Source organism: Pseudomonas sp. P1.8, assembly GCF_001269805.1.
Classification (GTDB): Bacteria; Pseudomonadota; Gammaproteobacteria; order Pseudomonadales; family Pseudomonadaceae; genus Aquipseudomonas.
Genome location: NZ_LHVM01000006.1, coordinates 115,343 through 173,013 on the forward strand (window position 1 = coordinate 115,343; position 57,671 = coordinate 173,013).

At 58.5% G+C, this 57,671-nt stretch carries 47 protein-coding genes (2 of these 47 running past the window's edge); 22 read left to right on the forward strand and 25 right to left on the reverse strand.

Annotated features, from left to right (window positions below; genetic code table 11):
* The 4 genes from ampD to AD668_RS02990 form a co-directional block, all read left to right on the forward strand.
* A protein-coding gene (gene ampD / locus AD668_RS02975; protein ID WP_053154408.1) for a 1,6-anhydro-N-acetylmuramyl-L-alanine amidase AmpD crosses the window boundary here: on the forward strand, positions 1 to 350 show its 3' portion. 211 nt of this gene lie to the left of the window's left edge; 350 of the gene's 561 nt are visible here — the last part of the coding sequence; its start codon lies beyond the left edge, outside the window; its stop codon occupies positions 348 to 350.
* Positions 347 to 1,186: a regulatory signaling modulator protein AmpE gene (ampE, locus tag AD668_RS02980; protein WP_053154411.1), complete on the forward strand. Its 840-nt coding sequence runs from the start codon at positions 347 to 349 to the stop codon at positions 1,184 to 1,186. Before ampD ends, ampE begins: the two co-directional genes overlap by 4 nt.
* Positions 1,187 to 2,698: 1,512 nt before the next feature.
* Positions 2,699 to 3,403 carry a methyl-accepting chemotaxis protein gene (locus AD668_RS30265; protein WP_371259752.1) on the forward strand — a complete coding sequence of 235 codons (705 nt, stop codon included), beginning with the start codon at positions 2,699 to 2,701 and terminating at the stop codon, positions 3,401 to 3,403.
* A 229-nt stretch (positions 3,404 to 3,632) separates the two neighbouring features.
* Complete coding sequence (locus AD668_RS02990; RefSeq protein WP_053154419.1) at positions 3,633 to 4,022, forward strand: hypothetical protein; 390 nt, start codon at positions 3,633 to 3,635, stop codon at positions 4,020 to 4,022.
* Here AD668_RS02990 and AD668_RS02995 read toward each other — a convergent pair whose 3' ends face one another.
* Both AD668_RS02995 and cra read right to left on the reverse strand, forming a co-directional pair.
* Positions 4,023 to 4,799 carry a TatD family hydrolase gene (locus AD668_RS02995; protein WP_053154422.1) on the reverse strand — a complete coding sequence of 259 codons (777 nt, stop codon included), beginning with the start codon at positions 4,797 to 4,799 and terminating at the stop codon, positions 4,023 to 4,025.
* 3 nt (positions 4,800 to 4,802) lie between these two features.
* Positions 4,803 to 5,798: a catabolite repressor/activator gene (cra, locus tag AD668_RS03000; RefSeq protein ID WP_053154424.1), complete on the reverse strand. Its 996-nt coding sequence runs from the start codon at positions 5,796 to 5,798 to the stop codon at positions 4,803 to 4,805.
* Positions 5,799 to 6,087: 289 nt separating this feature from the next.
* Between cra and ptsP the strand changes: the two genes are divergently transcribed.
* The 4 genes from ptsP (at position 6,088) to AD668_RS03020 (ending at position 13,324) form a co-directional block, all read left to right on the forward strand.
* On the forward strand, positions 6,088 to 8,949 hold the full coding sequence (ptsP, locus tag AD668_RS03005; protein WP_053154427.1) for a phosphoenolpyruvate--protein phosphotransferase: 2,862 nt from the start codon (positions 6,088 to 6,090) through the stop codon (positions 8,947 to 8,949).
* On the forward strand, positions 8,949 to 9,890 hold the full coding sequence (pfkB, locus tag AD668_RS03010; protein ID WP_053154430.1) for a 1-phosphofructokinase: 942 nt from the start codon (positions 8,949 to 8,951) through the stop codon (positions 9,888 to 9,890). Before ptsP ends, pfkB begins: the two co-directional genes overlap by 1 nt.
* Positions 9,891 to 9,901: 11 nt before the next feature.
* Positions 9,902 to 11,641, forward strand: coding sequence for a PTS fructose-like transporter subunit IIB (locus AD668_RS03015; protein ID WP_053154433.1), 1,740 nt, complete (start codon positions 9,902 to 9,904; stop codon positions 11,639 to 11,641).
* A 141-nt stretch (positions 11,642 to 11,782) separates the two neighbouring features.
* A complete protein-coding gene (locus tag AD668_RS03020; protein ID WP_053154436.1) occupies positions 11,783 to 13,324 on the forward strand; it encodes an alkaline phosphatase in 1,542 nt (513 codons plus the stop codon).
* A gap of 120 nt (positions 13,325 to 13,444) precedes the next feature.
* Here the strand turns inward: AD668_RS03020 and AD668_RS03025 are convergent, their stop codons facing one another.
* Both AD668_RS03025 and AD668_RS03030 read right to left on the reverse strand, forming a co-directional pair.
* Positions 13,445 to 15,973: a sulfite reductase flavoprotein subunit alpha gene (locus AD668_RS03025; protein ID WP_053154439.1), complete on the reverse strand. Its 2,529-nt coding sequence runs from the start codon at positions 15,971 to 15,973 to the stop codon at positions 13,445 to 13,447.
* Between the two features lie 235 nt (positions 15,974 to 16,208).
* The gene (locus AD668_RS03030; RefSeq protein ID WP_053154442.1) at positions 16,209 to 18,533 is read right to left on the reverse strand and encodes a TonB-dependent siderophore receptor; all 2,325 of its coding nucleotides are present in this window, start codon (positions 18,531 to 18,533) and stop codon (positions 16,209 to 16,211) included.
* A gap of 209 nt (positions 18,534 to 18,742) precedes the next feature.
* Between AD668_RS03030 and AD668_RS03035 the strand changes: the two genes are divergently transcribed.
* Both AD668_RS03035 and AD668_RS03040 read left to right on the forward strand, forming a co-directional pair.
* Complete coding sequence (locus AD668_RS03035; RefSeq protein WP_053154445.1) at positions 18,743 to 19,423, forward strand: Fe2+-dependent dioxygenase; 681 nt, start codon at positions 18,743 to 18,745, stop codon at positions 19,421 to 19,423.
* Positions 19,424 to 20,191, forward strand: coding sequence for a tetratricopeptide repeat protein (locus AD668_RS03040; protein ID WP_256220565.1), 768 nt, complete (start codon positions 19,424 to 19,426; stop codon positions 20,189 to 20,191).
* 92 nt (positions 20,192 to 20,283) lie between these two features.
* Here the strand turns inward: AD668_RS03040 and AD668_RS03045 are convergent, their stop codons facing one another.
* From AD668_RS03045 to AD668_RS03075, 7 genes are all read right to left on the reverse strand, one after another.
* Positions 20,284 to 21,297, reverse strand: a complete 1,014-nt coding sequence (locus AD668_RS03045) for an alpha-xenorhabdolysin family binary toxin subunit B (protein WP_053154451.1) — start codon at positions 21,295 to 21,297, stop codon at positions 20,284 to 20,286.
* A 58-nt stretch (positions 21,298 to 21,355) separates the two neighbouring features.
* Positions 21,356 to 22,537: an alpha-xenorhabdolysin family binary toxin subunit A gene (locus AD668_RS03050; RefSeq protein ID WP_053154454.1), complete on the reverse strand. Its 1,182-nt coding sequence runs from the start codon at positions 22,535 to 22,537 to the stop codon at positions 21,356 to 21,358.
* Positions 22,538 to 22,803: 266 nt separating this feature from the next.
* Positions 22,804 to 23,967, reverse strand: coding sequence for a type III PLP-dependent enzyme (locus AD668_RS03055; RefSeq protein WP_053154457.1), 1,164 nt, complete (start codon positions 23,965 to 23,967; stop codon positions 22,804 to 22,806).
* A gap of 647 nt (positions 23,968 to 24,614) precedes the next feature.
* Complete coding sequence (locus AD668_RS03060) at positions 24,615 to 25,772, reverse strand: betaine/proline/choline family ABC transporter ATP-binding protein (RefSeq protein ID WP_053154460.1); 1,158 nt, start codon at positions 25,770 to 25,772, stop codon at positions 24,615 to 24,617.
* A complete protein-coding gene (locus tag AD668_RS03065; protein WP_053154463.1) occupies positions 25,769 to 26,422 on the reverse strand; it encodes an ABC transporter permease in 654 nt (217 codons plus the stop codon). Before AD668_RS03065 ends, AD668_RS03060 begins: the two co-directional genes overlap by 4 nt.
* A gap of 13 nt (positions 26,423 to 26,435) precedes the next feature.
* Positions 26,436 to 27,329: a glycine betaine ABC transporter substrate-binding protein gene (locus AD668_RS03070; protein WP_053154466.1), complete on the reverse strand. Its 894-nt coding sequence runs from the start codon at positions 27,327 to 27,329 to the stop codon at positions 26,436 to 26,438.
* A 20-nt stretch (positions 27,330 to 27,349) separates the two neighbouring features.
* A complete protein-coding gene (locus AD668_RS03075; protein WP_053154469.1) occupies positions 27,350 to 28,066 on the reverse strand; it encodes an ABC transporter permease in 717 nt (238 codons plus the stop codon).
* A gap of 440 nt (positions 28,067 to 28,506) precedes the next feature.
* Here AD668_RS03075 and AD668_RS03080 point away from each other — a divergent pair, with 440 nt between their 5' ends.
* Positions 28,507 to 30,090: a peptide chain release factor 3 gene (locus AD668_RS03080; RefSeq protein WP_053154472.1), complete on the forward strand. Its 1,584-nt coding sequence runs from the start codon at positions 28,507 to 28,509 to the stop codon at positions 30,088 to 30,090.
* Positions 30,091 to 30,370: 280 nt separating this feature from the next.
* On the opposite strand, the gene AD668_RS03085 is transcribed toward AD668_RS03080, so the two are convergent.
* Positions 30,371 to 30,739 (reverse strand): DUF4440 domain-containing protein, encoded by a 369-nt coding sequence (locus tag AD668_RS03085; RefSeq protein ID WP_053154476.1) that lies wholly within the window; start codon positions 30,737 to 30,739, stop codon positions 30,371 to 30,373.
* Between the two features lie 47 nt (positions 30,740 to 30,786).
* Positions 30,787 to 31,440, reverse strand: coding sequence for an HD domain-containing protein (locus tag AD668_RS03090; RefSeq protein WP_053154480.1), 654 nt, complete (start codon positions 31,438 to 31,440; stop codon positions 30,787 to 30,789).
* Between the two features lie 266 nt (positions 31,441 to 31,706).
* Here AD668_RS03090 and AD668_RS03095 point away from each other — a divergent pair, with 266 nt between their 5' ends.
* Both AD668_RS03095 and AD668_RS03100 read left to right on the forward strand, forming a co-directional pair.
* Positions 31,707 to 31,964 carry a hypothetical protein gene (locus AD668_RS03095; RefSeq protein ID WP_053154483.1) on the forward strand — a complete coding sequence of 86 codons (258 nt, stop codon included), beginning with the start codon at positions 31,707 to 31,709 and terminating at the stop codon, positions 31,962 to 31,964.
* 372 nt (positions 31,965 to 32,336) lie between these two features.
* Positions 32,337 to 32,927: a hypothetical protein gene (locus AD668_RS03100; RefSeq protein WP_053154486.1), complete on the forward strand. Its 591-nt coding sequence runs from the start codon at positions 32,337 to 32,339 to the stop codon at positions 32,925 to 32,927.
* Positions 32,928 to 33,062: 135 nt separating this feature from the next.
* Here the strand turns inward: AD668_RS03100 and AD668_RS03105 are convergent, their stop codons facing one another.
* The 9 genes from AD668_RS03105 to AD668_RS03145 all read right to left on the reverse strand — a co-directional run bounded on the left by AD668_RS03105 (position 33,063) and on the right by AD668_RS03145 (position 44,998).
* A complete protein-coding gene (locus AD668_RS03105) occupies positions 33,063 to 34,034 on the reverse strand; it encodes a peptide ABC transporter ATP-binding protein (RefSeq protein WP_053154489.1) in 972 nt (323 codons plus the stop codon).
* Positions 34,034 to 35,002, reverse strand: coding sequence for an ABC transporter ATP-binding protein (locus tag AD668_RS03110; RefSeq protein WP_053154492.1), 969 nt, complete (start codon positions 35,000 to 35,002; stop codon positions 34,034 to 34,036). Before AD668_RS03110 ends, AD668_RS03105 begins: the two co-directional genes overlap by 1 nt.
* A 10-nt stretch (positions 35,003 to 35,012) precedes the next feature.
* Positions 35,013 to 35,939 carry an ABC transporter permease subunit gene (locus AD668_RS03115; RefSeq protein ID WP_053154495.1) on the reverse strand — a complete coding sequence of 309 codons (927 nt, stop codon included), beginning with the start codon at positions 35,937 to 35,939 and terminating at the stop codon, positions 35,013 to 35,015.
* 11 nt (positions 35,940 to 35,950) lie between these two features.
* Positions 35,951 to 36,961 carry an ABC transporter permease subunit gene (locus tag AD668_RS03120; RefSeq protein ID WP_053154499.1) on the reverse strand — a complete coding sequence of 337 codons (1,011 nt, stop codon included), beginning with the start codon at positions 36,959 to 36,961 and terminating at the stop codon, positions 35,951 to 35,953.
* A 72-nt stretch (positions 36,962 to 37,033) separates the two neighbouring features.
* A complete protein-coding gene (locus AD668_RS03125; protein WP_053154502.1) occupies positions 37,034 to 38,629 on the reverse strand; it encodes an ABC transporter substrate-binding protein in 1,596 nt (531 codons plus the stop codon).
* Positions 38,630 to 38,708: 79 nt separating this feature from the next.
* Entirely contained in the window at positions 38,709 to 40,139 is a 1,431-nt protein-coding gene (locus AD668_RS03130; RefSeq protein ID WP_053154505.1) for an OprD family porin, read from the reverse strand.
* A gap of 172 nt (positions 40,140 to 40,311) precedes the next feature.
* Complete coding sequence (locus AD668_RS03135) at positions 40,312 to 41,910, reverse strand: ABC transporter substrate-binding protein (protein ID WP_053154508.1); 1,599 nt, start codon at positions 41,908 to 41,910, stop codon at positions 40,312 to 40,314.
* A gap of 301 nt (positions 41,911 to 42,211) precedes the next feature.
* Positions 42,212 to 43,837: an ABC transporter substrate-binding protein gene (locus tag AD668_RS03140; protein WP_053154511.1), complete on the reverse strand. Its 1,626-nt coding sequence runs from the start codon at positions 43,835 to 43,837 to the stop codon at positions 42,212 to 42,214.
* Positions 43,838 to 44,281: 444 nt separating this feature from the next.
* Positions 44,282 to 44,998: an SIMPL domain-containing protein gene (locus tag AD668_RS03145; RefSeq protein WP_053154513.1), complete on the reverse strand. Its 717-nt coding sequence runs from the start codon at positions 44,996 to 44,998 to the stop codon at positions 44,282 to 44,284.
* 243 nt (positions 44,999 to 45,241) lie between these two features.
* On the opposite strand from AD668_RS03145, the gene AD668_RS03150 reads away from it, so the two are divergent.
* From AD668_RS03150 to AD668_RS03165, 4 genes are all read left to right on the forward strand, one after another.
* Positions 45,242 to 46,504, forward strand: a complete 1,263-nt coding sequence (locus AD668_RS03150) for an ATP-binding protein (RefSeq protein WP_053154516.1) — start codon at positions 45,242 to 45,244, stop codon at positions 46,502 to 46,504.
* The gene (locus tag AD668_RS03155; RefSeq protein WP_007981466.1) at positions 46,497 to 47,057 is read left to right on the forward strand and encodes a response regulator transcription factor; all 561 of its coding nucleotides are present in this window, start codon (positions 46,497 to 46,499) and stop codon (positions 47,055 to 47,057) included. Before AD668_RS03150 ends, AD668_RS03155 begins: the two co-directional genes overlap by 8 nt.
* A 97-nt stretch (positions 47,058 to 47,154) precedes the next feature.
* Positions 47,155 to 48,882, forward strand: coding sequence for an ABC transporter ATP-binding protein/permease (locus tag AD668_RS03160; protein ID WP_053154519.1), 1,728 nt, complete (start codon positions 47,155 to 47,157; stop codon positions 48,880 to 48,882).
* Positions 48,883 to 49,059: 177 nt separating this feature from the next.
* A complete protein-coding gene (locus tag AD668_RS03165; RefSeq protein ID WP_053154909.1) occupies positions 49,060 to 49,809 on the forward strand; it encodes a FadR/GntR family transcriptional regulator in 750 nt (249 codons plus the stop codon).
* A 15-nt stretch (positions 49,810 to 49,824) separates the two neighbouring features.
* Here the strand turns inward: AD668_RS03165 and AD668_RS03170 are convergent, their stop codons facing one another.
* Positions 49,825 to 50,196 (reverse strand): hypothetical protein, encoded by a 372-nt coding sequence (locus tag AD668_RS03170; protein WP_053154522.1) that lies wholly within the window; start codon positions 50,194 to 50,196, stop codon positions 49,825 to 49,827.
* Positions 50,197 to 50,459: 263 nt separating this feature from the next.
* Between AD668_RS03170 and kdgD the strand changes: the two genes are divergently transcribed.
* The 5 genes from kdgD to AD668_RS03195 all read left to right on the forward strand — a co-directional run bounded on the left by kdgD (position 50,460) and on the right by AD668_RS03195 (position 57,073).
* Positions 50,460 to 51,371, forward strand: coding sequence for a 5-dehydro-4-deoxyglucarate dehydratase (gene kdgD / locus AD668_RS03175; protein ID WP_007976489.1), 912 nt, complete (start codon positions 50,460 to 50,462; stop codon positions 51,369 to 51,371).
* Between the two features lie 61 nt (positions 51,372 to 51,432).
* Positions 51,433 to 52,878, forward strand: a complete 1,446-nt coding sequence (locus AD668_RS03180) for an aldehyde dehydrogenase family protein (RefSeq protein ID WP_053154525.1) — start codon at positions 51,433 to 51,435, stop codon at positions 52,876 to 52,878.
* A gap of 165 nt (positions 52,879 to 53,043) precedes the next feature.
* Positions 53,044 to 54,411 (forward strand): MFS transporter, encoded by a 1,368-nt coding sequence (locus tag AD668_RS03185; protein ID WP_053154528.1) that lies wholly within the window; start codon positions 53,044 to 53,046, stop codon positions 54,409 to 54,411.
* Between the two features lie 11 nt (positions 54,412 to 54,422).
* Positions 54,423 to 55,976 (forward strand): galactarate dehydratase, encoded by a 1,554-nt coding sequence (gene garD / locus AD668_RS03190; RefSeq protein WP_053154531.1) that lies wholly within the window; start codon positions 54,423 to 54,425, stop codon positions 55,974 to 55,976.
* A gap of 155 nt (positions 55,977 to 56,131) precedes the next feature.
* On the forward strand, positions 56,132 to 57,073 hold the full coding sequence (locus AD668_RS03195) for an AEC family transporter (protein ID WP_053154534.1): 942 nt from the start codon (positions 56,132 to 56,134) through the stop codon (positions 57,071 to 57,073).
* A gap of 100 nt (positions 57,074 to 57,173) precedes the next feature.
* Here AD668_RS03195 and AD668_RS03200 read toward each other — a convergent pair whose 3' ends face one another.
* Complete coding sequence (locus tag AD668_RS03200) at positions 57,174 to 57,554, reverse strand: carboxymuconolactone decarboxylase family protein (RefSeq protein WP_046040018.1); 381 nt, start codon at positions 57,552 to 57,554, stop codon at positions 57,174 to 57,176.
* Positions 57,551 to 57,671, reverse strand: the 3' end of a protein-coding gene (locus AD668_RS03205; protein WP_053154537.1) for a calcium/sodium antiporter. Its footprint extends 941 nt past the window's final position; 121 of the gene's 1,062 nt are visible here — the last part of the coding sequence; its start codon lies beyond the right edge, outside the window; it ends in the stop codon at positions 57,551 to 57,553. The genes AD668_RS03200 and AD668_RS03205 overlap by 4 nt, the downstream gene beginning before the upstream one ends.

Consider the following 57,671-nt stretch of genomic DNA (forward strand, 5'->3'; position numbering starts at 1 on the left):
TGCGGGTGTCAGCACATTTTATGATTGAACGAGATGGAACCGTTACCCAGTTTGTTTCGTGCCTTGAGCGCGCATGGCACGCGGGCGTTTCGTGTTTCGAGGGACGGGAAACCTGTAACGATTTTTCGGTGGGCATCGAGCTCGAAGGCACGGATGATCTGCCATTCACCGATGCACAATACCGCGCATTGACGGCGCTGACCCGGCAATTGCAACACGCCTTCACTGCGATAACGACACAGCGCATCTGCGGGCATAGCGACATTGCACCCGGGCGCAAAACCGATCCAGGGCCGGCATTCGACTGGGCACGCTATCGTGCCGCCCTGGCACAAGAGGAAGGACAATGAGTTTTCTGGTGTTGCTGTTGGCGGTCTGGATCGAGAAATTCTCGGCCCTTCGTCACCGGGTTCAGCACGATGGTGGCTGGGTAAGCGAGCTGCACAAGCTTGAGGCCAGCCCGCGACTGGAGAGCCGTCCGTGGCTGATATTGACGGTTCTGGTGTTGTTGCCAGTCGCTCTGCTGGGGTTGCTGCTGATTGTGTTGGAGCCGGTGGCCTACGGATTGCTGACGCTGCCGATTCACTTGCTGGTGGTGATTTACAGCCTGGGGCGCGGTGATTTGCTGGCGGGTCTCGGGCCGTTCCGCGATGCCTGGCGCCGGGAGGATCTGCAAGCCGCGGCCCATGTGGCGAATCGCGATCTCGGAATCTGCGCCGACAGTGGTGAACAGCTGCTGGAAAGGGTGGAAGGTTATTTGTTGTGGGAGGCGTACCAGAGTTTTTTTGCGGTGATTTTCTGGTACTTCCTGCTCGGTCCGGTTGCGGCGCTGAGTTATCGACTGCTGGCTCTGGCGCAGGAACATAGCCAGAACCCTGCCGTCGTCGAACGTGCGGCCCAACTGCGTCACGCGTTCGATTGGGTGCCGGTGCGCCTGCTGGCAGCCAGCGTTGCCCTGGTCGGCAATTTCGTTGCGGTCAGTCGAGTGATGCTGCATGAGTTGCTGAACTGGAACATCAGCGCCGCCCAACTCATCGAGAAAGTCGGGCTGGTGGCGGGTGAAATTCCCGCTCCGGTGGTGGGACCTGAAGGCATCAACAACTTGGACCGGATCTGGGAGCTGCTGCTGCGTGCCGCGGTGCTGTGGTATGCCGGATTTGCGCTGTGGACTGTTTTTCGGCCCTGATTTCTGCCTGGAAATAAAAGGTCGCATTCATTGGGCGCTGCCGGTGCCTGCGATCTTTGCCGTTTACCTTAAGTTACAAAGCCTTCCGCCGATTTAAGTTATACAGAGATAGCACCGCATAGTGGCTATCTGCTGTCGGTCTGCGGCTGCTCATAAAAAAAATAAGAAATCGAAGGGAGACATCCAGTGAAGAGCTTGCTCTATCCCGCTGTCGCGCTGATGAATCGCTTGAGCTTCGGCATGAAGTTCAGCCTGATCAGCGTACTGTTCCTGGTGCCGATGCTGGTGACCAACTTTTATCTGGTGCGCGACTCCTATCGCGAGTTTCAGGGTACGCAGGTCGAGCTGCAAAGCCTTGAACTGTTGGGCAGCAGCCTGACATTGCGGCGTGATCTGGAAACGCTGAACAACCTGGTGCAGATCAATGTCACCCTCGGCCAGTCCGGCAAGGCCGGCAATGTCGAATCAAAAATCAACGCGCTCGAACAAACTATCCTGAATCGCCTTCAAGGGCTGACGGCGATGACCACCGAACCCGAGCAGGTCGCGGTGTTCGACGGTAAACGCGATGAAATGATTGCCGCATTCAAGGCCCAGCAGGCGGAAAACTCCCTGCAAAGCAAAAGTGCGCTGATCGGCAAGCTGGTGGGCAATGCACAGGTCTTCAGCCAGGTCATCACCACTCAGGCCGGACTGAGTCGCGACAACCAGAGCGACATTCGTCAACTCAGCGAACTCGTCACCCTAGTAACTCCCCGCGTAACCCAGATCCTTGGCGAAGGTCGGGCGATGGGTTCCTATTCGTTGGGGCAGGGTTTTATCAACTCGGCTTCCAGTACCCGTTTCGATGAATTGCTGGCGCAAATTGAAAAGCTCCAGGCCGAATATGCCTTGAAATTGCAGGACGCCTTGAGCTCCAGCAAGGCCGCACGCGATTCCTTGGCCGCGCAAGCCGATAGCAGCCGGGTGTCTTTGAAGAAGGCCAGCGAGCTGTTCGAGGAGCAGGTGGTCATGGCCGATACCCTCGATGCGCCGTGGCAGGGCTTTTACGATCAGGCGACTGCCCTGATGGATCAGACCTACCAGCTCAACGAAGCGACCCTGAAGTTTCTCGGCCCTCAGTTGCAACAACGACTGGAGCAGAACCGCACTCACATGATCTTGCAGGCCGTGGCGCTGTCGGTGGTGTTCGTGCTGATTTTTTATCTCTACGGCGCTTTCTACGCCTCGACCCGCACCACGCTCAAGCGCTTGGGTGCGATGATGGACAAAGTGGCATCGGGTGACATGACCGTGACTTTCAGCGCCAATAGCCGCGATGAACTGGGCGAGTTGGGCGAAGTGTTTAACGGCACAGTGAAAAAAATCCATGACCTGATCGAACGGGTCGGGCACACCGTTAGCGAAGTCGAGCGTCAAGCCGGGCAGGTGGAAAACGTTTCGGCGCAGAGCAACCAGGCTGTCGCCGGCCAGCGCACGCAGATCGAGCAAGTGGCTACGGCGATGAATCAGATGTCGGCGACTTCTCAGGAAGTTGCACGCAGCGCGGCGGCGGCGGTGAGCAGTGCGCACAGTGTCAACGACGAGACCATCAGCGGGCGCGGTCTGGTCGAATCCCAGCAGGGCAGCATTACGGCGCTCGCCAATGAAATCGATCAATCCGTGGTGGTGATCAATCAACTGGCCAGTGACAGCCAGTCGATCAGCCGCGTGCTGGAAGTGATCAAGAGCATCGCCGAGCAGACCAACCTGTTGGCGCTCAACGCGGCGATTGAAGCCGCACGGGCCGGTGAGCAGGGTCGTGGTTTTGCGGTGGTGGCGGACGAAGTCCGGACCCTGGCCAAACGCACTCAGCAGTCGACCGAAGAAATCGAGCAGATGATCACCAAGCTCCACGGTGGCGTCGGCGCAGCGGTCAAGGCCATGGGCATCAGCCATCAGATGGCCAATGGCACGGTGAGCCAATCGGAGAAGGTCCAGCAGGCGCTTGAGAACATTCTCGGTGCGGTCGGCATGATCGTCGACCAGAACCAGCAAATCGCGGCGGCGGTGGAGCAGCAAACCGCTGTGGCTCACGACATCGACCAGAACATCGTCGAGATCAACCGCGCCGGCGAGCGTACCGCCGAGGGGGCCCACCAGACCGAAGATGCCAGCCGTGCGTTGTCGATGCAGGTGGTGGAGTTGAAGCAGTTGATCAGTGCGTTTCGGGTATAGCGGTCGCCTGATAATCCATCTGGGAGCGAGCCCTGCTCGAACGCGGTTTGTCAGTGACATCAATATTGGCTGTGCCGCCGTCTCGCGAGCAGGTTGGGTGTGTTACTGGGTGGTTTCGTAGTGCTTTTTCCCTTTTAGGGTAGGAGTCTTCCTGATTATCTCCCTGAGCTGGAAATTGAGCTTCAATCAAGGGAGATTACACGGCCAACCACATGGAGGAGGCAGGGTTATGTCTTTTGCAAAAACAGGACTCCAGGGCCGCTGCGCCCATTGCCAGCGCACCCTGTTACTCAAGGCCTGGCAACTCAATGCCATTGCAATCAACGAAGCATTCACCTGTTCCCACTGCCAGAAATTTTTGCAGCTGAGCGATCCGAAACAGATCAAACGCTTCAAATCACTGGACTCGGTGGCCATGTTGAAGGCAAGCCTGTTGGTCACGATTTGTACAGCATTATTGGTGGCGTTAGTGCTGGAGTGGGTCGGAATACTCAGCGTGGTGGAACAACTGAATTTTTCTCTGTTGGCGCTTTTCGTGTACTTCATCGCCCTGCGGTTTGCCCGCCAGCGCCAGCACATGACGTTGTTGCTTGAGGCCGCAAGGGCTCACATCGACTGATCACCAGTCGAACAGTTCACAGGCGTTAGCGGTACTGGCCGCGGCCAATTGCTCGGGACTGATCGCCATAATCCCTGCCAGTGCCGCGCAGATCGCCAGCAGATGCGCCGGGCTGTTGCGTTGACCGGGGAACATGGCGGGCGCCATGTCCGGGGAGTCGGTTTCCAGTACCACAGCATCCAGCGGCAGCTCGGCGAGCACGCGGTGCATGCGTAGCGCTTGAGGCCAGGTCGCGGCGCCGCCCAGGCCGAGTTTGAAACCCAGCCTGATGTATTCCCGGGCTTCTTCGCTGCTGCCAGCGAAAGCGTGGATGATGCCGGCGCGCTTGAGTTTGAAGCGCTTGAGCGTGGCGATCACTGCGGCATGGCTGCGCCGTACATGGATCAGCGCTGGAAGATTGAAGTCCGCCGCCAGTTGTAGCTGTGCGTCGAACAATGCCTGCTGGCGTTCGCGGTCGAGGGTTTCGATGAAATAGTCCAGACCGATTTCGCCCACAGCGCACAGTTGCCGATGGCCGGCCAGACGGGTCAGCCAATCGCCGAGTTCGCTCAAGTCTTCAGGGCGATGGTCGTTCAGATACACCGGATGCAAACCGAACGCCGCATACAGGTCGGGATCGCTTTGCACCAGCTCCCAGACCCGCTGCCAATTGCCTTGATAAACCCCCAGCACCACCATGCGCCGCACGCCGAGTGCGCGGCTTTCGTCCATCAACGCCTGACGATCAGCGTCAAAATCCGGAAAATCCAGATGGGTGTGGGTGTCGATCAGTTCCACGGCTCAGTCCTGACGAATCCGCTGCTTGAACGTCCGCCCGATGGCCTGCACGCCAGGCTGGTAATCGGACTGTTCGATGGCGGCCAGGGCCAGCGCGAGGGCCTTGTCGGCAATCAGCTGATGTTGTTGGGACATGGCGTTGACCGGCAGCGGCAGGAAGTCCAGCAGTTGCGTGTCACCGAACGTGCCGAGGCGTAGCGGACGGTTTTTCAGCGGGAAGTCGTGCAAGGCGTCGAACACACCCTGGAGCAGCACGTAGGAAGTCGTCACCAACGCATCGGGCAAGTGCCCCAGGCGCTGCAGCAGATCTTCCATCAGTTGCTTGCCGCACTCGCGGCTGAAGGACTCGCCTTCTTCGATGAGAATTTCACCGTTGAATCCGGCCAGGGCCTCTTTGAATCCGCCGGCGCGCTCTTGGCTGATACTCAGCTCCGGACGGGCGCCGATCAGCGCGATCTGTTTGGGCAAAGGATCGAGCAGGCTGCGGGTCAGATGCAGGCTAGCCTCGCGGTCGTCGCTGATCACCGAGCAAAAGTGCTCAGGGTCCATGACTCGGTCGATGGCGATGATCGGAATGCCTTTGGCCTGCAACTGGCGATAGCTGTCGTCACCGGCCGGCAGGCAACTGGCAACGATCAAAGCGTCGCAGCGTCGGGCGCGGAATAGTTGCAACAACTGCCGCTCGCTGTCCGGTGCATCGTCGGAACTGGCGATCAGCAACTGATAGCCACGAGCTCGCGCACCTTGTTCCAGCAATTTGGCGATACGGGCGTAACTGGGGTTTTCCAGATCCGGCAGAATGAACCCGAGCGTTCGGGTGTGCCGGCTGCGCAAACCGGCGGCCTGTGGATTAGGCGTGAAGCCATGTTGTTCGACGACCGCCCGCACGCGTTCGACGGTGGCGCGGCTGATGCGCTGCTGTTCGGCCTTGCCATTGATGACGTAGCTGGCAGTGGTAACGGACACACCGGCCAGCTGGGCAATATCGCTGAGTTTCAACCCGCTGTTTCCTTGTTTTTTCGAGTTAGCCCCGAGATTTTCGTCAATCCTAACCGATTCAGGCAGGCGACCATGGTCGCAACGCATCCGACAAGTTGAGCTTCAAGGATGGGTCATTATCGAGTAACGTGCCATTCATTCTAGATTAAACGTTTCAGCAGGCGTATTTTCTGCGTTGTAGGCGGCTTTTGCAGGTTCTGCCGTAAACCGCCAAATGTAACGACCCAGCGCCTAAACTGAACCATTCAAAACAATACCTGGCTCCCCGAGGCGCCAAAAAGGAGAAAGCATGCTCGAGCTGACCATTGAGCAGATATCCATGGGCCAGTCGGCTGTGGATAAATCCGCAGCGTTGCAGTTGTTGGCCGGGCATCTGGTCAACGACGGGCTGGTTGCAGAGGGGTATCTCGCCGGATTGCAGGCACGGGAAGCCCAGGGCTCGACCTTTCTCGGTCAAGGCATTGCCATCCCCCACGGGACGCCACAAACCCGCGATCAGGTGTTCACCACCGGTGTACGGTTGATGCAGTTTCCTGAGGGTGTGGATTGGGGAGACGGTCATATTGTCTATCTGGCCATCGGGATTGCCGCCAAGTCCGATGAGCACCTGCGTCTTCTGCAACTGCTGACCCGCGCCCTCGGTGAGACTGATCTGGGGCAGGCCCTGCGCCGCGCCAGTTCCGCTGAAGCGTTGTTGAAATTGCTCCAGGGCGCGCCGCAGGAACTGGCGCTGGATGCACAGATGATCGGCTTGGGCGTGGCGGCTGAAGACTTCGAAGAGTTGGTCTGGCGTGGCGCACGTTTGCTGCGCCACGCCGATTGTGTGAGCAATGGTTTCGCCGCCGTATTGCAACAGGTCGAAGCGTTGCCGCTCGGCGATGGCTTGTGGTGGTTGCACAGTGAGCAAACGGTGAAGCGCCCGGGCCTGGCCTTCGTGACACCCGACAAACCGCTACGTTACCTCGGCCAACCACTTAATGGTTTGTTCTGCCTGGCCAGCCTCGGCGAAGCTCATCAAACCCTGCTCGAGCGTTTATGCGCGCTGCTGATTGAAGGCCGTGGCCACGAATTGGGTCGCGCTACGAGCAGTCGCAAGGTGCTGGAAGTCCTGGGCGGTGAACTGCCGGCAGATTGGCCGAGCGCACGCATCGCGCTGGCCAACGCCCACGGGCTGCATGCGCGCCCGGCGAAGATCCTCGCGCAACTGGCGAAAAGTTTTGACGGTGAAATTCGCGTACGCATTGTCGATCGCCAGGACAGTGCGGTGTCGATGAAGAGTTTGAGCAAGTTGCTCAGCCTCGGTGCCCGTCGTGGTCAGGTGCTGGAAATCATCGCCGAACCGAGCATCGCCACCGATGCATTGCCCGCGTTGCTGGCTGCCATCGAAGAAGGCCTGGGTGAAGAGGTCGAGCCATTGCCGGCAGTGAGCGCGCCTCGCGAAATGTCTGCCGATATCGCCGACGTGCTGCTCGCGCCAACGTCCGGCAGTCAGGTCCAGGCTATCGCTGCCGCGCCGGGCATCGCCATCGGCCCGGCTCACATTCAGGTGCTGCAAACCATCGAATATCCTTTGCGCGGTGAGTCGGCTGCGGTCGAGCGCGAGCGACTCAAGCAAGCGTTGGCGCAGGTGCGCCGGGACATTCAGGGCTTGATCGAGCGCAGCCAGGCCAAGGCAATTCGCGAAATTTTCATCACCCATCAGGAAATGCTCGACGACCCGGAGCTGACAGACGAAGTCGACACCCGTCTCAAGCAAGGCGAAAGCGCTGAAGCCGCGTGGATGGCTGTGATCGAAGCGGCGGCCCGCCAACAGGAAGCGCTGCACGATGCATTGCTCGCCGAGCGTGCCGCTGATTTGCGCGACATCGGTCGTCGTGTACTGGCGCAACTGTGCGGTATTGAAACGCCGGGCGAGCCCGATCAACCGTACATTCTGGTGATGGACGAAGTCGGTCCGTCCGATGTGGCGCGTCTCGATCCGGCGCGCGTGGCCGGGATTCTCACGGCCCGTGGCGGCGCGACGGCGCACAGCGCCATCGTCGCCCGCGCGCTGGGGATTCCGGCACTGGTGGGCGCCGGCCCGGCGGTGTTGTTGCTGGCACCGGGCACGCCGTTGTTGCTCGATGGCCAGCGTGGACGTCTGCATGTGGACGCCGATGCAGCGACCTTGCAACGCGCCACCGCCGAGCGCGATACCCGCGAGCACCGCCTGAGGGCCGCGGCTGAACAACGTCATCAACCGGCGCTGACCAGCGATGGCCATGCCGTCGAAGTGTTTGCCAATCTTGGCGAAAGCGCCGGTGTCGTCAGTGCGGTGGAGCAGGGCGCCGAAGGTATCGGCCTGCTGCGCACCGAACTGATTTTCATGGCGCATCCGCAAGCGCCGGACGAAGCAACCCAGGAAGCCGAGTATCGTCGCGTGCTCGATGGTTTGGCCGGGCGTCCGCTGGTGGTGCGAACCCTAGACGTCGGCGGCGACAAACCGCTGCCGTATTGGCCGATAGCGAAGGAAGAAAACCCGTTCCTCGGCGTACGCGGTATCCGCCTGACCTTGCAGCGCCCGAAGATCATGGAAGCGCAGTTGCGCGCCTTGTTGCGGTCGGCCGACAACCGACCATTGCGGATCATGTTCCCGATGGTCGGCAGCGTCGACGAGTGGCGGCAGGCCCGGGACATGACGGAACGCTTGCGCCTGGAGATCCCGGTCGCAGACCTTCAGCTGGGGATCATGATCGAAGTCCCGTCCGCTGCATTGCTGGCGCCTGTCCTGGCCAAAGAGGTCGACTTTTTCAGCGTCGGCACCAATGACTTGACGCAATACACCCTGGCCATTGACCGCGGTCATCCGACACTGTCTGGTCAGGCGGATGGCTTGCATCCCGCCGTGCTGCAACTGATCGACATCACCGTGCGAGCAGCCCATGCCAATGGCAAATGGGTGGGTGTGTGCGGTGAGTTGGCGGCTGATCCGCTGGCGGTGCCGGTGCTGGTCGGGCTGGGTGTGGATGAACTCAGTGTCGGCGGTCGCAGCATCGCCGAGGTCAAGGCGCGGATTCGCGAACTCAGCTTCACTCAGACTCAAACCCTCGCCCAACAGGCTCTGGCCGTGGGCAGCGCCGACGAAGTGCGCGCATTAGTGGAGGCCCTGTAATGGCCCGGATTCTCACCCTGACCCTCAACCCGGCGCTGGACCTCACCGTCCAATTGCCACGCCTGGAGGCTGGTCAGGTCAACCGCAGCGACGTCATGCACACCCACGCGGCCGGCAAAGGCGTGAACGTGGCGCAGGTATTGGCCGACCTCGGGCATCAACTGACCGTCAGCGGTTTCCTCGGCGAAGACAACCTGCAAGCGTTCGAAACCCTGTTCGCCAAACGCGGTTTTGTCGATGCTTTCATCCGTGTTCCCGGCGAGACCCGCAGCAACATCAAACTGGCGGAAAGCGATGGACGCATCACTGACATCAACGGCCCCGGACCTCACGTCGATGCAGCGGCGCAGCAGGCATTGATCCAGAGACTGGAGCAGATCGCACCGGGGCATGACGCGGTCGTTGTCGCCGGTAGCCTTCCCCAGGGTGTCAGCCCTGAATGGTTGCAGACGATGATCCTGCGTTTGAAAAGCCTCGGTCTGAACGTTGCACTCGACACCAGCGGCGACGCATTGCGTGCCGGGCTCAAAGCGGCGCCTTGGCTGATCAAACCCAACACTGAAGAACTGGCTGGAGTGTTGGACTGTGACGTGGTTTCGGTCGTTGCCCAGGCTGAAGCAGCGGAGCGATTGCATGCCCAGGGCATCGAGCATGTGGTGATTTCTCACGGTGCCGAAGGTGTGAACTGGTTCAGCGTCGGCTCGGCACTGCATGCCACACCGCCAAAGGTCAGCGTCGCCAGCACAGTGGGCGCGGGCGATTCGTTGCTGGCGGGGATGCTTCACGGTTTGCTCAGCGCCGACACGCCCGAGCAAACCTTGCGCACGGCCACGGCGATTGCCGCGATGGCGGTGACCCAGATCGGTTTCGGCATTGACGATGCAGCGCAACTGGCGCGGCTCGAGCAGAGGGTGCGCGTGCGTCCCCTGACAGAACAATAAGAGGGTTTGTCATGAAGTTAGCCATTGTTACGGCCTGCCCGAACGGCATGGTTACCAGTGTGCTGTGCGCCCGGTTGCTGGACGCCGCGGCCCAGCGTCAGGGCTGGAGCACCAGCGTCGAAGTCAGCGATGCCGCACACCCTGAGCACCAATTGTCGGCCGCGACCATCGACGATGCCGAGTGGGTATTGCTGGTAACCAGCGCGCCGGTGGACATGTCCCGATTTGTCGGTAAACGTGTGTTCCAGAGCGCGCCGGCCCAGGCCCTGCAAGATGTTGATGCGCTGCTGCGACGCGGTGCTCAGGAAGCGCAGGTGTACGCGGCGCCCGAAGCGGTTGTCGAATCCGTCGCCGTTGCCCACAACGTCCCGCGACTGGTCGCGGTCACCGCCTGCCCAACCGGCGTGGCGCACACCTTCATGGCCGCCGAAGCCTTGCAGCAAACGGCCAAGCGCTTGGGTTATGACCTGCAAGTTGAAACCCAGGGCTCGGTCGGTGCACGCAATCCGCTGAGCGCTGCGGCGATTGCCGAGGCTGATGTGGTGTTGCTGGCGGCGGACATCGAAGTCGCCACTGAGCGATTCGCCGGCAAAAAGATTTACCGTTGCGGCACCGGGATTGCCCTCAAGCAAGCCGAAGCGACCCTGAAAAAAGCCTTGGCCGAAGGCAAGCAGGAAAGCGCGTCCACCGGGACCAGCGCACCGGCCAAGTCTGAGAAAACCGGCGTTTACAAACACCTGCTGACCGGTGTGTCGTTCATGCTGCCGATGGTGGTGGCGGGCGGTTTGATGATTGCGCTGTCGTTCGTGTTCGGCATTACGGCGTTCAAGGAGGAGGGCACGCTGGCGGCGGCGCTGATGCAGATCGGCGGCGACACCGCGTTCAAGTTGATGGTGCCGTTGCTGGCGGGTTACATCGCCTATTCCATTGCCGACCGTCCGGGCCTTGCGCCGGGGATGATTGGTGGCTTGCTGGCGAGTACCCTGGGCGCCGGTTTTATCGGCGGGATCATTGCCGGTTTTCTCGCCGGTTATGCAGCCAAGGCGATCAACCGTTATGCACGTTTGCCGCAAAGCCTTGAGGCGCTGAAACCGATCCTGATTATCCCGTTGCTGGCGAGTCTGTTCACCGGTCTGGTGATGATTTACGTGGTCGGCAAACCGGTGGCCGGAATGCTCGCCGGGCTGACGCATTTCCTCGACAGCATGGGCACCACCAATGCGATCCTGCTCGGCGTGTTGCTGGGCGGCATGATGTGCGTTGACCTCGGCGGACCGATCAACAAAGCCGCGTATGCGTTTTCGGTCGGGCTGCTGGCGTCGCAGAGTTATGCACCGATGGCAGCGACCATGGCCGCCGGCATGGTGCCGCCGATTGGCCTGGGCATCGCCACCTTCATTGCTCGGCGCAAGTTTGCTCAGACCGAGCGCGAGGCTGGTAAAGCGGCGTTTGTGCTGGGGCTGTGTTTCATCTCCGAAGGGGCGATTCCGTTTGCGGCGAAAGACCCCTTGCGGGTGATTCCGGCAAGCATTGCCGGCGGCGCGCTGACCGGTGCGTTGTCGATGTATTTCGGCTGCAAACTGATGGCGCCCCACGGCGGGTTGTTTGTGTTGGCGATTCCGAATGCGATCAATCATGCGCTGCTTTATTTGTTGGCGATTGTGGCGGGGAGTCTGTTGACGGCAGTGGCGTATGCGCTGGTCAAACAGCCTGAGACGGTGGGGTTGGCGCTGGAGCCTGTCAAGGCGTAGATCAAAAGATCGCAGCCTTCGGCAGCTCCTACACAGGCAGATTGCGAACACCTGTCGGAGCTGCCGCAGGCTGCGATCTTTTCGCTGTCACCTCTACTTCATCCAGCCATGCTTTAGTTTTTCCATTTCAGGGAGAACACCATGAGCGAATTCGATCCCGGGCGTCGCCGGGTCATGCAAGCGGTTGGTGCCGGATTGCTGTTGCCGGGGCTGGCGCCGGCGGTGATTGCGTCGGTCAAGGATCGGCCGCAACTCACGGATGGCGTGCAGTCCGGTGACCTTTTGGGCGACCGGGCGATTATCTGGAGTCGCAGCGACCGTCCCGCGCGGATCGTGGTCGAGTGGGACACCCGCAGCGTGTTCACCAACCCCCGACGATTCGTCTCTCCCCTGGCCGATGCCCGCACTGATTTCACCGCCCGGGTCGAACTCACCGGGCTGCCCGCCGATCAGGCGATTTTCTATCGTGTGCAGTTTGAAGATGCCCAGACCGGCGTGACCAGTGAGCCCTGGTTCGGCCACTTGCGCAGTGTGCCGCAGACCCGCCGCGACATCCGTTTTGTCTGGAGCGGCGACACTGCCGGGCAAGGCTTCGGCATCAACCCGGACATTGGCGGCATGCGCATTTATGAAGCCATGCGTCGGCGCCTGCCGGACTTTTTTATCCACAGCGGTGACAGCATTTACGCCGACGGTCCGGTGCCGGCGCAACTGATCACCGAAAACGGCCGGGTATGGCGCAACATCACCACCGAGGCCAAGAGCAAAGTGGCTGAGACCGTGGATGATTACCGCGGTAATTACCGCTACAACCTGATGGACGAAAACATCCGCCGTTTCAACGCCGAAGTCCCGCAGATCTGGCAGTGGGATGACCATGAAGTGGTGAACAACTGGTCGCCGGACAAGCAACTGGATGGGCGCTATCTGAGTAAAGATATCCCCAGCCTGGTGGGGCGTGCACGCCAGGCCTGGCTCGAATATGCGCCGATGCGGTTGCAGAGTGCCGACGGTGGCGGGCGGATTTATCGTCAGCTCGGTTACGGGCCGCTGCTTGATGTGTTCGTGCTCGACATGCGCAGTTATCGCGGTGCCAATGACGACAATCTCGGTGCTGCAAAACCGTTCCTCGGGCGCGAGCAACTGGACTGGCTGAAGACGTCGCTCAAAGCGTCGAAAGCCCAATGGAAAATCATCGCCGCCGACATGCCGATTGGCCTCGGCGCGGATGACGGCCACGTCCGCCTTGGTGTTCCGCGCTGGGACGCGGTGGCCAACGGTGATCCCGGACCGGCCCAGGGGCGCGAAATGGAAATCGCCGAATTGCTCGGTTTTCTGCGAGCACAACAAGTGCGCAATTTTGTGTTCATTACGGCCGATGTGCATTACTGCGCCGCGCATTTCTACCATCCGGACAGGGCGGCGTTTCAGGATTTCGAACCGTTCTGGGAGTTCGTCGCCGGGCCGCTGAATGCCGGTAGTTTCGGGCCGGATACGCTGGATAGAACCTTCGGCCCGGAGGCGGTGTTCGTGAAAGCTGCGCCGATGCAAAACGCTTCACCGTTTGCCGGGTATCAGTTTTTCGGGGAAGTGAATATAGACGGGCAGAGCGGGGAGTTGAGCGTGGTGTTGCGGGATCTGGATGGGGTTGCTGTATTCGAGCAGAAACTACAACCGGTTTGATTAACCCTTAAATCCCTGTAGGAGCGAGCCTGCTTGCGAAGGCGTCGTGTCAGTCAACATCATCGTTGCTGACACTCCGTTTTCGCGAGCAGGCTCGCTCCTGCAGTGTGATGTGGTGAATCAATAGACGTCGCGGCGGTAGCGGCCTTGTTCTATCAGACGTTCGACTTCGGCGGCGCCAAGTAGGTCGTTGAGCACCTGATCCACGCCTGACGCCATGCCCTGAAGGCTGCCGCAGATGTAGATCACCGCACCGTTCGCCAGCCATTGTTTCAACTCGTCGGCCGACTCGCGCAGGCGATCCTGTACGTAGATCTTTTCCGCCTGGTCCCGTGAAAACGCCAGGTCCAGCCGTTCCAGATCGCCAGCGATCAACCATTCTTCCAGCTCATCGCGGCACAGGTAATCGTGTTCGCGATGGCGCTCGCCAAACAGCAGCCACTGGCGCTGCTGACCATCGGCAATCCGCGCCTTGAGCAGGCTGCGCAACCCGGCGAGTCCGGTGCCATTGCCCAGCAGAATCATCGGCACCGGTTCGGCCGGCAGATGGAAGCCACTGTTGCGGCGCACGCGCAGGCTGATAGCGCTGCCGACGGGGGCGTGTTCGGTCAGCCAGCCCGAGCCGACGCCGAGGTTGCCATCGGCATGCACTTCCTGGCGCACGATCAGCTCCAGCATTCCATCGGCCGGGATCGAGGCGATCGAGTATTCGCGCATGGCCAGGGGCACCAACGCATCGGCCAACGCTTGCGCATGAAGGCCGACCAGATGGCTGCGGTTTTCCGGCAGTTGACGGCTGGCAAGCGCTTGCTCGAGGGTTTCCTCCAGGCCGTTGATCTGCACCTTGGTTTCGCCGTGAATGCCCATCCCGTCGAGGAAGTGCTCGATGACCCACGGGCAATTGCGCGGCATCACTTCCACCAGATCCCCTGCCAGCCAGCTGCTGGTGGAGGGCGATTTGAGGCCCAGCAAATACACCGGTGAACCACTGCTGTGCGGGTTGAGCAGTTCGCGGCGAGTCAGGGTCCAGTTGTCGTAGCCGGGGGCCTGCCAGGTATCCACCGGTGCCTGACCGGTCAACAGGCCCAGCTGCTGTTGCCAGTGACGCAAGGCATAAGGATCGCCGCTGTCGACCTCCACCGGGGCGAAGAGGGTCTTGCCGCCATGCTCGCCGAGCCAGGTGTGCAAGCGTTTGGCGAAACCGCAGAAATGTTGATATTGACGGTCACCCAGTCCGAGGACCGCATAGTTCAAACGCTCTAGGCTAGGCGTACGGCCCAGCACTTTGCGTTCGAACCCGCGGGCGCTGTCCGGTGCTTCGCCGTCGCCGAAGGTGCTGACCACGAACAGTGCATTGTCCGAATCATGCAAGTCCTGCTCGCTGACGTCGGCCAATGGTTGCACTTTCACCGGCAAGCCAGCAGCCTGCAATTGCCCGGCGGTTTGCCACGCCAGCTGTTCGGCAAAGCCGCTCTGGCTGGCGAAACCGATCAGCCATGCCGGCCCATCGCTGCCCGTGTGCACGAGTACGCTGCGGGCGTCCTTGATCTGGCGTTTCTTGCGGCGACGGTCGAGGTACAACAGCCAGCCAGTGACGAAGAACAGCGGCATGGTCAGGGCTGTAATCATCAGGATGACGCGCCCGACTATGCCGAAGTAGCTGCCGACGTGCAGCGCGTAGATGCTGGTCAGCAGTTGTGCCTTGAAGCTTTTGTCGCTGTAGCGATCCACTCGCTTGACCACGCCGGTGGCCGGGTCGAGGGTGATCTGGTTGAGCGCACGATCGTGAGGCGAATCTTTCAACAGGAAGTAAACAGTCGCGGGTTGGCCAGCCACTGGCGGCATGCGCACGTTGTAGGAACTGAGCTGCGGGCCTGCCGCACTGTAGATGCTACTCCACATCGCCGCGTAATCGGCCGTCGGTGCCGGGCCACTTGGCCCAGGGCCGCGACCGCCGCGAACGCGCTCATTCTGTGGCGAATCGGAGAGCAAGCGGGTCAGCCCCTTGTTGTACCACTCATAGGACCAGGACAGGCCCGTCAGCGCCGCCAGGAGGTAAAACACCAGGCACCAGGTGCCGGCCACCGAATGCAGGTCCCAGTTGAAGCTGCGGCCCTTTTTCTTCCAGTCCAGGGTCAGCCAGGCACGCCAGCTTTTCCACTGACGAGGCCAGCGCAGGTAGAGACCGGACAGGCAGAAAAACACCAGAATCAGCGTGCAGGCACCGGTGATCTGCCGCCCGGTGTCGCCCATGGCGAGGAAGCGGTGCAGGCGCAGCATCAGGCCAAAGAAGTCCTGACCTGTGGCGTCACCAAGGAATTCAGCGGTGTACGGGTCGAAGTAGCGCATCTCGCCGCGGCGTTCGCCCGGTGGCGGGGTGAAGAACACCTTTGCGGCATTGCCGCTGTCGGTTTCCACCGTGAGCATCGAGACTTTTTTGCCTGAAGCGCCTTCGATTTTCTCAACCAGTTCGGCAGGCGGCAGGACGCCGGCCACCTGTTTCTCGACCTGCAACACGGAAGGGTTGAGCGCGCTCAGGATCTCATCCTGAAACGACACGCTCGCGCCGGTGATGCCCATCAGGGCCAGGACCAGCCCGGCGCTGATGCCGAAAAACCAGTGCAACTGGAACAGGGTTTTCTTCAACACGTCACTCGCCTTGTTCGTTCGAAATTGTCATCACGGCGCGCATTATGCCGTGGGGTTGTCGAGAAGCATTCTTTTTTACGTACAAAAGCCCCGCTCATCTGGATGAACGGGGCCTGGTCCAACACCAACTATGTAGGAGCGAGCTTGCTCGCGAAAAACTCGAGAACGACGCGGGGTGTCAGGCTAGGCGCGTTATCGTTGACGATCATCGCGAGCAGGCTCGCTCCTACATTGATCAGAAGTGGAAGTTGGTGCTCAACAAGGCGGTACGACCGGCCGCCTGGTTGGCGAAGTGAGTCGAGAACGCTTTGTCGTAGTAGGTTTCGTCGGTCAGGTTCTGCACGTTCAATTGCAGGTCGACGTTTTTGGTCAGCTTGTAGGCCGCCATCGCGTCGTAACGAACGTAGGAATCAACCATGGTGGTGTTGGCGGCGCTACCGAATACGTCGTCGACATAGAACGCACCGCCGCCGATGGTCAGCTTCGGCGTGACTTGATAAGTGGTCCACAGGCTGGCGCTGTTTTTCGGCGTGTTCGGCAGCTCGTTACCATCGTTGGCCTTGTTGGCCGGCATGTCACCGCCATCGATTTGTTCGCTGTCCATGTAGGCATAACCGGCGAAGACTTGCCATTTATCGGTGAGCTTGCCGGTGGCCGACAGTTCGAAACCTTGAACGCGGGTTTTGCCGACGTTTTCGTAGGTAGTGGTGTTGGTCTGCACACGAGCGTTGTCTTTTTCGGTGCGGAAGATATCCGCTGTCAAGGACAGACGATCGTTCAGCAGATCCCACTTGGTACCGATTTCGTAGTTCTTGGTGGTTTCCGGCTCCATGTCGCTGCTTAGCAGGTTGCCGTTGCGATCCGGGGTGCCGCCCAGCGGGTTGCCGTCCTGACCTTCGCCAAGTGTGGAGCCTGGTGGGGTGGCAGACGTCGCGTAGGACGCATAGATGCTGCCGTTTTCCGCCGGCTTGTAAACCACGCCGAATTGACCGGTAACGAACTCGCTGACGTCATCGCCCTTGGAGGTCGTGGTGCCTGCGGCGTTGTAGGTTTTGTAGTCGGTGTCGAAATGGTCATAGCGCAGCCCCATGTTCACCAGCCATTGTTCGGACAATGTCAGAGTGTCGAACACGTACAGGGCGTAGGTTTTAGCCGTGGTGTCGGTGCCGGCATAGTTGCGGGTAATCGAGCCATTCCATGGATCGCTTGGGGTCGGGTTGGACAGCGAGGTGCAGTTGTAGCCGCTTGGCGCACCGATCAGTGCCGGCGAGCAGTTGGTGGTGGCGGCCGCTGTGCCAGGCGTGGTGTCGGTATTGACGGTGTACGACGACTTCTGGCTTTCCTCGCGGCTCAACTCGATACCGGTGGCGAAGCTGTTCTTGAAGCCGGCGATGTAGACATCACCAAACAGGTCGGTCTGGTTGGTCGTCGTTTCGGTGTTGCTGACGCGAGTGTTGGCCCGGCGCCAGACGCTGCCATTGTTGACGTTGCCCTTGCTGTCGTCCGGCTGCGTCAGGATGTAGTCCTGCATGCTGTTGCCGTGGCGCAGGGTGTTCTTGACGGTCAGCGCGTCGCTCAGGTCGTGCTCGATGGCGATGGTCGACGTATCGGTGCGACCCTTGCGGAAGTCGCGATCATTCAGACCATAGAAGTTGCTGCTGTCGCCACCGTCGTTCGGTTTGTCCGGATTGGACTTGGTACGCGCTGTCGAACCTGCGGCCGGGATCGAGTAAGGAATACCTGAATCCGGGGTGTCGTTGCTTTCGAGATGGTAGTAGTCGAGGTTGACGCGGGTGTCGGTGCCCAGGCCGAAGGCAAGGGATGGCGCGACGCCCCAGCGGTCATAGTCAACGCTTTCACGGCCGGCGACATTGCTCTCGTGGCTCATCAGGTTCAGACGGCCAGCGGCCGTGTCAGTGAACTGATAGTTGCCGTCGAAGGTATAGCGCTGAGTCTGGTCGGAACCCCAGGTGAAACCACCGTCGAGCGAATCGCCCACGTGGGCTTTTTTGCTCACCAGGTTGATGCTGCCGCCAGCAGCGCCTCGACCACCAATCGCCGAGTTCGGGCCCTTGCTGACTTCGATCGATTCAACGGCGAAGATCTCGCGGCTCTGCGAACCGGTATCGCGCACGCCGTCCAGGTAGGTATCGCCCTGGGCGTCGAAGCCGCGAATGAACGGACGGTCGCCCTGTGGGTTGCCGCCTTCACCGGCACCGAAGGTAATGCCTGGAACGGTGCGCAGGGCGTCCTGCATGTTCATGGCGCCGGTGTCTTTGAGGACTTGTTGCGGAATAACGGTGATCGAGCGCGGCGTGTCTACCAGCGGCGCGGTGTACTTGGGCGAGGAGGCTTTCTCGACGTTGTAGGAAGTCTCGTCCTGGGCTTCGCCGGTAATGGCGGTGGCGCCCAGGGAAATCACGTTACCCGGTGCTTTTTCGTCGGTCTTTTCCGCCGCGAAAACCATGTGTCCCGCCGAGCCGGCAGTGATCGCCATGCCGATGGCCGATGCGAGCAAACGTGGTGAACTGACCGGTACTTGTGGTTGTGAACGTGACATTTTGGACTTCCCCTCCCCAAGGATTTGAGGCGGCGAAATATAGGGTAAACACGTATTCGTATCAATTGCGAAACATTACTATTTGCACTGAATTTACATTCTTTACAATTTAACCTTACGGTTTTTACTGTTTCGTTCGTCCGGTGGGTTTTACATAGGCAATAAGAATCAATACCATTGCCATCCCTTTGCCATCTGGTGTCGTTGTCATGCTGCTGCACATCCCCGGCCTGTTCGAAAAAGACGAAGTGCAGCGTATTCGCCAAGCGCTGGAGCAGGCTGATTGGGCCGATGGCAAGATCACCGCAGGCTTTCAGTCGGCCAAGGCCAAGCACAATCTTCAACTGCCGGAAACCCATCCGCTGGCCAAGGAAATCGGTGCGGCCATGCTTGAGCGACTGTGGAAAAATCCGCAGTTCATGTCTGCTGCGTTACCGCACAAAGTCTTTCCTCCGTTGCTGAACTGTTACACGGCCGGCGGCAGTTTCGATTTCCACATCGACAACGCCGTGCGTCAGCCCAAGGGCAGTATCGAGCGAGTGCGCACCGACCTCTCGGCTACGTTGTTCTTCAGCGAGCCTGAGGACTACGACGGCGGGGAGCTGGAAATCCAGGACACCTTCGGCACCCAGCGGGTCAAGTTGCCCGCTGGCGATATGGTGCTGTACCCCGGCACCAGCCTGCACAAGGTCAATGCGGTCACGCGAGGAGCGCGATACGCCTCGTTCTTCTGGACCCAGAGTCTGGTGCGCGAGGATAGCCAGCGCGCACTGTTGTTCGAGATGGACGGCGCCATCCAGCAACTGACCCGGGACCTGCCGGATCATCCATCGCTGATTCGACTCACCGGCACTTACCACAACCTGTTGCGTCGCTGGGTCGAGGTGTAAGTGGCTGACTTTCGTTTACGCCGCGAGGAAGTGCTTGACGGAGAGCGGTTCAAATCCATGCTCGACGAAAGCCCGGCTCGCGCCGCGCAGGCCGTACTTATTGCCGCCCGCCAGGGCGAAGTTGAAGCCCAGGCCTTGCTCGGGCAGATTCTGCTGGACGGGCAGGGAATCGCCCAGGACCAGCCGCTGGCGCTGCGCTGGTTCGAGATCGCCGCTCGCAATGGGCATTTGATGGCGCGCAACATGCTCGGTCGTTGTCATGAGCATGGTTGGGGTTGTGTTGCCGATGCGTCGGTTGCTGCGCGGCATTATCGGGTTGCGGCAGAAGCCGGGCTGGATTGGGCGATGTACAACTACGCCAATCTGTTGGCGACCGGGCGCGGCATGATCCAGGATCCGCAACAGGCTTTGAGTCTTTATCGGCTCGCGGCAGACCTCGGTCATGCAAAATCCATGAATCTTCTGGGACGCTATCTGGAAGACGGCCGATTTTGCCCGGCGGACCCCGCTGCCGCTTTTGAGTGGTATCGGCGGTCTGCCGAGGGAGGAGACTTTCGTGGGCAATTCAGCTATGCAGCGGTACTGGCGAGCGATGGAAAAATCCAAGAAAGCCTGGTGTGGTTACACAAAGCATTGACGGCGGGGAATCTGAACTTCCTTCGTGTCAGCGGCGAGGCTCTGCTCCACGCTCCTTACCCCGAATTTCGGGCGCTGGCGCCAAGCTTTCAGCAGCGCGCTGTTCAATTGCAAAGTCGGGCGCGTGTTTGAACATCTCGGTATTGAGGCGAGCGAAAAGGAACTGCTCAGGTTTTTCACTCGCATCAATCGAAGTTGCCGCAATTAGCCGGTTTGAACTCGGATTAGCGCTGCCACTCCTCGCGGATAGACTTCAAGTGCTTCATGAAAATACCTGATTGTTCGATGTAGCGTTTGATAAACACTTCTAGACCATCGGTCCCGTCAGGTGCGGTAAGCTCCAGAAATTTATCAATGGCGTCCACGAGAACACTCATTTCTTGCGTAAAGATTTCTCTCAGCGCTTGCACAGACTGGAATTCCAGTAGCTGATTTTTTTGGATCTGCAGGTTTTTCACATCTTCAATGAAGCGATTCAAATTACTGCGGCGGTCATCCAGTCGTTCTTGGATCTTGCGCCTGGCCTGGATCAAGTTATCATATTTTAATTGGTCACTGATTAAGTCGAGGATCTTGCCGGCAGCAGCAAGGCCTTTCTTGATAAGTTCGACTTGAGGGGCGGACAGGTTGAGGCTGGTGAGTTGTTCGGCGGTCAGAAGAACACCTTTGATGAGCGAAAAAGTGTCTATCGCTTCAATGGCTTTTATCGCCTCGTTCAGATGCGTTTCTTCTTTTTTCAGCTGTGCTATTACCTGTTCTTCTTCTGGGATGTATGGCGCGTTGTTATTGATTGAGGTTTCCAGTTCTTTGATTCGATACTCGTTATCGCTGAGTGTCACTGCCTTCAGGTTTATAAGGTTGTTGTTCAGGGTGCTCAAGTGTTTTGAGGTGCTGACTGTACCGCTTTCAATTAATGATTTTATTTCTTTGTAATAAATTTTTATCGCCTCCTCCTGTTCCGGTGTGGGTGCTTTAAGTCTCAGTGTTTCAGTAATGTTATGAAGGTCGGTAATTTCAGTGGTGGAAAAAGCCGTGGAGATCAGGGTCAAGGCGCTGAGTGCCTGTTTGTCAGTTAGGTTTATTTCTTGCTGAAGCGCGTTTAATTGCTCTGCGAGTACGGGTAAATAAATAGTGCTCAATGTGCGAATCTTATAATTGAGTGCTTCCCTGTTATCCTTGATTAGCTTTATGTTGGGCTTGGGATATTGAAACGAATTGAATAATGTATGTACGGCCATGATTGTTATGCCTTTAAAAGATAGATTTATGGTGGGTCGAATTTAAATTTTCAGAATGTCAGGCGTTGCTAAGTGAATTGTTAAAGGCAGTCAACAAGTCGCCGGCCTGCTTTTTGATAGTTAACCAGTTTTCCCTTATTGCTTTTAGTTTCGAGACAAAAAGCACGAGATACATGGCGTCGGTAACCCCATTGAGTTTGTTGCTGGAAGAGTCAATATAACTTTCAATCAATTGCCAGAGGCTTTCGAGGTTCGATGAACTGCCTTCAGCTCCCTCAATCCGGACCTGGAGGTCCTGAAGTTTGGTTTCAAATGTTCGCAGCGACGAAAGGATCTCATGGGTGGTTGCGATGTTTGCTTCGACGTCTCGTCGTTCCTCGATTAGCAGGTTCATTTCATTTCGAGCTTGCTGGGCCTTGCTTCCATATATGCTGGACGTGATGATAAGACCCACGAAACCACCGAACAATCCCCACCATTTGGACTGTGAATATTTTTCGATTTCCGCCATTTTTTCGCTGATACGCTGGTCTAGGGTTTCGAGCCTTTGATTCAACAATTTTACTTCTTCATTAAAATTGTGGCTGTTGAGAAGGGCTATTTTCAAACCCAGTGCCGGCTTCAACGAATTAGTGATCTCCCGTTTGAATGTGGCAATCTGATTTTTAGTGAGCTGTGTGCTTTTGCTGTGTTCAGTAATGACTGATTTTAGGTCTTCAACCAGATCCAGTAATACCGGGATTTTTTGTTTTTCATCTCCGGTTAATTGGATTTCTGGCAGATTGTCGATTTCCTGTTGAGTCAGGCCATTGATTTTACCGACACCAGTCGTGTAGCTGGGTAGCTGAGTCAGGTAGTCAATAATGGATTGGCTACTCGAAGTGAAGTTGTCGGCAAACACATGAAGGTCCGAGCCAACTTTCTTCATGCTGGATTCCAGTGGTGACCATGTCGCTGCATGGTTTCTCATGGCGTTAAACAAGGCCTGTATATCGGCGGATTTAAGTCCGATGATGTTTAGTCGGTCGTACTTGTGTAGCTGTTCTATTTCATTGGTTTTTATGGGTAGTACTAGTGTTTCAGTGACATATCGTTTGATTTTTCTTATGTCTTCATTTGTAATCAATAATCCTTTGTCACGCTCTACGCCTTCGAGGGTTCCAGAGGCGGCGCTAATGAAGTCTGATGTCAGTGAGTTGAGTTCTTCAGTGGTAATGGATTGATTTTTAATGGCCGGCATGTAAATACCTTTTGTGTTTTATGTCATGGGGTCTCGTATCGCCAATGAAAAGTAATGGTGGTTGTTATTTAAGTTAAGTCTGGAAGGTTTTCAATGTGTGTCAGGCAGGAGGTTGAGTTCTGTATGTTGCTGCTTGTATTGGGTGAGGGATGGATTTTCACATTGAAACTTAATATGTTTTTGTTGGTTGAGTGTCAAAGGTGAAATTCAAGTAAAAAAAAAGGCCTGCGATTACTCGCAAGCCTTTTTTATAAAACGGGTTGAGTTTAAACGTAAAACGACTTCAACGGCGGAAAGCCATTGAATTCAACCGCGCTGTAACTGGTGGTATACGCTCCGGTCGACAACCAGTACAGACGATCACCGATGGCCAGGTTCAGCGGCAGGCCGTACTTGTAGTTTTCGTACATGATGTCGGCGCTGTCGCAGGTAGGGCCGGCGATCACGACTTCTTCCATCTCGCCTTTCTTCTCGGTCCAGATCGGGAACTTGATGGCTTCGTCCATGGTTTCGATCAGGCCGGAGAATTTGCCCACATCCGTGTACACCCAACGCTCGACCGCTGTACGGGATTTACGCGCGACCAGTACCACTTCGCTGACCAGAATGCCGGCATTGGCGATCAGCGAACGGCCTGGCTCGAGGATGATTTCCGGCAGGTCGTCACCGAAGTCTTCCTTCAGGAAACGGATGATTTCTTCGGCGTAGGTTTCCAGGCTGTTGGTGCGGGTGATGTAGTTGGCCGGGAAACCACCGCCCATGTTGATCAGCTTCAGGTGGATGCCGTCTTCTTCTTTCAAACGCTCGAAGATTACTTTGACCTTGGCAATCGCCGCGTCCCAGACGCTGATGTCGCGCTGCTGCGAGCCAACGTGGAACGAAATGCCGTAAGGCACCAGACCCAGGTCGCGAGCGAGGATCAGCAGGTCCATGGCCATGTCGGTCTGGCAGCCGAACTTGCGCGACAATGGCCAATCAGCGGTGGTGGAGCCTTCGGTGAGGATGCGTACATAAACTTTCGAGCCCGGTGCAGCCTTGGCAATGTTGCGCAGGTCGGCTTCGGAGTCGGTGGAAAACAGGCGCACGCCCTTCTCGTAGAAGTAGCGGATGTCCTTGGACTTTTTGATGGTGTTGCCGTAGCTGATACGGTCGGCGCTGACGCCGCGATCCATCACTTTGTCCAGCTCGTAGATCGAGGCGATGTCGAAGCTCGAGCCTTTCTCTTTGAGCAGGTCGATGATTTCAACGGCCGGGTTGGCCTTGACCGCGTAGTAGACCTTGGCGAATTCGAAACCGGCGCGCAGGTCGTCGTAGGCCTGGCTGATCATCGCGGTGTCGATCACCACGAACGGGGTTTCGTGCTTGTCGGCGAACGCCTTCATTTTGTCAAAAGTGGCGCGCGCGAAATAATCTTCGACCTGGATCGACATGCTGGGAACTCCTACTGGCAAACTGAAATTAACAATGGGTGCAAATGAACGTCCTCCGTATCCCCACTTTGGTTCGCCTACTTCCCAAGGCATGTCGCCGAAAGCAAAAAGGCCATGGGAAGTGCTGCTTTTCCCTTGGCCTTGCTGTCTCGTCGTCAGTACTTGAGCCGGATGGATCGTTTCCAGCATGGACGTTCGGCGCGAACTTTAGGGCGTGAGGGGCTTGAGATCAACAAAAAATGTCGCGTTTTTGCACGCTTCTGACGTGCGTCGAGCGCATCACTCTTTGTAGCCGACCGAGATGACGGACAGATGTTCCCCAAAAATTTTAAAGTGTTAAAAATACCTGCACGTTCGACGCTTTTGTGCGCAGAGTCACTGGTAAGTACGATGGCGCCAATATTGGCGACATTGGCGGCTAAAAGGTCGTTTCGGGGCGTTTTTTGGCTTTTTTGGTAGGCGTTTTTGTGTGTCTTGCGTCGCAGCGCGTGTTGATATTCTTTTCCGGTCTGTTCATCGCAAAAAAAACGGCAAATAACGACCCTTTGTAGGAGCCGGCTTGCTGGCGAAAGCGATCTGGCAGGTGAAATCGATATCATCTGGTCCTCCGCCATCGCCAGCAAGCCGGCTCCTACAAATTTAGAGTCTTAACTGATGGCCGCCTCGGCAGGCGACACGATGCTGGTCTTCATTCCTCGGGAACGCCCCGAACTCAAATAAGCCGCAATCGACTCCTGCGTCACCTCGCCCAGAAACACCCGCTCCGCATCCATCACCGGCAACCACGCCCGGTTGAACTCGTACATCCGCGACAGCAGGATGCGCAAATGTTCGTCGTACGCCGCCGTGGCGTTGAATTCGCGCAGGTATTGCCCGCAGGTGCCGGTCTGACGGTGCAGGTCGCGACGTCTTACGTAGCCCAGGGCTTTGTTGTCGGAGCAGGTCACCACCACATAGCGGCGGTCATGCTCGTCCATCAACTCCAGTGCGTCGGCTACCGACGTTTGCGGGCTGACCGAGGGCGCGTTGTCCGCCGCATCTTCGGCCTTCACCAGCAACAGGCGCTTGAGCGTACTGTCCTGGCCGACAAAATTGCTGACAAAGTCATCAGCAGGATGGGCCAGCAATGTGTCCGGGTGATCGATCTGCAACAGCTTGCCGGCACGGAAGATCGCGATCTTGTCGCCAAGCTTGATCGCCTCATCAATATCGTGGCTGACCATGATCACGGTCTTGTTCAGCGCCCGCTGCATTTCGAAGAACTCGTTCTGGATCATTTCGCGGTTGATCGGGTCGACCGCACCGAAGGGTTCGTCCATCAGCAACAGTGGCGCATCGGCGGCCAACGCCCGAATCACGCCGATTCGCTGTTGTTGGCCACCGGACAGCTCCCGAGGATAGCGATGCAGGTACTGCTTGGGTTCGAGTTTGATCATGCTCATCAACTCGCGGGCGCGGTCGTGGCATTTCTGTTTGTCCCAGCCAAGCAGCTTCGGTACGACCACAATGTTTTCTTCGATGGTCATGTTCGGGAACAGACCGATCTGTTGGATGACGTAGCCGATGTTGCGCCGCAGCGTCACTTCGTCGAGACCGGTGGTGTCTTCGCCGTTGATCAGGATCTTGCCCGAGGTCGGCTTGATCAGGCGGTTGATCATTTTCAGCGTGGTGCTTTTGCCGCAACCCGATGGCCCGAGGAACACACAGATTTCGCCTTCATTGACGGTCAGGCTTACCGAGTCCACGGCTTTGACGTCTTTGCCGTTGCTTTGGAAGGTCTTGCTGAGGTTTTGAAGTTCGATCATTTGAGTAATCCTTTTGGGGTCAGCGAACGTTGCAGCCATTGCAAAAGCAGGTCGGCGAAGATGGCCAGCAGGCTGACCAGCACGGCGCCGACGATCAGCATCGACATGTCGCTGCGGCTGATGGATGCGAGGATGAGTACGCCAAGCCCGCCGGCGCCGATGGTGGCGGCGATGGTCATGACGCCGATGTTCATCACCACGGCGGTGCGCACACCGGCGAGGATCACCGGCACGGCGATGGGCAGTTCAACCATGCGCAGGCGCTGGCCGAAGGTCATGCCGATGCCGCGCGCGGCTTCGCGAATACCTGGTTCGACATTGGTCAACGCCAGGTAGGTGTTACGCATGATCGGCAGCAGCGAGTACAGGAACACCGCGGTAATCGCCGGCATCGGCCCCAGGCCCTGGCCGAATTTGGAATAGAACGGCAGCAGCAGGCCGAACAGGGCAATCGATGGCACGGTCAGAAGTACCGTGGCGCTGGCTTGCAACGGACCGGCGAGGCTCGGGAAGCGCGTCATCAGAATGCCCAGCGGCACGCCGACCAGAATCGCCAAGGTCACGGCGACTCCCACCAGTGTGATGTGCTGCCAGGTCAGGTGACTCACCTGTGACCAGTCGAGATGGGAAAAGGCGTTCAAGAATTCCATGACTTTTCCTCCCTCAATTCAACGGATGCTGGCGCAAAAAATCTGAGGCCACAGCGGATGGACTTTCGTGATCGACATCGACCCGGGCGTTGAGCTCGCGCATGGTGTTGTCGTCAAACAGTTCTGCTAGCGGCTTGAGCTGTTCGGCCAGTTGTGGATGCGCATCGAGGTACGCCTGACGCACCACTGGTGCGGCGGTGTAATCGGGGAAGTAATGCTTGTCGTCTTCCAGCAGTTTGAGCTTGAAGGCGTTGAGGCGCCCGTCTGTGGTGTAGACCAGTCCGGCGAACACCTGACCATTGCGCAGTGCGGTATAGACCAGTCCGGCGTCCATTTGCCGGGTGTTCTTTCGAGTCAGGTTCATGCCATACAACTGCACCATGCCGGCCATGCCATCGGAGCGATTGGTGAACTCGGTGTCCAGGGCGACCAGGTGATTGGTCTTCGCTTCGTCCCGCAGCACCGTGTTGAGTTGGCTGATGGAGTTGATCTGCGGGTATTCATCCGCAACGTTCTCCGGCAGGGCGAGGGCGTAGGTGTTGCTGAATTTCGACGGTGTCAGCCAGACCAGTCCCTTTTTTGCGTCGAGTTCTTTCACTCGGGCGTAGGACTGTTCGCTATCGAGTTTTTCGTCGATATGGTTGTAGGCAACCAGCGACACGCCGGTGTATTCCCACAGCATGTCCAGTTGACCGCTTTCCTGAGCGCTGCGGGCCAGGTTACTGCCCAGGCCGCCTGTCACTTGGGTGTCATAACCCTTGGATCGCAGGTATTGGGAAGTGATTTCCGCCAGCAGGGTCTGTTCGGTGAACACCCGGGCGCCGATGCGGATCAACGGTTTGTCAGCGGCTTGGGCAAATCCTGCGAACAGCAGGACGCAGCCTAGTAAAAAGCTTGAAGTTTTCATGACGATTCCTTTGCCGAGGCTTAAGACGGGCGCAAGCCGCGTTCGAGCCAGAGGCGGCTGGCGAGTGTCACCAGGCCGTCGAGCAACAAGGCCAGCAGGGCGGTACAAGCGGCGCCGAGCAGCAATTGCGGCTGATTGTTCAGGGCAATGCCGGGGAAAATCAGGCTGCCGAGACTGTTGGCGCCGATCAGGAACGCCAGCGGCGCCGTCCCGACGTTGATCGCCAGGGCCACGCGCACACCACCGATGATGATCGGCACGGCGTTGGGCAATTCGACTTTCCACAGTACCTGGCGCGGGGTCATGCCGATACCGACGGCGGCTTCCTTGAGCGAACCCTGAACGTTTTTCAGGCCTTCATAGGTGTTGCGCACGATGGGCAGCAACGAGGCGAGGAACAGGGCAAAGATGGCAGGACCGCTGCCGATGCCGAGGATGCCGAGGGCGATGGCCAGGACGGCGAGTGGCGGAACGGTGTTGCCGATGTTGAAGAGCTGCATGAAGCGTTCGGCACGACCGATCATGTTCGGGCGGCTGAGGAGGATGCCGGCAGGGATGCCCACGACAAGGGCGGCCAGCATGGAGGCGAGGACGAGAACCAGATGAGCTTGCAGGTAAAACAATAAATCGTCGCGGTAAAGTTCGATCGTATTGATGCCGATCCAGTGGATCAGCAGGGCCAGAAGGGCGATTACCAGCGCGCCTCCTATCAGCCCTTTGCCATAGTGGATAGCCACAGGCGGACTCCTTTTTTTCAGTCGGCGAACACTTTCTCGTGTGGCAACGCCATTCCTGGCTGCCGAAAAAATGATCGCGAGAAGCAGCTCATGCCGAGCGCGTTCAACTGTAGGAGCGAGCTTGCTCGCGAAAAACGTCCAGACAACGCGTATCTTCAGATACCCAGCGTTATCGTTGACGTCCATCGCGAGCAGGCTCGCTCCTACAGGGGCTAGGCGCGCAGCAATCGAGCCATGAGCACAGCCTCGTCAGGCCGATTTGCAGGTGTTTCAGGCCCCCGACGAGTGGTCGTTACGAGGGAGTGGACGTCTCCGTGCTTTAAAAGGTTCCCATCTGGAGCAGCATTTGGCCACCCCTAATGTGCTCAATGGTTCGGTTCTTGGATCAATTTGGGCTATAATCTGCGCCCTTTTTTGAATCACCTGCCAGGCGATTTCCCATGACCAAACAGGCCGCCGAAGTCGCGAAACGCCGCACTTTCGCCATTATTTCCCACCCCGATGCCGGTAAGACCACCATCACCGAAAAGCTCTTGTTGATGGGCAAGGCGATTGCGGTGGCCGGCACGGTGAAATCTCGTAAATCCGACCGCCATGCCACCTCTGACTGGATGGAAATGGAAAAGCAGCGTGGTATTTCCATTACCACGTCGGTCATGCAGTTCCCGTATCGCGAGCACATGATCAACCTGCTCGACACCCCGGGCCACGAAGACTTCTCCGAAGATACCTACCGTACCCTGACGGCGGTCGACTCGGCCTTGATGGTTCTCGACGGCGGTAAGGGTGTAGAGCCACGGACCATCGCGCTGATGGACGTCTGCCGTCTGCGTGACACGCCGATCGTCAGCTTCATCAACAAACTCGACCGTGACATCCGCGACCCGATCGAACTGCTCGACGAAATCGAAGCCGTCCTCAAGATCAAGGCAGCGCCGATCACCTGGCCGATTGGTTGCTACCGCGACTTCAAAGGCGTGTATCACCTCGCCGATGACTACATCATCGTGTACACCGCCGGTCATGGCCACGAGCGCACCGAAACCAAGATCATCGAGAAGCTCGATTCCGACGAGGCGCGTGCGCACCTGGGCGACGAGTACGAACGCTTCATCGAACAGCTGGAACTGGTGCAGGGCGCCTGCCACGAGTTCAATCAGCAGGAGTTCCTCGACGGTCAACTGACCCCGGTGTTCTTCGGTACGGCACTGGGCAATTTCGGTGTCGATCATGTGCTCGACGCCGTCGTCGATTGGGCGCCGCGCCCATTGGCCCGCGTGGCCAACGAGCGCACCGTGGAGCCAGTGGAAGAGAAGTTCTCGGGCTTCATCTTCAAGATCCAGGCGAACATGGACCCCAAACACCGCGACCGCATCGCCTTCATGCGTATCTGCTCCGGCAAGTACGAAAAAGGCATGAAAATGCGCCACGTGCGCACCGGCAAGGACGTACGGATCGGCGACGCGCTGACCTTCTTCTCCTCCGAGCGTGAGCAACTGGAAGAAGCCTTCGCTGGCGACATCATCGGCCTGCACAACCACGGCACCATCCAGATCGGCGACACCTTCACCGAAGGCGAAGTCCTCGGTTTCACCGGCATCCCGCACTTCGCCCCGGAACTGTTCCGCCGCGTACGTTTGAAGGATCCGCTGAAATCCAAGCAACTGCGTCAGGGCCTGCAACAGCTCGCCGAAGAAGGCGCCACCCAGGTGTTCTTCCCGGAACGCAGCAACGACATCATCCTCGGCGCCGTCGGTGTGCTGCAGTTCGATGTGGTCGCCAGCCGCCTGAAAGAGGAATACAAGGTCGAGTGCTCCTACGAGCCGATCACTGTGTATTCGGCACGCTGGATCGAATGCGGCGACAAGAAGAAGCTTGAGGAATTCTCCAACAAGGCTGTGGAAAACCTGGCACTGGACGGCGGTGGTCACCTGACCTACCTCGCGCCTACGCGGGTCAACCTGGCGCTGATGGAAGAACGCTGGCCGGACGTGAAATTCCGTGCGACGCGTGAGCATCATTAAGCGCTGAGCTGAAAGGCCAGAAACCCCGTCGCGAAAGCTGCGGGGTTTTTTGTTGCCTGACGCAACCCCCTGTAGGCGCGAGCCTGCTCCGGGCGGCGTTCCGACGGTGATTTCAAGCGCACCGCGTTTATCCAGGCTGCGCACGTCATTGTTGACGTCCATCGCGAGCAGGCTCGCTCCTACAGTAATCCGGGACGTTCACAACATTCTCTGACTCGCCGCGGGCACTGTAGGAGCGAGCTTGCTCGCGAGGGATCCGGATTCGCCATGAATGCCTGCGTCATTGTTCACTGGGAATCAATGTCCCCTGGTGGAAAACCATCTGCCACTGCTCGCCCCGATTACGCCAGATGGAACTGCGCAGACTGTGGACTGCGCCGGGATGGTCGTGGCTGTCGACGTAACAATGATATGTCACCAAGGCGGTCTCTTCTGACAATGGCTTGATGGTAAAATGGCTGATGCTCCGTTGGATAAACGACTCATGGGGCAACTGCTCGACCACTTCGGCCTTGCTCCAGATGCCGCCACTGGCGCTGAACTCGATAAAGTCATCCGCGAGTAGGCGTGAGATTTCTTCAGCATTCCGTCGAGTCGTGTGTGACAGGAGGCGTCGTTCAAGTTGCAGCAGTGTTTGCGACAGATCCATGGCGCTTGTCCTTTCCTGAGTTATGCCGGTTCAGTGCTCCTGGCGTATCAGCCAATCCCGATCTCTTCCTTGAACTGTTCCAGAAACCCCTTCAAACGCTCATGACGAACCTGTGCCAGACGTTGCCCTGTCGCAGTCTGGAAGCCGTCTGCCAAGTGCAGCAGCTTGGTCTGGAAATGGTCGATGCAGAAGCGAGTGTCGTCATAGTCGCGGTCATTGGCCTGCGGGTCCTGCGGGTCGTAGAGGGCGCTGCCCATGCGCCCGGCAACGTAAAAGGTGCGGGCGACGCCGAGCATACCCAGGGAGTCGAGGCGGTCGGCGTCCTGCACGATTTTCGCTTCCAGCGAGGTCGGCGGGATGTTGGCGGAAAAGCTATGGGCTTCGATGGCGTGGGCGACGGCGGCGATTTTTGTCTCGCGCCAATCCAACTTCGCCAATACCCCTGACGCTTTGCGCGCTGCCAATTGCGATGCCTGCGAGCGCAACGGCGAGTTCTTTTCCACTGCTACACAATCATGCAACAACACCGCCGCCAGCAGCACCTCTAGATCGCCACCTTCCTGTGCCTGAATCAAGTGGGCGTTGTGCCAAACCCGTTGCAGGTGCGAAAGGTCGTGAGCGCCGTCTTCCGAGGGTTCCAGGGCGTGAGGTAGCAGGGTGGTGGCGAGTGATTGCATCGGTGCGAAGGCGTTGCTGATCATGCTGTGTCCTTTGATTAAACGTGTCGATCACGGGAAGTCCTGTCCTGCGTACATCCCGCGAATCCTGCGAGGGATTCTGTGGGTGCACAAGCGTTCTGGAAGGCGGAACACGCTTTGACCTTTTCGGCATAACTATTATTCAAAACCAATCTGCCAGGCATTGGCATTTTCTCTCATCCGTTAGCGTCCTATCTGGAGAACCCGGCTGATCGGAACTAGATTTCAATCAGCGCCAAACAGGCACTTTATGAAGGATGGATTCGGCTATGAACAGGTTGCTACGCGTTTTATTGATGTTGAAGGTGTTGGTGATGTTGACCCTTGGCAGCTCAGCGGTTTGGGCTGAGTGTGAGGAGCATGAGACACAGGCATCGAGCGGGCAGGGAGCGCACGGCGAGCTGATGATTGCAAAGTCTGAGTCCGAACCGGGTGATCAGGGGCAGGGTGGTACTGCCAACGATGACGATTCGACTACGGATGAACCGGACTCCGATGACGATGATGAGGGCGACAGCCAAACCTAGCCGTCAGGTTTTGGCCAAAAACAATCGCTCTTGGCTGGATGAAGCGCAATCGAAGACATAGCCGGGGGTAGATCTTCTGTAAAAAAGCGCCGTCCAGACGGTGCTTTTTTTAGCGCTGATGATTAGGGTTAACTTCGATGCTGGATTTTATATTTTGATTCTTGGAGATTGGGCGGTGAGTGTATATGTGTTTGTAGAGCGCTTTGGCAGTGCTTGGGTTTATCTGTAAGTTAATGTTTTTCAAGTTGAGACTGTTGGCGTTTTTTTATAATCTAAATTTGGCTCGGTTAATTGGGCTGAAACAGTAATGGAAGTTGTATTGAGTTATCTGTCGAAAGTTTAACTTTGTTGTTTAATTTAAGGGAATGTCAGATGAATGGAATCATTGAGAATGAGCCCGAGGGGTTGGATGTTGAGATTTCACGTGAACGATTAGCTTCGTCGCCTGTCAAGCCACCTCCCAAGGCGAAACCCCGCGTCATAGTTAAACCGGCAGTGAAGCCATCGGTGAAACCGCCGCTCAAGCCGCCTGTAACGGTAAGGCCTCCTGTAAAGCCTCCCGTCAAACCGTCAGCTATTCCAACGCCAGTCACTAAGCTGCCTCAGGCAAAGTTCAGTGTTCTCGAAAGTTTTGTGGCCCCCGTGCTTGTCAGTGTCACGGCCAATGCGTTGACCGGGCTTTTGCAATTCAATCATCCGGCCAATTCCGTGAAGAACGCCGACGACACGGTCACTTATCCCAATGGTTCAGTGGCAAATGATGTCGACGGCACAATCACCAATATCGATGGCAGCGTAACGCACACGAACGGAAAGACGGTTTATTTGAATGGCGATGTATTCGATGGGTCTAGCGGGCTATTTGTATTCGCCGACGGAACAACTGTTCAGGCCCTGCGTGATGAGAAAGGAGAATGGGTGTTTCCAACTGACGATTCGGCGGATGCACCTCCCCATCCTTGAACAACTGCACGTCAGTCAGAGCGAAAGTCTGACTTGATTGCGATCTTAAAAGTGCCGGACGCGAGACGCGACCGGCAGGGTGATCAGCCTTTCAAACCCTCTCCCGGATACTCCGCGAGAGGGTTTGAAGTTTTTTCAAGCGAGGAACTGTTCGGCGTAGTGGCAAGCCACCTGCCGGCTGTCGAGAAGGCGCAGGGCCGGCTCTTCAGTGCTGCAACGCTCGGTGGCGTACGGGCAACGCTTGTGGAAAGCGCAGCCCGGTGGCGGGTTCAGCGGGTTAGGCAACTCGCCGACGATCTTGATTTTCGGTTTGTTCGGGTCCGGGTGAATGGTCGGTGTGGCCGACAGCAACGCCTGGGTGTAGGGGTGCAGAGGGCGCTCGTAGATGTCGTTCTTCGGACCCATTTCCACCGGACGGCCGAGGTACATCACCATCACGTCGTCGGCAACATGTTGCACCACCGCCAGGTTGTGCGAAATGAACACGTAAGCGGTGTTGAACTCCTGCTGCAAATCCATGAACAGGTTCAACACCTGCGCCTGGATCGACACGTCCAGCGCCGAGGTCGGTTCGTCCGCCACCAGCACTTTCGGTTGCAGCATCATCGCGCGGGCCAGGGCGATCCGCTGGCGCTGACCGCCGGAGAACATGTGCGGATAACGCTGGTAATGCTCCGGACGCAAACCCACCTGCTTCATCATTGCCTGGACTTTTTCGCGGCGTTCGGAGGCCGACAGGTTGGTGTTGATCAGCAATGGCTCTGCAAGTTGATCACCGACTTTCTGCCGAGGGTTCAACGAGGCGTACGGGCTCTGGAACACCATCTGCACGTCTTTGCGCAGTTGTTTGCGCTGGGCCTTGTCGGCGCCGGCAACTTCCTGACCGGCGATTTTCAACGAGCCGGAAGATGGCTCCTCGATCAGGGTCAAGGCACGGGCCAGGGTGGACTTGCCGCAGCCAGATTCACCGACGACGGCGAGGGTCTTGCCGGCTTCCAGTTCGAACGACACACCGTTGAGGGCGCGTACGGTCGCGTGACCCTTGAACAGGCCACGGGACACTTCGTAGTGGCGGGTCAGGTCGCGGGCGGTAAGTACGACGGCCATTACGCCACCTCCTGGTTCAGCGGGTAGAAGCAGCGGGCGAGGCTGTTGCTTTTCGGGTCAAGGGTCGGACGCTGTGCTCGGCAGTTGTCCTGCACATACGGGCAGCGCGGCGACAGCAGGCAACCCTGCGGACGGTCGTAGCGACCGGGCACGATGCCCGGCAGGGTCGACAGACGCGAGGCGCCGAGGCTGTGTTCAGGAATCGCCTTGAGCAGCGCTTCGCTGTACGGGTGCGCCGGGATGTCGAACAGCTGCGGCACCTGGCCGACTTCGACGGCTTGGCCGGCGTACATCACGCATACGCGCTGGGCGGTTTCGGCCACAACCGCGAGGTCGTGGGTGATCAGCACCAGGCCCATGTTCTGCTCTTTCTGCAACGCCAGCAGCAGGTCCATGATCTGCGCCTGGATGGTGACGTCGAGGGCCGTGGTCGGTTCGTCGGCGATCAGCAGTTTCGGTTCACCGGCAATTGCCATGGCGATGGCGACACGCTGGCTCATACCGCCGGAGAGTTGATGCGGGTAGGCGTCCATGCGGCTGGCGGCGCCCGGAATTTCAACTTTTTCCAGCAGTTCGATGGCGCGCTTGCGGGCGGCCTTGCCGGACATTTTCAGGTGCAGGCGCAGCACTTCTTCGATCTGGAAACCCACGGTGTAGCTCGGGTTCAGCGCGGTCATCGGGTCCTGGAAAACCATGGACAAGTCTTTGCCGACGATTTGCCGACGCTGACGATTGCTCAACTTGAGCATGTCCTTGCCGTCAAAGCTGAGCGCGTCGGCGGTGACGATACCGGGATGCTCGATCAGGCCCATCAGCGCCATCATGGTCACGGACTTGCCCGAACCCGACTCGCCCACGATGGCCAACACTTCGCCCTTGTCCACTTTCAGGTCCAGACCGTCGACCACCGGCACGGCGTTTTTGTCGCCGAAGCGAACGTTGAGATTCTTGATTTCTAGCAATGACATTGGAATCTCCTCAGGCGGCGTTCTTGAGTTTCGGGTCCAGCGCATCGCGCAGGCCGTCACCCATCAAGTTGATTGCCAGCACGCTGAGCAAAATGGTCAAACCAGGCAGGCTCACGACCCACCAGGCGCGTTCGATGTAGTCGCGGGCCGAAGCCAGCATGGTGCCCCACTCAGGGGTTGGCGGTTGTACGCCAAGACCGAGGAAACCCAGGGCGGCGGCATCGAGAATCGCCGAGGAGAAGCTCAGGGTGGCCTGAACGATCAGCGGTGCCATGCAGTTGGGCAGCACGGTGATGAACATCAGGCGCGGCAGACCGGCACCGGCCAGGCGGGCGGCGGTCACGTAGTCGCGGTTCAGCTCGCCCATGACCGCAGCACGGGTCAGGCGGACATAGGACGGCAGGGACACCACGGCGATGGCGATCACGGTGTTGATGAGGCCAGGGCCGAGGATGGCGACGATCGCCACGGCCAGCAGCAGGGACGGCAGGGCCAGCATGATGTCCATCAGGCGCATGATGGTCGGGCCGAGCACGCGTGGGAAAAACCCGGCGAACAGGCCCATCAGGATGCCCGGGATCAGCGACATGACCACCGAGGACAAGCCGATCATCAAGGACAAGCGCGAGCCCTGGATCAGGCGCGACAGCAAATCGCGGCCCAGCTCATCGGTGCCGAGCAGGAACTGGATCTGCCCACCTTCCAGCCAGGCCGGCGGGGTCAGCAGGAAGTCGCGGTATTGCTCGCTCGGATCATGGGGCGCAACCCACGGGGCGAAGATGGCGCAGAAAATCACCAGCAGCATGAACATCAGGCCGGCGACGGCGCCCTTGTTCTTGGAGAACGCTTGCCAGAATTCCTTGTACGGCGACGGGTACAGCAGGCTCTGATCCACGGCGGAGGTGGCGGTGGCTACTGAGGATGTTGGAGTGCTCATGGGTATTGACCTCAGCGCTGATGACGGATGCGTGGGTTGGCAAAGCCGTAGAGGATGTCCACTACGAAGTTGACCAGAATCACCAGGCAGGCGATTAACAGGATGCCGTTTTGTACGACCGGGTAGTCTCGGGCGCCGATGGCTTCGATCAGCCATTTGCCGATGCCGGGCCAGGAGAAGATGGTTTCGGTCAGGACCGCACCGGCCAGCAGGGTGCCGACTTGCAGGCCGACCACGGTCAGGACCGGTATCAGCGCGTTGCGCAGACCGTGCACGAACACCACGCGTGACGGCGACAGGCCCTTGGCCTTGGCGGTACGGATGTAGTCTTCACGCAGCACTTCGAGCATCGAGGAACGGGTCATTCGCGCAATCACCGCCAGCGGAATGGTACCCAGCACGATGGCCGGCAGGATCAGGTGATGCAGGGCATCGAGGAACGCGCCGACGTCATCGGCCAGCAGCGTATCGATGAGCATGAAACCGGTGCGCGGCTCGATGTCGTACAGCAGGTCGATCCGCCCGGATACCGGGGTCCAGCCCAGGCTTACCGAGAAGAACATGATCAGGATCAGGCCCCACCAGAAGATCGGCATCGAATATCCCGCGAGGGAGATGCCCATCACCCCATGGTCGAACAGGGACCCTCGCTTGAGTGCCGCGATCACCCCGGCCAGAAGGCCCAGGATGCCGGCGAACAACAGAGCGGCCATGGACAGTTCCAGGGTCGCGGGGAACAGGGAAGTGAACTCGCTCCAGACGCTTTCACGGGTACGCAGAGATTCCCCGAGATCGCCTTGGGCCAGCTTGCCGATGTAATCCAGGTACTGGGCATACAGGGGTTTGTTCAGACCAAGGCGTTCCATTGCCTGAGCGTGCATTTCGGGATCGACCCTGCGTTCTCCCATCATGACTTCTACGGGGTCGCCCGGGATCATGCGAATCAACGCGAAAGTCAGCAGGGTGATGCCGAAGAACGTGGGGATCAACAACCCCAGTCGGCGGGCAATAAAACTAAACATCGTGTGTTGTACCTCATCAGCCGGTTAGGCGTGCCCGGCATGCCTGGGTCAGGAATGCCGGGAGTTTTCTTATTACTTCACCTGGGTGGTGGCGAAGTTATTCGTGGTGAGGGGGCTAATGTGATAGCCCTCTACGTTGTTGCGCATGGCGGTAAACATTCTAGTGTGTGCCATGCTGATCCAAGGCTGGTCCTGATTAAAAATAACCTGGGCCTGCTCGTAGAGTGCTGCACGTTCGGCCGGGTCGGTCTTTTCCCGAGCCTGATCGAGCAGCGCCTGGAACTTGTCATTGCACCAGCGGGCGTAGTTTTCTCCGTTCTTGGCCGCTTCACAACTGAGCATAGGCGTCAGGAAGTTATCCGGGTCGCCGTTGTCGCCCGCCCATCCGGCGGAAACCATGTCGTGCTCGCCGTTTTTGGCGCGTTTGAGCATTTCGCCCCATTCCATCACGCGGATGTCGATCTTGATCCCGACCTTGGCCAGGTCGGCCTGCATCATCTGCGCGCCAAGCATCGGATTCGGGTTGGTCGGACCGCCACCGTTGCGGGTGAACAGGGTTAAGGTGGTGCCTTCCGGTACACCGGCTTCCTTGAGCAGGGCACGTGCCTTGTCGAGGTCGCGGGCGGGATTCTTCAGGTTGTGGTTGTAACCCGGCAGGGTGTCCGGGTACGGATTGACCGCTGCTGTTGCGTTGCCTTTGCCAAACAGGGCGTTGACGTAGGCTTCCTTGTCGAACGCGATGTCGATGGCTTTGCGTACCCGCACATCATTCATGTACTTGTGCGTGGTGTTCATGGCGACGTAGGACACGGTCATCGCGTTCAGTTCGTCAACCTTCAGGTTCGGGTCTTTCTTGATACTCGGGATATCGTCCGGCTTCGGGTACAGCGCGACCTGGCATTCGTTGGCCTTGAGCTTTTGCAGGCGCACGTTGTTGTCGGTGGCGATCGCCAGGATCAGCGCTTCGGCCGGTGGCTTGCCACGGAAATAGTCCGGGTTGGCCTTGAAACGGACCTGGGCGTCCTTGTTGTAACGCTGAAAGACGAACGGGCCGGTGCCGATGGGCTTGTTGTTCAGGTCGCCGGTCTTGTTGGCCTTGAGCAACTGGTCGGCGTATTCAGCGGAGTAGATCGACGAGAAGGCCATGGCAATGTCGGCCAGGAACGGCGCTTCGCGACGGTTCAGGGTGAACTTGACCGTGTTGTCGTCGACCTTTTCGACGCTTTTCAGCAGTTCCTTGAAACCCATGCTTTCAAAGTATGGAAAACCCACGCTCGACAGTTTGTGCCACGGATGATTCGGGTCCAGTTGGCGCTGGAAGCTCCAGACCACGTCGTCGGCATTCATGTTGCGGGTCGGCTTGAAGTATTCGGTGGTGTGGAACTTGACGCCTTTGCGCAGGTGGAACGTGTAGCTCAGACCGTCTTCGCTGATGTCCCAGGATTCGGCCAGGGCCGGAATCACGTCAGTGGTGCCGGGCTTGAAGTCCGCCAGGCGATTGAAGATGGTTTCGGCGACGGCGTCGGCGGTGACTGCAGTCGTGTACTGGACCATGTCGAAGCCTTCGGGGCTGGCTTCGGTGCAGACCACCAGCGGCTTGGCCGAAACACCGACAGCGACACTGAGCAACGCGGCTGCGATGGCCGCGCGTAGGGGAAGCATTTTCATCTATAACCCTCTGCAATCGATTTGAAGGACAATCGCCGAACGGCCGGTTCGCTGTTGAATCAGCCGTTCGACAGGTTCATTACAGAATGTTGAATGGAATGGTGGTCACGAGACGGAACTCGTTGATGCTGCCATCGGCCTGGAATTCACTGGCGCGGTGAGCCGTGTAGGTGCCACGAATCGTGGTGGCCTTGAGCGGACCGCTCTGCACGGTGTAGGTCGCACCGATGCCGTATTCGTAATGATGTTCGCCGTCTTGCTGCTGGATACCGTCGTAGCCTTTGTCCGCCACACCTTTGTTGCCAGTGTAGTGAGTGCCGTCGATACCCCAGCCACGCGCCTGGTAGATGTTGAACTTCAGGCCGGGCACGCCGTATTCAGCCATGTTCAGGCCGTAGGCGATCTGGAAGGACTTCTCGTTCGGGCCGTTGAAGTCCGAAAGCAGGGAGTTGGCCAGGTAGATGCCGTTGGTTTCGTGCAGGTAGTCGAAGTACTCGTTACCGTTCACTTCCTGGTACGAGAAGGTCAGGGTGTGGGCTTGATGGGTCAGGCCGAACGACAGGGAATAGGTGTCGTTGTCGATGTCACCGATCAGCGCCTTACCTTCTTCCTGGGTTTTGTAGTAGTTAAGACCGGTAGTCAGGCTCAGTACCTGACTATCGCCCAGTACGTGGGAAGCGCCGAAGTAGTACTGGTTCCAGATGTCTTCAGCCTGAGTTGCCCAGAGACTGGTGGTCAGGCTGGCGAAAGGGCTGTAGGTGATACCGCCGGTGTAGACGTGATCGGTTTCAACGATGCCGTTGGCGTATTCGGTGCGGAATTTGCGCTGGCTTTCTTCGGTACGCGGAGAGTTGCGGTCGAAGGTGGCCAGGTCGAATTGCAGGTTGTTCAGCTCTTCACTGTGGATCGCCACACCCTGGAAGCTCGAAGGTAGAGCGCGGTTGCTGATGACATCGACCATCGGGCTGCTGAAGTTCATGCGGCCGGCAGTCATGGTGGTGTTGGAGAAACGGGCCTTGACGTTGGCCAGGCCCAGTTTGCTCCACTGACCTTGGGCGTCGCCGCCTTCCTTGGTCAAGGTGCGGTTGTTACCTGCGCCGGGACGAGTGCCCGGTGCGCCACCGTTATTGGACGCCAGATCCTTGCGGTCCTGGTCCAGGGCGATGGCGTTGTAGGCCGCGACTTCAGTGCTGAGGCCGAGGGCGCCCTCGGTGAAGCCCGAGTTGTACTTGATGATGGTGCCTTGGACCCAGTTGATCCGGCGATCGGTCGGGGTCGAAACGCCGTCTTTCTTATAGGTGAATTTACTGCCGCGTTTCAGTTGCTCGTTGGCGTACCAGTTGCGCGTGGTGCCGCTGATCGACTGGCCTTCAACAAAACCTGTGGCTTCGCTCTGGGCGCTTTTTTCATTCACGGTCACTGGCGTGAAGGCCTGGCTTTTGGATTCAGCATAAGCCGTGGCGGTTACGCTGCTGATGGCTAGGGCCAACATCGTATTGCTCAGATTCATGGGTAAAGCTCCTGCTTTCTTATTTTATAACCGGTCTTTTTTTGATGATCCGGCTTTGGTTTTTAACTCATTCACGACATCGCAAACGTTTGCTGAAGGCCAAGTTGGCGAATTACAGCAATACGCCTGCGTGAGGGTGGAAAATCCACCCTCGGCGTTTATGGCTAATCGGTTATTTTTCTATGCTGACACCCGAAAAGACGTTGCGACCGAACGGGCTCACTTTGAACCCTTCGATTTTGGCGCTCAGCGGTTGGTTGACCGTTGAGTGGGCGACCGGCGTGATCGGCACTTGCTGCTTGAGCAGCTGCTGCGCCTGTTTGTAGAGCACGGTGCGCTGGTCGCGGTCGGTGACGATCTTGGCCTGCTTGATCAGCTGGTCGTAAGCCGGATCACACCACATGGAGTAGTTGTTGCCACCGATGGCGTCACAGCTGTACAGCGTGCCCAGCCAGTTGTCAGGATCACCATTGTCCCCGGTCCAGCCAATCAGGCTGACGTCGTGCTCGCCATTCTTGGTGCGCTTGATGTACTCGCCCCACTCATAGGTGACGATCTTGACCTTGAGGCCGATCTTCGCCCAGTCGGCCTGGAGCATTTCGGCCATCAACTTGGCGTTGGGGTTGTACGGACGCTGGACCGGCATGGCCCAGAGAGTGATCTCGGTGCCTTCCTTGACGCCCGCGGCCTTGAGCAGTTCCTTGGCTTTTTCCGGGTTGTAGGCGGCGTCTTTGATGGTGTCGTCGTAGGACCATTGGGTCGGCGGCATGGCGTTGACCGCCAGTTGTCCTGCACCCTGGTAAACGGCGTTAAGGATGCCTTGTTTGTTCACCGCCATGTCCAGCGCCTGGCGCACTTGGAGTTGGTCGAAGGGTTTGTGGCGCACGTTATAGGCGATGTAGCCGAGGTTGAACCCGGGTTTCTCGATCAGTTGCAGTTTCGGGTCGTTCCTCAGCGAGGTGACATCGGCCGGGCGTGGGTGCAGGGTGATCTGGCACTCGTTTGCCTTGAGTTTCTGCACGCGCACCGATGCATCGGTGTTGATGGCGAAAATCAGGTTGTCGAGCTTCACGCGGCTCGGATCCCAGTATTGCTTGTTGCCGGTGTAACGAATGTTCGAGTCTTTCTGATAGCTCTTGAACACGAACGGACCGGTACCGATCGGTTTCTGGTTGATGTCGCTCGGTTTGCCCTCGGCCAGCAACTTGTCGGCGTACTCGGCGGACAGAATGGCGGCGAAACTCATGGCGATGTTCTGGATGAACGCGGCGTCCACGCTGTTTAGCGTAAAGACCACGGTCAGCGGCCCGGTCTTCTCGACCTTGGCGATGTTCTTGTTCAGGCTCATGCCGTTGAAGTACGGGAACTCGGTAGGGTAAGCCTTACGGAAAGGTTGTTGCGGGTCGAGCATGCGATTGAACGTGAACAACACGTCATCGGCGTTGAAGTCGCGGGTCGGTGTGAAGTACCTGGTGGTATGAAACTTCACCCCTTCGCGCAGGTGGAACGTGTACTTGAGGCCGTCCTCGGAAATATCCCAACTCGTTGCCAGACCCGGAACGACATTGGTCGCGCCTTTTTCAAACTCTGCCAGGCGGTTGTACAGCGGCTCGGCGGCGTCGTTATCGGTCGCGGTGGTGTACTGCGCCGTATCGAAACCGGCGGGGCTGCCCTCAGAGCAGAACACCAGGCTGCTCGCGGCCTGGCTGATGGACGTGGCGGCCAGCAGGCCGGTGCCCAGCAATGCGGATATAACCAAGGTATGGCGCATAACGCTCCCTTTTCTCAAAGTGTTGACAATGAGCCGCCGTCCCGTCCGGGGACGTGGCAGCATCACTGAGTTCAAGCCATACAGGCAGCAAAACCGATCAGCCACGCATGCGCTGGTCGATACCCGACGGTAGGCACCGTGGGACCGGCAGTAAATGCGTAGAGTCCTAAAGACTCGTAGGAAATGGCAGCGCGTCCGACTCGAAAGCTGTAGGGAGCCTCGGATTCGGATGTAGGCAAATTCCTACTTTTTCGGCAGATAAAACAACGGCGACGTCAAAAAACGTCGCCGCTGCAAAACCTTATTTGCTGACGCTGACGCCGTAGAAGGAGTTCAAGCCAAATGGGCTGATCTTGAAGTCCTGCACGTTGGCGCGCATGGGTTGGAACACCGTCGAGTGAGCGATAGGTGTCATCGGGACGGCGTCTTTGAGGACGTGTTGCGCTTGTTTGTACAGCTCAGTGCGCTTGCCTTGGTCCGAAGTCCGCTTGGCTTGCTTGACGATGTCGTCAAACTTCTTGTCGCACCACTTGGAGAAGTTGTTGCCTTCCAGGGAGTCGCAGCCGAACAGCACGTTGAGCCAGTTGTCCGGGTCACCGTTGTCGCCGCTCCAGCCAATCAGCATCGCACCGTTTTCGCCGCCCTTGGAGCGCTTGATGTACTCGCCCCATTCGTAGCTCTGGATCTTGACCTTGAGGCCGATCTTGGCCCAGTCGGATTGCAGCATTTCAGCCATCAGCTTGGCGTTAGGGTTGTACGGACGCTGAACCGGCATCGCCCACAGTACGATTTCGGTACCTTCCTTGACGCCGGCTTCCTTGAGCAGCTCCTTGGCTTTCTCAGGGTCGTACTTGGCGTCCTTGATGGTGGTGTCGTAGGACCACTGGGTCGGCGGCATGGCGTTGACCGCCAGTTGGCCAGCGCCCTGGTACACGGAGTCAATGATCTGCTGCTTGTTGACGGCCATGTCCATCGCCTGGCGCACTTTCAACTGCGACATCGGGTTCGGTTTGTCGTCGCCCTTGATCTTGTCCATCACGTTGTAGGCGATGTAGCCCAGGTTGAAGCCGGCCTGCTCAGGCATCTTCAAGGATTTATCTTCTTTGAGCGCCTTCAGGTCCGCCGGACGAGGGAACAGGGTGACCTGGCATTCGTTTTTCTTCAGTTTCTGGATGCGTACCGACGGGTCGGTGGTAATGGCGAAGATCAGGTTGTCGATCTTCACGTCATCCGGCTTCCAGTAGTCCTTGTTCCCGGTGTAGCGGATGTTGGAGTCTTTCTGGTAGCTCTTGAATACGAACGGGCCGGTGCCGACCGGCTTCTGGTTGATGTCGGCGGCTTTGCCTTCCTTGAGCAGCTGGGCGGCGTACTCGGCGGACTGAACCGAGGCGAAGCTCATGGCCATGTTCTGGATGAACGCGGCATCGACGTCTTTGAGGGTGAACTTGACGGTGTGATCGTCGACTTTATCGATCTTGGTGATGTTGGTATCCATCCCCATATCGGTGAAGTACGGGAATTCGGTCGGGTACGCTTTGCGGAACGGATCATCCTTGTTGATCATGCGATTAAAGGTGAACAGCACGTCGTCGGCGTTGAACTCACGAGTTGGCTTGAAGTACGGGGTGGTGTGGAACTTGACGCCTTCACGCAGGTGGAAGGTGTAAGTCAGGCCGTCATCGGAAACATCCCAGCTGGTCGCCAGGCCAGGAATCACGGCGGTGCCGCCGCGCTCGAACTGGGTCAGGCGGTTGAACATGGTTTCAGCAGAGGCGTCGAAGTCGGTTCCGGTGGTGTATTGACCTGGATCGAAACCGGCCGGGCTCCCTTCGGAGCAGAACACCAGGTTAGTCGCAGCTTGGGCGAACGGTGCGCTGGCTAACAAGCTTGCGCCAAGTAGGAACGGAATGACCGCGTGTTTAAGCATGGTGGCCTCATGATTTGTTGTCATTTTTGGAATGTGAGGACGACCTCGTGAGTCGTTCCTGCGGATACTTATGCAGGGGCCATACCCATTGCAAGATCCAGAGTGACTACTAGCCTTAAACGGTGGCACGAACGTACCTTAATGTCGCATTCGTGTAAGTTCCGCCGCATTTGACCGTTTGCGCGGCGTTTTTACGGTGCAAATGGCGCACTTTGGCGGTGCGCGCGAAACCCTGGTTGCTCCCGGTTGGAGCGAGGTGTTACTTATTCATACCCCGGTTTGTGGGGTGGGCATGGCGTGAATAAGAGTGGTTATTGTTGCACCGATAGTGGCCAATCGACGGCTCTATCGGGTGGACCTATCCAGTTATAGCTCATGCCGGAAAACTGCCAAGAAAAACGGCGATCATTTTTTGATCGCCGTTTTTTGTTTACGGATTTCGAATCAAGGCATCAGCACTTCAATCGACCCATCGGCCGTCATGCTCACCTGGCTGGTCCCGGCTTCGACTTCCGGCGTGACCGGTGCGCTGTCCATGGCGGCGGCTTTCATCATCATTGGTGCGCGCAGATAGGGCTGTGGATAACCGTTGCTGTTGAGGTTCAGGTTGACGATCTTGTAGCTTTTGCCGCCTAGCGCATCGGTGGCCAGTTGGGCGCGGGCCTTGAAAGCGGTCACTGCGTCCTTGAGCAATGCGTCTTCGCTGGCCTTGCGGGTAGGCGTCGCGATGGCGAAGTCCATGCCGCCCATTTTCAGGTCGGTGAGCAATTCGCCGGTCAGCTTCGACAGTGCGGCGAAGTCCGAACTTTCCAGGCGCAACTCGGCGCGTTCACGCCAGCCGGTGATCTTCTGACCCTTGGTGTCGTAGATCGGATAGCTGTTGCGGCTGCCCTGGCGCAGGGTGATGTCCTTGACCTGTTTAGCCTGGGCCAGTGCCTTGTTCATGGTGGTGCTGACCTCGGCGGCGAGTTTGGCCGGGTCGGTGTTCTGTGCTTCGGTGTAGAGCGTCACGATCATCAGATCGCGGGCCACTTCCTGACTGACTTCGGCGCGCAGGGAAATCTGGTTGTAATGAAGCTCGTCGGCGGCCAGGGCCGGGAGGCTGGCGAGGGTGCCAACGCTCAGGGCGAGGAGGGCGGCGCTGCGGCGGAATGTGTGCATGGAAGCTCCTGATTTTGGTGCGCAGGTTGATAGTCCGGTCCTGCGTGAAGCCTTCAGACTCTAGCTTTTGAACTCCGTTTCGCACAGTTACATCTTGTATACAGATGCATGGCTGCTGCTCGCAGTTTGTAGGAGCTGGCAAGCCAGCTCCTACATGTGGCCGTTTGCCGCACTTTTGCCTGTCAGACCCCGTGCTTGGTTATACTCCCGGTGATCCGCCTGGAGCGCTCATCAGGAGAGCTCATGCTCGCCCCCGTTCAAATCACTTCCGCGACTCGTCAGAACCTCTGGCGGCTGACGTTCATCCGCACTTTGGTCCTTGCTGCCCAAGCCGGTTCCGTGGGCCTGGCCTACTGGCTCGAATTGCTGCCGTTGCCCTGGTTTCAGCTGGCCGCGACCCTCGCGTGTTCAATGCTGCTGTGCGTGTTCACGGCCATTCGCCTGCGCACTTCCTGGCCGGTGACCGAGCTTGAATACGCCGTGCAACTGGCCTGCGACCTGTTTATCCACAGTGCATTGTTGTTTTTCTCCGGTGGCTCGACCAATCCCTTCGTCTCGTATTACCTGGTGCCGCTGACTATCGCTGCGGTCACGCTGCCCTGGCGTTACTCGGTGATCTTGTCGGGTATCGCGCTGACGATGTACACGCTGTTGCTGGCGCAATTCTACCCGTTGCAGACCTTCCCGATTGCCCGGGAAAGCCTGCAGGTATACGGCATGTGGCTGAGCTTCGCCCTCGCGGCGGCGGTGATCACCTTCTTCGCTGCACGCATGGCTGAAGAGCTGCGTCGCCAGGAGGAACTGCGTGCGATCCGCCGTGAAGAAGGCCTGCGCGACCAACAGTTACTGGCTGTCGCCACCCAGGCCGCGGGCGCCGCCCATGAATTGGGCACACCGCTGGCGACCATGAGCGTGCTGCTCAAGGAAATGCGCCAGGACCATCATGACCCGATGTTGCAGGACGACCTGAGCGTGCTCCAGGATCAGGTCAAGCTGTGCAAGGAAACCTTGCAGCAACTTGTTCGGGCAGCGGAGGCCAATCGCCGCTTGGCGGTAGAGATGCAGGACGTCACCGACTGGCTCGACGAAGCCCTCAATCGCTGGCACCTGATGCGCCCCGAAGCCAGTTATCGCTTCCAGCGTCTCGGTCAGGGCCCGGTGCCGCGCATGGCGCCGCCGCCGGACCTGACCCAGGCGCTGCTGAATTTGCTGAACAACGCCGCCGATGCCTGTCCCGAAGGTCTGCAAGTGACCCTCGACTGGGATTGGGAAAACCTGACCATCAGCATTCGCGACCACGGTGCCGGTGTGCCGCTGGCCATTGCCGAACAGATCGGCAAACCGTTTTTTACCACCAAGGGCAAAGGCTTCGGCCTTGGCCTGTTTTTGAGCAAGGCCAGCGTGACACGCGCCGGCGGCTCAGTGAAACTCTACAGTCATGAGGAAGGTGGCACGCTCACCGAGCTGCGCCTGCCCCGTGTCGCCCGAGGAGACGAACATGAGTGAAGAGATCCAAGTCGAAGGCGAAGAACTGCCGCATTTGTTGCTGGTTGATGACGACGCCACCTTTACCCGCGTCATGGCCCGCGCCATGGCCCGCCGTGGTTTTCGCGTCAGCACCGCCAGTTCCGCCGAAGAAGGCCTGGAGCTGGCCAAGGCCGATCTACCGGATTACGCCGCCCTGGACCTGAAGATGGACGGCGATTCCGGGCTGGTGCTGCTGCCGAAATTGCTTGAAATGGACCCGGAAATGCGGGTGGTTATCCTCACCGGTTATTCGAGCATTGCCACGGCGGTCGAAGCGATCAAGCGCGGCGCCTGCAACTATCTGTGCAAACCGGCTGATGCCGATGACGTGCTGGCAGCCCTGCTGTCCGAGCATGCCGACCTTGACAGCCTGGTGCCGGAAAACCCGATGTCCGTGGACCGCTTGCAGTGGGAGCACATTCAGCGCGTGCTGACCGAACACGAAGGCAACATCTCCGCCACGGCCCGCGCCCTGGGCATGCACCGCCGTACGCTTCAGCGCAAACTGCAGAAGCGTCCCGTCCGTCGCTGAACCTGCGCTGAACGAATGCGGACCGCTCCTCGCGACAAACCGAACCGATCATCTATGATCGGTTCGTGCGTGTTCATTTCTTTATCGAGCCTTTTCCATGAATCAGAACGCTGAGTACTCCGCGGTCAATGATGCTGTGCGCGGGCAGTTTTTTCGCAAAGTGTGGGCGATGATCACGCCTTACTGGCGTAGTGAAGAGAAAGTCAAAGCCTGGACGCTGCTGATCGCGGTCATCGCGTTGTCGCTGATTAGCGTGGGGATCTCGGTGTGGTTCAACACCTGGTACAAGGATTTCTACAACGCCTTGCAGCAGAAGGATGAAGCCGCGTTCTGGCGACTGATTCTGTACTTCTGCGCGATTGCCACCGTGGCGATTATCGGCGCGGTGTACCGCCTCTACCTGACCCAGATGCTGACGATCCGCTGGCGGGCCTGGCTCACCGAAAAGCATTTTTCGCGTTGGCTCGCCGACAAGAATTATTACAAGCTGGAACAGGGCGGTTACACCGATAACCCGGACCAGCGGATTTCCGAAGACCTCAACAATTTCACCTCGGACACCCTGAGCCTGGGCATTGGCTTGCTGCGCAACGTCGTCAGCCTGGTGTCGTTCTCGATCATCCTCTGGGGGGTGTCGGGCAGCATCGAAGCGTTCGGCGTGACCATTCCCGGCTACATGTTCTGGTGCGTGCTGGTTTACGCGGTGGTGGGCAGTTGGCTGACGCATTTGATCGGGCGTCGCCTGATCGGCCTGAACAACCGGCAACAGCGCTTCGAAGCCGACCTGCGTTTCTCCATGGTGCGGGTTCGCGAGAATGCCGAAAGCATTGCGTTGTACAACGGCGAACCGAATGAAAACCGCCGCTTGAGCAGTCGTTTCTCGATGGTCTGGCACAACTTCTGGGACATCATGAAGGTGTCCAAGCGTCTGACCTTTTTCACGTCCGGTTACGAGCAAGCGGCGATCATTTTCCCCTTCATCGTCGCAGCACCACGTTACCTTTCCGGAAAAATCGAACTGGGCGAGCTGATGCAAATCAGCTCGGCATTCGGCAATGTCCAGGACAGTTTCAGCTGGTTCATCACCGCGTACCAGAGCCTCGCCTCGTGGCGCGCCACCTGCGATCGTCTGCTCAGCTTCCGTCAGGCCATGACTGACAACGAACAACGTGCACCGGCCATCGACGTGCAAACCTCGGGCTCCGAGTTGAAGGTGCAAGACCTCGGTCTCGACCTGGCAGACGGTCGCCACTTGTTGACCAGTGGCGACATGACCGTGGAGGAGGGCGAGCGCGTCATGCTCAGCGGTCGCTCAGGCAGCGGCAAGTCGACTTTGCTGCGGGCGATGGGGCATCTGTGGCCAACAGGACACGGCAGCATTCGTTTGCCGTCGGCGCGGTATCTGTTTTTGCCGCAGAAACCCTATCTGCCAATTGGCACGTTGCGTGAAGCACTGAGTTATCCACAGGTCGCCGACACCTATCCGCACGAGCGCTACGTGCACGTGCTGGAAACCTGTCGTTTGCCGCATCTGGTGGCGCGTCTGGATGAAGCCAACCACTGGCAGCGCTTGTTGTCACCGGGTGAGCAACAACGTCTGGCCTTTGCTCGCGCTCTGCTTTACGCGCCGCAATGGCTGTACATGGACGAAGCGACATCGGCGATGGATGAAGAGGACGAGGCGTCGCTGTATCAGGCGCTGATCGACGAGCTGCCAGGGTTGAGCATCGTCAGCGTCGGCCATCGCAGCAGTCTCAAGCGCTTCCATCCACGGCACATTCGTATCGAGAATGGGCATTTGGTGGATCAGACCGTGACCGCCTGAACACCATGCCCCTGTAGGAGCTGGCTTGCCAGCGATGAACGATAACGCAGTTTCACAGACGGACCGCGTGATGGCCATCGCTGGCAGCCAGCTCCTACACAGGGCGGGGTGATCGTACAACCGCGTTGCGTTATGATGCAGTTTCAGCCGCCGACTCTTTCGAGACAGATGTTCACCATGGAAAACCCGAACGCCGCACCACGCCTCCCTCGCAAGCGCCGCAGCCTCGCTCAGGAACTGGTGACGGTGCTGTCCGAGCAGATTCGCGACGGCCACCTCAAGCGTGGTGACAAATTGCCCACCGAATCGGCGATCATGGATGCCCATGGCGTTAGCCGCACCGTGGTGCGTGAGGCGATCTCCCGTTTGCAGGCGGCGGGGCAGGTGGAAACCCGCCACGGCATCGGTACCTTCGTGCTCGACACACCGAGCCCGAGCGGTTTTCGCATCGACCCCGCGACGGTGGTGACCTTGCGTGATGTGTTGGCAATTCTTGAATTGCGCATCAGCCTGGAAGTGGAGTCTGCCGGCCTGGCCGCGCAACGCCGTAGCCCCGAACAACTGGCGACCATGCGTGCGGCCCTCGATGCTTTGAACGAAAGCGCGGCCCACGCCAGTGACGCGGTAGCCTCGGACTTTGCCTTCCACCTCGAAATCGCTTTGTCCACCGGCAACCGCTATTTCACCGACATCATGACCCACCTGGGCACCAGCATCATTCCGCGCACCCGGCTCAATTCCGCGCGGCTGGCCCATGACGACCAGCAGCACTACATGAGTCGCCTGAGTCGTGAGCACGAAGAAATCTACGATGCCATCGCCCGCCAGGATTCCGATGCGGCGCGGGCCGCCATGCGTTTGCACCTGACCAACAGCCGTGAGCGTTTGCGGCATGCGCATGAAGAGGCGCAGGCGCAGCGGGGCTGAAGCAATGTATTGCGGCTAAGGCTCAATGCGCAGTAACAGGGGGGCTGAAGTTGCAACGCCCAATTCTCCGCTGGTTTGGTAACGCAGCTTGACGGTTGTGTTCAAGTGGTCCCGCAGTGTTGTGCTGAGTACATAGACTTTCAGGTTCGGCACTTTTTCGACGTCTTCGTTGGCATTCATTTGTCCAGCCTGGAGCTTGTCACTGCTTCGGTTGGCGGATTCCTCAGCCTCCCCCAAGACCGCGTAAACATCATCCAGGGGAGAAATCTCGTCGGAATCAGGAATGCAGACTTCCAGTGCATCTTTCAGTTTCGATAACGCCACAACAATTTCTTTGCCGGCATTTCCGGATGGGAAGTCGGTGAGGCTGGGTGCGAGAAGCGCCATGATGAAATCTCCTTTGATAGTCGAGACCGGCCTTTAGCGCCAGGGCCTCAGCCTCTGTTATCCCTCCTCAGGCGTTTCGTTCGAAACTGTTAGAAATAACAGTTTCGACGAGCGGTCGCGGCTGGCCTTTTTTCATCTTCGATTTGCCACGGGCGATGAAATGCAGTTGACGGTTAATTTTTAAGTTGTACGATGACCTACAACCTCAGCGCGGGCTGAACCGTTTTCTCACACACAACGTCGCAATCCAGGGTGTTCGAATAATGAATCCACAAGAACTGAAGTCCATCCTCTCTTCCGGTCTGCTGTCTTTCCCGGTAACCGATTTCAATGCCCAGGGCGATTTCAACCGCGCTGGTTACATCAAGCGTCTGGAATGGCTGGCCCCATACGGCGCCTCGGCTCTGTTTGCCGCAGGCGGCACCGGTGAGTTTTTCTCTCTGGCGGCCAGCGAGTATTCGGAAATCATCAAGACGGCCGTCGATACCTGCGCGACCAGCGTGCCGATTCTGGCCGGTGTCGGCGGTTCGACCCGTCAGGCCATCGAGTACGCTCAGGAAGCCGAACGCCTGGGCGCCAAAGGCCTGTTGCTGCTGCCGCACTACCTGACCGAAGCCAGCCAGGACGGTGTTGCCGCCCACGTTGAAGCCGTGTGCAAATCGGTCAACATCGGCGTTGTGGTCTACAACCGTAACGTCTGCCGCCTGACCGCACCGCTGCTGGAGCGTCTGGCCGAGCGCTGCCCGAACCTGATCGGCTACAAGGATGGCCTGGGTGATATCGAGTTGATGGTGTCGATCCGTCGCCGCCTCGGTGATCGCTTCAGCTACCTGGGCGGCTTGCCGACCGCCGAAGTCTACGCCGCTGCCTACAAGGCACTGGGCGTGCCGGTTTACTCCTCGGCGGTGTTCAACTTCATCCCGAAAACCGCGATGGATTTCTACCACGCGATCGCTCGTGAAGATCACGCCACCGTTGGCAAGATCATCGATGACTTCTTCCTGCCGTACCTGGACATCCGTAACCGCAAAGCCGGTTATGCCGTGAGCATCGTCAAGGCCGGGGCAAAAATTGCCGGCTACGACGCAGGTCCTGTGCGTGCACCGCTGACCGATCTGACCGGCGAAGAGTACGAAATGCTCGCCGCGCTGATCGACAAGCAGGGTGCGCAGTAACACATCCGATTAAGTAAGGCCGCTGAGCAATCAGCGGCCTTTTGCGTGAGGAGATCTCAAAGTGGCAGATGCAAAGCGTTTTGATAACTACATCAACGGTGAATGGGTTGCCGGTGGCGATTATTCGACCAACATCAACCCGTCCGAACTGAGCGATGCCATCGGCGACTACGCCAAGGCTGACCTGGCTCAGGTCCACGCCGCCATCGACGCCGCCCGCGCCGCATTCCCGGCCTGGTCCACTTCCGGCATTCAGGCGCGTCACGACTCGCTGGATAAAGTCGGCACCGAAATCCTTGCTCGTCGCGAAGAACTCGGCACCCTGCTGGCCCGGGAAGAGGGAAAAACCCTGCCTGAAGCCATCGGTGAAGTGACCCGCGCCGGTAACATCTTCAAGTTCTTCGCTGGTGAATGCCTGCGTCTGTCCGGCGACTATCTGCCGTCGGTGCGTCCGGGCGTCAACGTTGAAGTCACTCGCGAAGCCTTGGGCGTGGTCGGCTTGATCACTCCGTGGAACTTCCCGATTGCCATCCCGGCATGGAAAATCGCCCCGGCTTTGGCCTACGGCAACTGCGTCGTGCTCAAACCTGCTGACCTGGTTCCAGGTTGCGCCTGGGCGCTGGCCGAAATCATCTCTCGTGCAGGCTTCCCGGCCGGCGTCTTCAACCTGGTGATGGGCAGCGGTCGGGTGGTTGGCGATGCGCTGGTGCAGAGCCCGAAAGTCGACGGCATCAGCTTCACCGGCTCCGTGGGAGTCGGCCGTCAGATCGCAATCAACTGCGTATCGCGTCAGGCCAAGGTCCAGCTGGAAATGGGCGGCAAGAACCCGCAGATCATTCTCGACGATGCCGACCTCAAGCAAGCGGTCGAGTTGTCGGTACAGAGCGCGTTCTACTCCACCGGCCAGCGTTGCACCGCTTCCAGCCGCTTTATCGTCACCGCAGGCATCCACGACCAGTTCGTCGAAGCCATGGCCGAGCGTATGAAATCGATCAAGGTCGGTCACGCGCTGAAAGCCGGCACCGACATTGGTCCGGTGGTCTCGCAAGCGCAGCTTGAGCAGGACATGAAGTACATCGACATCGGCCAGTCCGAAGGTGCGCGTCTGGTCAGCGGCGGTGGCCTGGTGACCTGCGACACCGAAGGTTACTTCCTCGCGCCAACATTGTTTGCCGACAGTGAAGCCTCGATGCGCATCAGCCGCGAAGAGATCTTCGGCCCAGTGGCCAACATCGTGCGTGTGGCCGATTACGAAGCTGCACTGGCCATGGCCAACGACACCGAGTTCGGTCTGTCGGCGGGTATTGCCACCACTTCGCTGAAGTATGCCAACCACTTCAAGCGCCACTCCCAGGCCGGGATGGTGATGGTCAACCTCCCGACCGCCGGTGTGGATTACCACGTTCCGTTCGGTGGGCGTAAAGGTTCATCCTATGGATCACGTGAGCAAGGTCGCTATGCGCAAGAGTTCTACACGGTCGTGAAAACCTCTTATATCGGTTCGTAAAACGCCACACCCCCTGTAGGAGCGAGCCCTGCTCGCGATGGTCTTGAGGTCGCGGTGGTAAACCTGATGCCCCGCGTCATCGTTGACCACCATCGCGAGCAGGCTCGCTCCTACAGGACAACAGATTCACCCGCGCATAAAAATAATCAGTGGGAGTACATCTACATGCAATCGACCAAGCCGACTCACGTCCGCTATTTGATCCTGCTCATGCTTTTCCTCGTGACCACGATCAACTATGCCGACCGGGCTACCATCGCAATTGCCGGCTCCAGCCTGCAAAAAGACCTCGGTATCGACGCCGTCACCCTCGGCTACATCTTCTCCGCATTCGGTTGGGCCTACGTGGCCGGGCAAATTCCCGGTGGCTGGCTGCTGGACCGTTTCGGTTCGAAAAAAATCTATGCACTGAGCATCTTCACCTGGTCGCTGTTCACCGTGCTGCAGGGCTATGTCGGTGAGTTCGGCATGTCCACGGCCGTGGTTGCGCTGTTCATGCTGCGGTTTCTGGTGGGTCTGGCCGAAGCGCCTTCGTTCCCGGGTAACGCGCGCATCGTGGCAGCCTGGTTTCCGACCGCTGAACGCGGCACCGCTTCGGCGATCTTCAACTCGGCGCAGTACTTTGCCACTGTGTTGTTCGCACCGTTGATGGGCTGGATCGTCTATAGCTTCGGCTGGCAGCACGTGTTCATCGTCATGGGCGTGATCGGCATCATCTTCTCCGGGATCTGGCTGAAAGTGATCTACAGCCCGCGTCAGCACCCGCTGATCAACGAGGCCGAGTTCAAGCACATCGCCGACAACGGCGGCATGGTCGACATGGACCAGGACAAGGGCAAAGGCAAAAAGGGCGACGGTCCGAAGTGGGACTACATCCGTCAGTTGCTGACCAACCGCATGATGCTCGGCGTGTATCTGGGCCAGTACTGCATCAACGGCATCACCTACTTCTTCCTGACCTGGTTCCCGGTGTACCTGGTGCAGGAGCGCGGCATGACCATCCTCAAGGCCGGTTTCATCGCGTCTTTGCCGGCGATCTGCGGCTTCATCGGTGGAGTACTCGGCGGGGTGATTTCCGATTACCTGCTGCGTAAAGGCCATTCCCTGACCTTCGCCCGCAAGGCACCGATCATCGCTGGCCTGCTGGTTTCCAGCAGCATCGTGGCGTGCAACTACGTAGACGTTGAATGGATGGTCGTGGGCTTCATGGCACTGGCGTTCTTCGGCAAAGGCGTGGGCGCGCTGGGCTGGGCGGTGGTGTCCGACACCTCGCCCAAGCAGATTGCCGGTTTGAGCGGTGGTCTGTTCAACACCTTCGGCAACATCGCTTCGATCACCACGCCGATTGTCATTGGCTACATCATCAGCTCCACCGGTTCGTTCAAGTGGGCGTTGGTGTTCGTCGGTTGCAACGCTTTAGTCGCGGTGTTCAGCTATCTGGTTATTGTGGGGCCGATCAAGCGTGTGGTGCTCAAAGAGCCACCAGCGAATGGGTCTGAAGCCCCTGGCAAATTGTCTCAAGCGCATTCCTGAGGAGCGGCGTCATGCAGTTGATTGAACATTCCGATTCGCCGCGCTATATCCGCCTGCACGAGCGGGACAACGTGGTCATCGTGGTCAATGATCAGGGCGTACCGGCCGGCACCGAGTTTTCGGACGGTCTGGTCACTGTGGATTTTGTACCGCAGAGCCACAAGGTCACCCTGGAAGATATTCCCGAGGGGGGGCAGGTGATTCGTTACGGCCAGGTCATTGGCTACGCCTTGCAGCCGATTCCACGTGGCAGTTGGGTCAAGGAAGATCAACTACGCATGCCGACCGCGCCACCGCTGGACAGCCTGCCGCTGTCCACCGACGTGCCGGCCGCGCAGGCACCGCTGGAAGGATTTACCTTCGAGGGTTATCGCAATGCCGACGGCACCGTTGGCACGCGCAACATTCTCGGCATCACCACCACGGTTCAATGCGTTACGGGAGTTCTCGACCATGCGGTAAAACGCATCAAGGACGAGTTGCTGCCCAAGTATCCGCACGTCGATGACGTGGTGGCGCTGACCCACAGTTACGGCTGTGGCGTGGCGATCACCGCCACCGACGCGTACATCCCGATTCGTACCGTGCGCAACCTGGCGCGTAACCCGAACCTGGGCGGCGAAGCCTTGGTGATCAGCCTGGGCTGCGAGAAATTGCAGGCCGGGCAGGTGATGCACGAGAACGACAGTTCGGTGGATCTCAGCGAGCCTTGGCTGTACCGCTTGCAGGATTCCAGCCACGGTTTTACCGAGATGATCGAGCAGATCATGGAGCTGGCAGAAGCCCGCTTGAAGAAGCTCGACCAACGTCGTCGCGAAACCGTGCCGGCGTCCGAGCTGATCCTCGGCATGCAATGCGGCGGCAGTGATGCGTTTTCCGGGATCACTGCCAACCCTGCGCTGGGTTACGCTTCGGACCTGTTGCTGCGCGCAGGGGCGACAGTGATGTTTTCCGAAGTGACCGAAGTGCGCGATGCGATTTACCTGCTGACCTCGCGTGCGCAAACCAAAGAAGTCGCGCAGGAACTGGTGCGCGAAATGGACTGGTACGACCGTTACCTGGCCAAGGGTGAAGCGGATCGCAGCGCCAACACCACGCCGGGCAACAAGAAAGGCGGGTTGTCGAACATTGTCGAGAAATCCCTCGGATCGATCGTCAAGTCCGGCAGCAGCGCGATCAGCGGCGTGCTCGGCCCTGGTGAGCGGTTCAAGGAAAAGGGCCTGATCTTCTGCGCGACGCCGGCCAGCGATTTTGTCTGCGGGACGTTGCAACTGGCGGCGGGGATGAACCTGCATGTGTTCACGACCGGTCGTGGTACGCCGTACGGTTTGGCGATGGCGCCGGTGGTGAAGGTCTCGACCCGGACGGAACTGGCCCAGCGCTGGCCGGACCTGATCGACATTGACGCCGGACGGATCGCTACTGGACGCGCTTCCATCGAAGACCTCGGTTGGGAGTTGTTCCACTACTACCTGGACGTGGCCAGCGGCAAGAAACAGACGTGGGCCGAACAGCACAAGCTGCATAACGACATCACCCTGTTCAACCCGGCGCCGATCACGTAAGACCGCGTCGCCTGCATCGCTGGCAAGCCAGCTCCTACAAGGATTGCGCTGAACCTGTAGGAGCTGGCTTGCCAGCGATGGCGATCTACCAGACGCCAACGTCTGCGGTGGCTTATCATTAGCCGCCTAACGACGCCCACCAAGGTTACCCCGGCATGCTGGCAATTTTCCTCGAAACCCTGAACATCACCGCACCGGTGTTCGCCATGCTGTTTCTCGGGGTGTTGCTCAAACGCGTCGGCTGGATCAACGACAATTTCATCCACACCGCGTCGGCCCTCGTGTTCAACGTCACCATGCCGGCGTTACTGTTTCTGGGCATCCTGCACGCCGACCTGCACGCCGCGTTGCAACCGGCGCTGCTGATCTATTTCTCACTCGCGACCCTGGTGTGTTTTGCCATCGCCTGGGGCTGGGCGATCATCAAATGCCCACGCGAAGACCGGGGCATTTACACCCAGGGTGCGTTTCGCGGCAACAACGGCGTCATCGGCCTGGCGCTCGCGGCGAGCATGTACGGTGACTACGGGATTTCCCTTGGGGCAATTCTCGCGGCACTGGTGATCCTGTTTTACAACACGCTTTCTACCATCGTGTTGGCGGTGTACAGCCCGGTGATCAAGTCCGATCCGTGGAGCATCTGCAAAAGCGTGTTCAGCAACCCGCTGATCATTAGTGTGATCGCGGCGGCGCCGTTCGCCTATTTCAAGATAGGTTTGCCGGGATGGCTGGAAACGTCTGGCCAGTACCTGGCGCAAACCACCTTGCCGTTGGCATTGATCTGCATCGGCGGAACGCTATCCCTGGCGGCGTTGCGCAAAAGCGGCAACATGGCGCTGAGTTCGAGCCTGGTGAAGATGATCGGCCTGCCGGTGCTGGCGACGCTGGGGGCGTGGTTGTGGGGCTTTCGTGGCGCGGAGTTGGGGATTCTGTTCCTGTACTTCGGCAGCCCGACTGCGGCGGCGAGTTTTGTCATGGCCCGACAGGCCGATGGCAATCATGAGCTGGCGGCGGCGATCATCGTGATCACCACATTGATGGCGGCGATCACCACCAACATCGGAATTTTCTTTTTGCAGTGGGGTGGGTGGATCTAAAGGCAAAGGTCAAAAGATCGCAGCCTGCGGCAGGTCCTACAGGAGAGCGAATTCCAATGTAGGAGCTGCCGCAGGCTGCGACCTTTTCAAAGCAACAAAATTATTCCGGCTTCTGGTAGCTATCAATCACTTCCTGCGCCGCCCGAAACGCATCGATCGCCGCTGGCACACCGGCATACACCGCGCAATGCAGCAGTGCCTCGCGAATCTCATCCACCGTGCAGCCGTTGTTCAGCGCGCCGCGTACGTGACCTTTCAACTCTTGCGGACACTTGAGTGCAGTCAGCGCGGCGAGGGTGATCAGGCTGCGGGTTTTCAGCGGCAGCCCTTCGCGATTCCAAACACCGCCCCAGGCGTGTTCATTGACGAAATCCTGCAGCGGCTGGGTGAATTCGGTGGCGTTGCCCAGTGCGCGGTCGACGAAGGCGTCGCCCATCACTTGGCGGCGGACTTCAACGCCGGGTTTTTTATTCTCGGTCATGGGACTTCCTTCTTATGGTGTTGGCGACGCCAGGCGCGCAGCGACGTGAACAGCAAAAACGCCACCAGCGCCGGCAGGACGAAAAACAGCATCAAATGTTCGAGCTTGCCCGCCAGC

What these genes read in the sequence shown, in the direction of transcription:
- ampE (WP_053154411.1), top strand. Translation starts at nt 347, where the DNA reads ATGAGTTTTCTGGTGTTGCTGTTGGCGGTCTGGATCGAGAAATTCTCG.
- AD668_RS30265 (WP_371259752.1), top strand. Translation starts at nt 2,699, where the DNA reads ATGTCGGCGACTTCTCAGGAAGTTGCACGCAGCGCGGCGGCGGCGGTG.
- AD668_RS02990 (WP_053154419.1), top strand. Translation starts at nt 3,633, where the DNA reads ATGTCTTTTGCAAAAACAGGACTCCAGGGCCGCTGCGCCCATTGCCAG.
- ptsP (WP_053154427.1), top strand. Translation starts at nt 6,088, where the DNA reads ATGCTCGAGCTGACCATTGAGCAGATATCCATGGGCCAGTCGGCTGTG.
- pfkB (WP_053154430.1), top strand. Translation starts at nt 8,949, where the DNA reads ATGGCCCGGATTCTCACCCTGACCCTCAACCCGGCGCTGGACCTCACC.
- AD668_RS03015 (WP_053154433.1), top strand. Translation starts at nt 9,902, where the DNA reads ATGAAGTTAGCCATTGTTACGGCCTGCCCGAACGGCATGGTTACCAGT.
- AD668_RS03020 (WP_053154436.1), top strand. Translation starts at nt 11,783, where the DNA reads ATGAGCGAATTCGATCCCGGGCGTCGCCGGGTCATGCAAGCGGTTGGT.
- AD668_RS03030 (WP_053154442.1), bottom strand. Translation starts at nt 18,533, where the DNA reads ATGTCACGTTCACAACCACAAGTACCGGTCAGTTCACCACGTTTGCTC.
- AD668_RS03035 (WP_053154445.1), top strand. Translation starts at nt 18,743, where the DNA reads ATGCTGCTGCACATCCCCGGCCTGTTCGAAAAAGACGAAGTGCAGCGT.
- AD668_RS03045 (WP_053154451.1), bottom strand. Translation starts at nt 21,297, where the DNA reads ATGGCCGTACATACATTATTCAATTCGTTTCAATATCCCAAGCCCAAC.
- AD668_RS03050 (WP_053154454.1), bottom strand. Translation starts at nt 22,537, where the DNA reads ATGCCGGCCATTAAAAATCAATCCATTACCACTGAAGAACTCAACTCA.
- AD668_RS03055 (WP_053154457.1), bottom strand. Translation starts at nt 23,967, where the DNA reads ATGTCGATCCAGGTCGAAGATTATTTCGCGCGCGCCACTTTTGACAAA.
- AD668_RS03060 (WP_053154460.1), bottom strand. Translation starts at nt 25,772, where the DNA reads ATGATCGAACTTCAAAACCTCAGCAAGACCTTCCAAAGCAACGGCAAA.
- AD668_RS03065 (WP_053154463.1), bottom strand. Translation starts at nt 26,422, where the DNA reads ATGGAATTCTTGAACGCCTTTTCCCATCTCGACTGGTCACAGGTGAGT.
- AD668_RS03070 (WP_053154466.1), bottom strand. Translation starts at nt 27,329, where the DNA reads ATGAAAACTTCAAGCTTTTTACTAGGCTGCGTCCTGCTGTTCGCAGGA.
- AD668_RS03080 (WP_053154472.1), top strand. Translation starts at nt 28,507, where the DNA reads ATGACCAAACAGGCCGCCGAAGTCGCGAAACGCCGCACTTTCGCCATT.
- AD668_RS03085 (WP_053154476.1), bottom strand. Translation starts at nt 30,739, where the DNA reads ATGGATCTGTCGCAAACACTGCTGCAACTTGAACGACGCCTCCTGTCA.
- AD668_RS03090 (WP_053154480.1), bottom strand. Translation starts at nt 31,440, where the DNA reads ATGATCAGCAACGCCTTCGCACCGATGCAATCACTCGCCACCACCCTG.
- AD668_RS03095 (WP_053154483.1), top strand. Translation starts at nt 31,707, where the DNA reads ATGAACAGGTTGCTACGCGTTTTATTGATGTTGAAGGTGTTGGTGATG.
- AD668_RS03100 (WP_053154486.1), top strand. Translation starts at nt 32,337, where the DNA reads ATGAATGGAATCATTGAGAATGAGCCCGAGGGGTTGGATGTTGAGATT.
- AD668_RS03105 (WP_053154489.1), bottom strand. Translation starts at nt 34,034, where the DNA reads ATGGCCGTCGTACTTACCGCCCGCGACCTGACCCGCCACTACGAAGTG.
- AD668_RS03110 (WP_053154492.1), bottom strand. Translation starts at nt 35,002, where the DNA reads ATGTCATTGCTAGAAATCAAGAATCTCAACGTTCGCTTCGGCGACAAA.
- AD668_RS03115 (WP_053154495.1), bottom strand. Translation starts at nt 35,939, where the DNA reads ATGAGCACTCCAACATCCTCAGTAGCCACCGCCACCTCCGCCGTGGAT.
- AD668_RS03120 (WP_053154499.1), bottom strand. Translation starts at nt 36,961, where the DNA reads ATGTTTAGTTTTATTGCCCGCCGACTGGGGTTGTTGATCCCCACGTTC.
- AD668_RS03125 (WP_053154502.1), bottom strand. Translation starts at nt 38,629, where the DNA reads ATGAAAATGCTTCCCCTACGCGCGGCCATCGCAGCCGCGTTGCTCAGT.
- AD668_RS03130 (WP_053154505.1), bottom strand. Translation starts at nt 40,139, where the DNA reads ATGAATCTGAGCAATACGATGTTGGCCCTAGCCATCAGCAGCGTAACC.
- AD668_RS03135 (WP_053154508.1), bottom strand. Translation starts at nt 41,910, where the DNA reads ATGCGCCATACCTTGGTTATATCCGCATTGCTGGGCACCGGCCTGCTG.
- AD668_RS03140 (WP_053154511.1), bottom strand. Translation starts at nt 43,837, where the DNA reads ATGCTTAAACACGCGGTCATTCCGTTCCTACTTGGCGCAAGCTTGTTA.
- AD668_RS03145 (WP_053154513.1), bottom strand. Translation starts at nt 44,998, where the DNA reads ATGCACACATTCCGCCGCAGCGCCGCCCTCCTCGCCCTGAGCGTTGGC.
- AD668_RS03150 (WP_053154516.1), top strand. Translation starts at nt 45,242, where the DNA reads ATGCTCGCCCCCGTTCAAATCACTTCCGCGACTCGTCAGAACCTCTGG.
- AD668_RS03155 (WP_007981466.1), top strand. Translation starts at nt 46,497, where the DNA reads ATGAGTGAAGAGATCCAAGTCGAAGGCGAAGAACTGCCGCATTTGTTG.
- AD668_RS03160 (WP_053154519.1), top strand. Translation starts at nt 47,155, where the DNA reads ATGAATCAGAACGCTGAGTACTCCGCGGTCAATGATGCTGTGCGCGGG.
- AD668_RS03165 (WP_053154909.1), top strand. Translation starts at nt 49,060, where the DNA reads ATGGAAAACCCGAACGCCGCACCACGCCTCCCTCGCAAGCGCCGCAGC.
- AD668_RS03170 (WP_053154522.1), bottom strand. Translation starts at nt 50,196, where the DNA reads ATGGCGCTTCTCGCACCCAGCCTCACCGACTTCCCATCCGGAAATGCC.
- kdgD (WP_007976489.1), top strand. Translation starts at nt 50,460, where the DNA reads ATGAATCCACAAGAACTGAAGTCCATCCTCTCTTCCGGTCTGCTGTCT.
- AD668_RS03185 (WP_053154528.1), top strand. Translation starts at nt 53,044, where the DNA reads ATGCAATCGACCAAGCCGACTCACGTCCGCTATTTGATCCTGCTCATG.
- garD (WP_053154531.1), top strand. Translation starts at nt 54,423, where the DNA reads ATGCAGTTGATTGAACATTCCGATTCGCCGCGCTATATCCGCCTGCAC.
- AD668_RS03195 (WP_053154534.1), top strand. Translation starts at nt 56,132, where the DNA reads ATGCTGGCAATTTTCCTCGAAACCCTGAACATCACCGCACCGGTGTTC.
- AD668_RS03200 (WP_046040018.1), bottom strand. Translation starts at nt 57,554, where the DNA reads ATGACCGAGAATAAAAAACCCGGCGTTGAAGTCCGCCGCCAAGTGATG.